Raw genomic sequence first — 57,671 nt, 5'->3', positions numbered from 1 at the left:
CGGATGTTGTCGGACATGCCCCCATCGACGCTGACGTACGTCCGCAGCCCGGGCAGTTCCTTGACCGTACCCACCTCGTACAGCGTGAACGCGGTCGGCCCGACGATCGCCCGCCCCGGCTCGACCGACAGCCGCGGCACCGAGAGCCCGGCACTCGCGCACTCCCGGGTCACGATCTCCCGCAGCGCCTTGGCGATGTCGTGCGGCTCGCTCGGGTCGTCGTCCGGGGTGTACGCGATGCCGAGGCCGCCGCCGAGGTCGATCTCGGGCAGCTCGACCCCGTGCTCGTCCCGGACCTCCTTGAGCAGCCCGACCACCCGGTGCGCGGCCACCTCGAAGCCCGAGGTGTCGAAGATCTGCGACCCGATGTGCGAGTGCACGCCGATCAGCTCCAGCCCGTCGAGCTTCAGCGCCCGCCGTACCGCCTCGGCCGCCTGCCCGCCCCCGAGCGGAATGCCGAACTTCTGGTCCTCGTGCGCGGTCGCGATGAACTCGTGCGTATGCGCCTCGACGCCGACCGTGACCCGGATCTGGACCTTCTGCCGCTTGCCCAGCCCGTGCGCGATGTGCGCGACGCGCACGATCTCCTGGAACGAGTCGAGCACAATGCGCCCGACACCCGCTTCGACCGCCCTGTGGATCTCCCTACTGCTCTTGTTGTTCCCGTGCAGCGCGATCCGCTCGGCGGGCATCCCGGCGGCGAGCGCGGTCGCGAGCTCCCCCTCGGAGCAGACGTCGAGGTTCAGCCCCTCCTCGTGCAGCCAGCGCACCACGGCGCGGGAGAGGAACGCCTTCCCGGCGTAGAACACGTCCGCGTCGTCCCCGAACGCCTCCCGCCAGGCCCGGCAGCGGGCGCGGAAGTCGTCCTCGTCGAGGAAGTAGGCGGGCGTCCCGAACTGCTCGGCGAGCGTAGAGACGTCGATCCCGCCGACGCTCACCACTCCTTCGTCATTCCTGGTCACCGTGCGGGACCAGACCCGAGCATCGAGCTGATTGAGATCGGCGGGCGGCGCGGCGTAGTGCCCCTCGGGCAGAACATCGGCGTGACGGGGCCCGGCGGGGTGGGCGGAACGGCTCATGCTGTCTCTCTCACGGGGTTTCGCTGTTCAAAGGCGTTTCGGAGCACTGATGCCAAGCAGGCGGAGGCCATTCGCGAGGACGACGCGGGTAGCCTCGGCCAGGCGTTTTCGCCGGTTGTCGGCCTGTCCGAGGTAGGCATCAGCGACGGCAACAAGGTGTCGCGCAAGCCGATCGGGCGAACGGTGCCGAGCGGCGGCCTCGACGGTACGAGGAAAGTCCCCGAGCAACCCGAGCAACACCAAGTCGTCGAGGCCTTCTACTCCCTCATCTCCCTCATCGACGGACCGATGGGTGACGGCATGCGCGTACCGCACCCGGAAGAGCGGATTCCCCTCCCGCTGCGCCAGCAGGTGCGCGGGATCCAGATCGGGCAGATCATGCGCGGCAGCCCGCAACAACCCCCACCGAGCAGCATCGGAACCAAGCCGAGTAAGCAGCTCGCGGGCATCGCCCCCGGCAGCCCGCACAGATATAACCTCACCGCCGACGCCTACGTCGACCGATCCCCCACACCCCTCAACAAGCCCCACGACCGCATGCAGCACGAGCGCAGCCCGCACCTCATCGGCGGGCGCGAAGCGCGCGTGCACTCCGGCGAGCCCGCCCCCAAGCCCGTAGCCATCCCCCTGCTCAAGAATGGCCTCGACCAGCTGCTCATGCGAGCGCGCATCCAGGGTGATGTTCAAGAACCCAGGCCCGGCGATATCAACGCCCGCGATGCCAGGCGCCTCGACAAGCCGCCGCCGCAGCACCTCGGCGATCCGCGCGGCAGCTCCCTCACCACGCCCCCGAGCGAGCTGCAACGCAACATTGGTCGCGTAATCCCCACACCCACCCCGCGGCGGAATCCGCACCTTCACCCGCTCCGGCACATCGACACACAGCTCGTCGGCCTCGACGGCGCGACGCACGGTGTGCAGCACAGTGCGGGAGAGCTGGGCGGGTGTCACGGCACAAGCGTATGGGAGGAGGGGGGTACCTCCGCGAACCGGTTTCGCCCCTCGGACCGCCGCACGCCCGTCTTACGGAGGGTGTGAGGTCGGGAGGCCCACCGACCAACCCAAAACCTCGGCTAGCCGGTGGGCCCCACAGCCTGCTCGGCATCACCGGGCGCCGCCGCCCCAGCAGCCCCTTGCCGCATCAGCCGCCCCACAAGCTTCACCAGCTCGGCGGGCTCGAAGGGTTTCGCCAGAAAGGCATCCACCCCCAGCGCCTGCCCCCGGTCCACCTCCACCTGCGTACACGCGCTGATCATCGCGACCGGCAACCGCCGGGTCCGCGCATCAGCACGCAACCTGGACGCCGTCTGCAGCCCATCCAGTCTGGGCATCACGACGTCGAGAGTGATCACATCGGGCCGCACCTGGTGAACGATCTCCAGGCACTCGGCACCATCGGCCGCGGTCACGACCTCGAAGCCCTCCAGCTCGAGGTTGACCCTGATCAGCTGCCGGATGACCTTGTTGTCGTCGACGACAAGGACCCGGCCGGACAAGCCAGGCACACCCAGAAGACTAGGCGCGCCCCCACCCCCGCGTCCGCGTTTTGCCCACTTCCACCACGTCCGAGGGATCTTCCCCCCACTCCCCTGCACCCCGCCCCCCACATGCGGTATACCCCCTCCGCTCCCACCCCGCCCTCTCCCTCACCGCCCCCCGATAACCGTTCATGACCACCCCCAGCGAACTGGTAGTGTTCTACTCGTCGCCGCGAGACAGCAGCGACAGGCAAGCCCCCGTAGCTCAGGGGATAGAGCAACGGCCTCCGGAGCCGTGTGCGCAGGTTCGAATCCTGCCGGGGGCACTCCGGATAAAGGCTCTGACCAGCAGAAATGCTAGTCAGGGCCTTTCTTGTGCATGCCAAAACGCACACGGCCTACTTGGCCGTGACCACTCGACCTCTCATGGCCCTGATCAGGGGTTTCCCATGGCCGGGCGGGCGAAGTCCCAATTATCCGATCCCGCAAAATCGATTCCTGTGGGACATACGCGGGCCATAAAGCCGCAAGGCCGGATCCCTCCCCCTCAGGAGGCCACTTTGACCTGCATGTTTGCCAAGGGGACCAGCCAGAAGGCACACGGAGGAACAGGCCGTTGCACTTTCCCGGACCAGATTCGGCACAGTCTCGCAAAGATGCTCGTGCCCGCCCGGCGGCCTGGGCGAGGCACCGCAGAAGCCAACGCCCGGCACGGTGACACCTCCCCCAAGCTCCGGTTCCCCCCAACCCGCCTCGTCCCGGCAGCCCGCACAGAAGCTAAACCACCGCAGGGCATCGGAAGCCTCGCCTCCTCCAACACCCGCGTGCGGAGTTGAGTGCGCACCCTCACCACTGCCCGCCCTCACGCACTACGGGAGCGTGGACGAACTCACTCGATGGGCGCCGGGACACTCGCGGGCGCACTCGCCGCGGAGCGAGATCAGCCGGGCGTTTTCGCGGGGTTGCCGCCGCTGTCGGCGCCCGACAACCTAGCTAACGCCTGCGGGCGTTGAGCGGAGCGGTGGGAGACGAGTACCACCCCTTCGATGAATGCACCGACAACGCAAGTGAGAGGATCGGAAGTATTCGCACGACTGATTTCACGGGGGACATCATGAGTGACGAGTCGAGGCATCTGGCGCGGCTGATCTGGTCCGTATCGGACCTTCTCCGCGGAGACTTCAAGACTTCCGATTACGGCAAGGTCATACTGCCGTTCACCGTCCTGCGGCGCCTGGACTGTGTCCTGGCGCCAACGAGGGGCAAAGTACAGGACGCGGCCGACAACTTCGAGGGCGGCGGGCACGCCCTGGAGGCGCTCCTCAGAGTCGCCTCCGGGCAAGCTTTCTTCAACACCAGCCGTCTCACGCTGGAGGATGTCGCTTCCTCACCGCACAACACGGCGCCCCTGCTACGGGATTACGTCGCTGGGCTCTCGGACAACGCGCGGGAGGTGATGGAGCGCTTCGAGCTGGATCAGACGATCAAACGGCTGTACGACACCGACCTGCTGTACCTGGTCATCAGCAAGTTCGTCTCGCTGGACCTGGGGCCGACGGTCACCAGCCATCAGATGGGGCTCGTCTTCGAGGAGCTCGTACGCCACTTCGCGGAGCACAGCAGCGAGACGGCGAGTGAGCACTTCACTCCGCGCGAAGTCGTCCGGCTGATGGTCAGTCTCCTGACGGCTCCCGACACGGACATCCTCACCCTGCCGGGTACCGTCCGGTCGGTCCTCGATCCGGTCTGCGGAACCGGCGGGTTGTTGAGCGAGGCGGAAGATTACATCACGGGGCTCAATCCCCAGGCCCACGTTGCCCTGTACGGACAGGAGATCAACGCGGAGACCTGGGCCATCTGTCGCTCTGACATGATGATGCGGGGCCTCGACCCGGACAACATCGCTTATGGAAATGTGCTCAGCCGCGATGGACACCAAGAGGGACAGTTCGACTACCTGTTGGCCAACCCGCCGTTCGGCTCGAAGTGGAAGAGGGTCGCGGACGCCGTCCGGGAGGAACACGAAAATCTCGGTTACAGGGGCCGGTTCGGCGCGGGCCTGCCACGTATCAACGACGGATCACTGCTCTTCCTACAGCACATGCTGTCGAAGATGAAGACAGTGGACGCCTCTGGCATCGGCGGGAGCCGCATGGCCGTCATCTTCAACGGCTCCCCGATGCATGTAGGGGCTCCAGGGTCGGGTGAGTCCGACATCCGGAAGTGGATCATCGAGAACGACTGGCTTGAGGCCGTGGTGGCCCTCCCTGATCAGCTCTTCCACAACACGAGCATCGGTACCTATCTGTGGGTGCTATCCAACCGGAAGTCCGCCAACCGGAGAGGCAGCGTCGTCCTGGTCAACGCCCAGGATCAGTGGCAGAAGATGCGCAGCACAGTGGGCGGCAAGCGGAAGTACATCGGACCGGATCAGATCGGTGAGATCACCCGGCTCTGCCACGAAGCGCTGCCTCCCACCTCCGATCGTCCGCAGCACGCCAGAGTGCGCGTTCTCCGCAACGACGAGTTGGGCCACCGTCGCATCACCATCGAGCAACCACTACGTCTGCGGTACGAACTGTCCACCGAGAGCCTGACTCAACTCGCCGCATCCCGGCTGGTCCAGCAGACGAGCACCGCCGACGCCCTGCTGGCGTCCCTTCGCACGCTCGTCGGATCGACCTGGAGCACCAGCTCCGCGGCGTTCGCCGCGCTGCGGCACGCGGTCGCAGCCGGCGGAGAGTCCTGGCCCGGCGGAGCCGCCTTCAACAGAGCGGTTCGCAAGGCGATCGGAGTGCGCGCCAGCCAGGGGGAGGTCCAGAGATCAAGGGGGGTGACCGAACCCGATCTAGAATTGCGCACATTCGTCGACCTTGCACTGCACGAGGACCCGGAAGACTATCTCCGACGCGAGGTGCACCCTCATACGCCCAACGCCTGGATCGACCACAGCAGGACCAGGGTCGGCTACGCGATCGCGCCCGCTCTCTTCCTCGTAGCGGAATTCGTCGGCCCGGTGGAACCACTGCGGCACTTCGCGCACCTGGAGACGGTCCGTATCGGACCGCATCGCGATGACGCGGACGAGCCGAGCGAGACCGACCGGCCCAAACACCTCAGAGCTCAGGATCTGTACCAGGCCGAATCTGCAGTGGAACTACCGGATGCCCCGAAGGAAAGTCCCGCGCTCACGCCCTGCGCGGGAGGCAACTTGGTGGGAAGGCCCGGAAAGTGGCGACTTCTTCCTCCGGGCTTCGGCGAGGCAGCCACCTCCTTGTTTGTCCTGCACCCGTTGCGTGGCAGCGGAAGGGCATTGTGTGAATGGCTCAACTCGCTGAAGGAAAACGGACAGTTCCCCAACCCGCGAGACCTGCTCGACCTGCCCGTTCCCGTGGCACTGGTTGCCGACGAGGAGGTCGACGATCTCCTGACGGAGGTGCAGGAGGGGCGACGCACCCTCCGGAGCGCGACATCGGGCATCTTGCCCAACATTTTCGCGGACAGTGAGACGGACATCCAGCGACTGCGCGAGCAGGTTCGGTCCGCGGCCTACGAAGCCCGGTTGGTCGGAGAGCTCGTGCGTCCTCTCGGCGACCCAGTCTGGCGGGCGGAATGGAGCTACCCGTATCACGTGGCCGCGCTCGCCCACCGGTACCGGATCAGCACCCATCCTGCAGAGCGGAAAGACGGCCTCCTCAAGCTCGGTGAGGGCATCGCCCGAACTCTGGGCCTCCTGGCGCTGAGCGAGATCGTCGCAAGCGAAGGTTTCACGAGGAACGTGCGGAACAAATTCCGTACAGGGGCGACCTTCGGGACCTGGCTGACACTCATCGACAGACTCCCGAATGCGGTCGATGCTCCTCGTCTAAGAGAACTCTCCACACTTCACGGTCGCGACAACGCGCGCCCGTTGCTGGGCGAGATCAAGGACTTCAGGAATGACTCCCACCATGCTCACGGTGTGCGGGCAACCCACGAGCTCGATGAGGACGTGGACAAACTAGAGCCGTACGTGGTGTCCGCCATCAGCTCGGTCAGCTGGCTCTCAGGTACTCACTGGGACTGGGTGGAACGGTGCGAGTACGTCGACGAGTCCTCGTACAAGCTCGTCGGTCTGCGACTTCGCGGGAGCCATCCGAGCTGGGAGCCCTTCGAGCGGTCCAGCACCTATCCCTTGCGCCCCGATCGTATATACGTCGACAGCACTCCTTCGGGCCCACCGGTGGACCTGTGGCCACTTGCCGCCGTGAGTCTGTGCCCCGAATGCCGCACCCGCGAGCTCTTCTTACTGAATCAGGTGCGGGACGGGCAGTTGACGTTGCGCAGCCTAGAGGAACACACCCTGGAGATCCCGGACAGTGAACCCGAATGAGTAACTCAACGTCAGTGGTGAACAGTCGGAGAGGCTGAACCGCCCCGGGTTGCGTGGGGAGGCTCCACCAATCCCGGAATGATTCATTGTCGGCCGCCTCGCCAAGATCAGCCGCTCGCGAGCGCTACTCGTATTCGTGCAGGAGTTTGTCGATACGCTGGTTGGCGATCTCCTGCCGCCCGTACAGGCACTTGGCGTACGTGGCCATGAGCACCTCGACGCTGTTACCGGCGCGCTCGGCCACCTCGGTCGGGTCGACGCCAGCGTTGAGCCAGGTGGACAGGGCCGAGTGGCGCAAATCGTATGGGCGGGCTGCGAGCAGCGAGCACACCAAATCCGGGGGGAGGCCGATTTCGCGGGCCTCGTGCCAAGCACGATCGTAGGTACTGGATCCGACGATGCCGCCGCGCTCGCTGAAGAACAGCCGCCCGTCGTCCGCGGTGCCGAAGGTGTCGATGCTCTCTCGCCAGAGCGCTACCAGTTCGGGCGGCAGTGGTACGGGCCGGGTGTCGTCGGCTGGACGGCTCTTGAGACCGCGTTCATCGTGGGCTCTTCCGGTGTCGGTCCACCGCTTGCCCGCCTGCGGCAGTGTGCGGTGCACGCTCGCCTGGCCCCAGCCCTCGGCGGGCAGCACGCAGTTGGGCAGAGACACCCCGATTGCTTCGGCGGGGCGCAGCCCGGCGTAGTACATCCCGGCGAACAGCCCGACCAGTCTCCGTCCACGTGCCCGCCGGTAACCGCCGACGTAGGAGACCGCGCACAGCAGGGAACGTGCCTGGCTGGGGTTGGCGACCACCCGCGGGTCGACCTGGTCGACGGTCTCAGCCACTCTCCACTTGATGGGAGCGAGCGGATCGGCAGACAACTTGCGCTGCTCGACGGCATACCGCATGGCGTTGACCAGTACCTTGTGCTTGTGCCGCTGCGTCTCGGCCGCCGCCACCGCGCCATCCTGATTGAGTCGCAGTGCTGTCAGCACCGACCGCATCACTGCCGGATCCATCAGATCGGCCAGCAGACGCGAGGCTCCCGCCACCCAGCGCAGGGCCAGTCTGACGTCAGCTGGCATCTGAAGCGGCTCCGGGCGCGGGACGACGAACGCCCAGCCCCGCATCGCCCGCCGCAGCAACTCGTCACTCGGACGGCCCCGCACGTCCCGGAGCATCGCCCGGGTGATCGCGCACAGCGCGTCGTTGGTCTCGTCCCGCGTCTTCGCTGCGATCAGCGGCCACCTCATCTCCATGTACTCCAGAGCAAAGGCATACCAGCTGACCCCAGCCGCGCGCCCCTGTGGCAAGCCACAGCTGATACCCGCAGGGGACTCATCCGCGACGCCTTGTCGAACGGCACGGAGGAGCACGGCGCCCAGGTCATCGGCCAGCGCCCTGATATCCGTCGCACCCGCCGTGCGCCGGCCCGCCACGGCCCTTCCTACACGTCTCTGGCCGGGGACGCCGCGCGCCTGAGATTTCGAGTTCCTCATGACGTCCACCACCTCCCTGACACGTGAACGTCCTGGATGCCCATATCAAGCCCGGCAGCAACAACACCCTCTTGAGTCCCAACGTGCGCCCAAACCCAGATTGGAGCTCGGACCGGACCTGCACCTCGCGACTGTCTCTGCCAGACCCATTCGATCAGGGGAGGATGAAAGGTAGGATAGGTAGCATGAGTGAGCCTACCGGCAAGTACTCGATCACTATGCCGCGCGATATCGCCGAAGCCGCCAAGGCCCGCAGTGGCCCCTCCGGACTGTCTGCCTATGTCGCCGCAGCCGTCGCCCGCCAGATCGAGCGGGACAACCTCAACGAGCTCATCACGGTTGCGGAGGCCGAACATGGCCCAATCGCCGACGAAGAGATTCAGGCTCTGCGCCACCAACTCCACCAAGCCCGAGAGCAACAGACCCAAGGCGGAGCGAACGCCGCGTGACCCTCTCCCCCGCCGCCCCCGGCGGCACCCTGGTCCTCGACAGCGAAGGGCTGGCCAAGGCCGTGTTGCGCGACCGTACGGTCACCGGCTGGCTCGCCCTCGCCCGCGCCGACGACCTAAGGGTGATCACTTCCGCAGCCACCCTCGTGGAAGTGATGCACCCACGGATCAATCGCCCAGCCCTGGAATGGACCCTGTCTCGCCTCGTCATCGAACCGGTCACCGAGCTCATCGCCCGTCACGCCGCCACCCTCCTCGCCGACGCCCGCCTGCACGGCCACAAGTACGCCATCGACGCCATGCTCAGCGCCACCGCCCTCGCCGCACCCCGCCCCGTCACAATCCTCACCTCCGACCCGGAGGACCTCACCGTGCTGTGCGGCGGAGGCGCCACCGTCATCAAGATCTGATGCGTCCACGGGCTGTCTGTCGCTGCTGACGCTTCCGCTCGCACCCGCAGTCGCTCGTCGGTGCCTGCACGTGTAGTAGGCGCCTACGCCAGCTCCAGTACCACCACGACGTCCTCAACGGCTACCTCACCGGAACCGGACTCACCCCCCGCCCCACCATGACGACATCACGCTTTCAAAGTCAGTAGGTACCGGCTGCTTGTCGACGACCGCCCCGGACTGCGGGCACCGCGTTCCGGCCGGGTTGCAGGGGGAAGACGGTGATGCCCTGCTGGAGTGCGGTGATCGCGTAGGCCATGAGGTCCAACCGAATCCTCCAACCACCTGATCTTCGAAGGTGAATGCGATATTGGTAGATGCATGAGCGATTCGTTGCCGACTACGCCTTTCCCTCGCCTGGCGAGCTGCAACTACAGAACTGACTCCGGGCGCACTTTCCCTGGCTGTCGCGGCACAAAGCTGCCAGGTCAAAGATTTTGCCTTGAGCACGCAAATGATAGCGAATTGCATTCATTCCTATCATCCATTGGGCCGGGCGCAAGGATCGATTTTCGCCACACCAATATTCCCGGCCCAAGACTACAAGAGGCGCTATCCCGACTGAAACAATCCGAGGGAGGAGGACCCCTGATAGGGCGTTGCGCTTTCGATGACGCCCACTTCACCAACGAAGCCGACTTCTCTAGGGTTACATTCTCCGACTATACTTCATTCGATCGCGCCACATTCATTGAAGCAGCCCACTTCGATAACGCCACATTCGCCAACCAGTCATCATTCAAGGATGTCGTGGCATTAAGTACAATTTCCTTTTTTGAGGTCACTTTCACCGAGACACCTTGGTTCAGTAGAGCAACATTTTATGACGACGTTTACTTCACCTGGACTACTTTCCAGGAAGACGTCATGCTCGATAGGGCGACTTTCAAAGAGAAGGTCGACTTCCATAAGGCACAGTTCCAAGACAATGTCCAGCTCGGTCCGTTCATTGCCGAAAAGTCGCTAGAGATGGAGGAGGTAATCTTCAACTCGCCTATGGCCCTGCTAACGACAGCACGAGAAGTAAGCCTCCGCGGAAGCCGCTGGTCGTCATTTGGGCAAATTGAACTACGTCACGCCGATGTCAGCCTCGCAGACTGCGCTCTCGAAGCGCCAGTATCTGTCAGATCCGCCCTCGCCCAATTCGAGTGGGATGGAACCATCCTTGAAGAAGAAGGGTTCTCGAATCTCTTCGGAACATGCATCGTAACCGATTTATCCGGCACCGATTGCAGTATGCTCACTCTAGCCGACGTCGAACTGACACGGTGCCATTTCTCTGGCGCTATTCACCTGGACCAAATTCGCCTCGAAGCCCACTACGGCTTCAACATCCCACCTCAAGTCCGTATTGAATGCTGGCGACTTTCCTATAAGTGGACGCAACGCCAAGTTATCGAAGAAGAACGCCAGTGGCGCGCGTTACCCGAAAGAAGTCCGATTCTCCGGCGAGGGTGGGGCGCCCCACCGGAGCAAGTGCACGAAGTCCCCAGCCTTGCCGCCCTTGCCATCATCTACCGGCAACTCCGCAAATCCCGCGAGGACGCAAAAGACGAGCCCGGCGCCGCCGACTTCTACTACGGCGAGATGGAGATGCGCCGCCACAGCAAGGGATGGGGCACGGCGGAACGATGGTTGCTCCAGCTCTACTGGCTGCTGTCCGGCTACGGCCTGCGCGCCTCCCGGGCACTCGGCTGGCTGGCCCTGGCGATGCTGACGACGATCCTGCTGATGATGGGCTTCGGCCTCCCGCAGGACTCACCCATGCAGGAAGCCAGCGGTACGGTGCCGCCCGGCGGCGGGAAGGTCATCTTCGAGATCGACAAGGACGACCCGAAGAACCCGACCCACGACCGGTTCACGACCAAGCGCTTCGACAAGGCGCTCAGCGTCACGCTCAACTCCGTAGTGTTCCGCTCCAGCGGCCAGGACCTGACGACAGCCGGCGGCTACATTGAGATGGCGTCTCGCTTCTCCGAGCCGGTACTGCTCGGTCTCGCGGCGCTCGCCATCCGGGGGCGAGTGAAACGGTAAAGGAGCCATCTATCGGGGTCCCAGTCTGGTCCGGCCAGCCGTGTGCCACCGGCCTGTTGGCCAGCTCCTGCTCCAGCACGGCGAACAGCTCGTCGTTAAGAAGTGGCAATGACGTCGATCCCGTGGAAGCCAGGGCTCTCGGCCCATCCTGCAACCAAGCCCAAGCCGGCCGCTGCCATCGCCCGGCAGACCGCGCACTACGAAGATCGCGCTCTACAGCTGGAGCATCAGCCCAAGCCATCGCGTCGGATGCGCCGCCGCGGGAGCCAGAGGCAACCCGGCGCATTTCACTTACCCACGCGCTCCGGAACATCTCCCTGTTCGAGTGAAGGCGGCACGCTTTACTCCTACGCCTGCCCGAGGGAATCGTGACCTCCGCCACAGAGGGCGACCGACGAGCAGTCGCCGACAAGTAGACCAAAGCTGCCAAACAAGGCATTTCAATCTCGCGGGACATGCGCGGGACGACAGACTTGACATCCTGTCAGGTAAGCCCGTGACCTGCGGAAACAACCGGGAATTATCCGTCCTCCGGAGCCGTGTGCGCAGGTTCGAATCCTGCCGGGGGCACTTCTGTGTAAGTGCCGCAAAGCCCCGCCATCAGCTGTGATGCTGAGTGCGGGGCTTTCTTGTGTCCGCATGCACGCAACCGACGCGAGCGGGGCGGCTACTGCCAAGCGCGGACGAGGTCTTCCGGGCCCCAATGTGCCGCGAGCGGCAGACCGTCCTCGATACCGCAGCGGGAGACGGCTACGAGCGGAGTGTCCGGGTCGGCACCAGGCACCGCGAGCATGTCCCGGACCAGGGCGTCGTATTCGCGTCGGCCGAACGGCTGGGACTCCAGCCACTTGATCGAGCCGACGAAGTGCACCGCGCCCGCGACGGGTTCACGGTCGGTGCCGATCAGGTCGATCTCAGGGTTGTTCTGCCGGTTCCACCAGCCGCCGACCGCCTCCGTTCGGGGCCACGTGTCGTCGGGGAGCAGGCGCAGCAGCGACTCCCGGACGACTGGCTCGACCGCACGCCCTCGCCAGGTGGTCCAGGACCGCTCGATGCGCTCCAGGGCGAGATCCCCGCGGCCACGCTCGATGAGCGGGATTCCCCGCTGGAGGAAGGCGAGCCAGAACCGGAGGTAGGGGTCGGCGATCCGGTAGCGCTTGTTCTTGGTGTCGGCCTTGGCGGACAGCGGCAGATCGGCGGCGAGGATGCGCTTGGCCTGCAGCGTATTCAACAGCGGGGACAGCGTTCCGGAGGGCAGCACGCCGGCGCCTCCGGCCTGCGCGGCGATAGTGGAGAAGGTCCGCTCACCGCTGCCGACCGCCTCCAGCACTGCCCGGGAGTGCGAGGCTTCGGGGAACTCCCCCAGCAGCGACAGCTCACCCGCCACCAGCAGCGCCGACAGCGGGTTGGCGACGGCCTCACGCAGGAAGTCCGTACGGCCCATTCCGGGCCGCCACGACTGGACGATCTCCGGGAAGCCCCCCGTGATCAGTAGCGCGTCCACCGCCTCCGCGGCGTCCAGCCCCGTCATCGCCTGCACATCGGCCAGATGGAGCGGCCGTACGGTCATCTTCGTGGCGCGCCCGAAGAACGGACGGCCATGGGACTGCAGCGCCTCCATCACGGACATGTCACTGCCCACCAGGATCAACAGGACCGGCTTGGCGGACAGGTAGCGGTCCCAGACCGTCTGCAGCGCTCCTTCGAATTCCTGATCCTGCTCCACCAGCCACGGCACTTCGTCGATCACCGCGATGCTCGGGACATCGTCCGGAACCGCGACAGCCAAGGAGCGCAGCGCCTGGTTCCAATCTCCGGCCTGCAGCCCGGCCACGAGCTCCGCCCCGGGCAGCGGGGACTGGGCGAGGGCCGAGGCGAAGTCCGCGCGCTCGGCCACGGCGTTACGACCCCGGGTCGCCTGGAAGACAACGTATGGAAGGCCGGACCGGTCACAGAATTCCTGGACCAGCCGAGACTTCCCCACCCGGCGCCGCCCCGTCATGATCACAGCCTGTCCCCGGGTCGCGCCCGCGCCCTTAGCCACCAGGCCGAGTTGGCGGGCCAGCAGGCCGAGGTCGGCAGCCCTGCCCTTGAAGTTCATCGCTACCCTTACGTCCAGCGCGGCGCGCCATTGAAACGTATATTCGATCTTACGTAGATTGAATCTTACTTAGATGCTAGCTGATCTCGTTCGGGTCACCACGCGCTTCCCCGTGCGAGCCGCCGCACGGCTCCGTCGGCGCACCAAGCGGGCGCCGCATCGACTCCGCGGCACGGACGACCGCACCTGCGCCACCCGCCGCGGCGCCAGAACTCCACGACAACGGGCCACCCGGCGCACAGGCTCCACCACCACACCAGGAACCGGGCAGGTCGACAGTGATGGGATCTGAGATGGAAGAGTTCACCATCCAGCCTGGGCACAGGTGCGCACGCGGGAGTGGCCACCGGGTATCGCGACGTAGCTAATGGAGATGGTCACGGACGGGCTGCGAGGGGTCGGGCAGGCGACACCGGTGGTGGTGACGACCTCGTTGACGTAGCCCCCAGCGCCGCCCGAGCCGTAGCCATAGATGTGCCATTGCACTCTGAGGCAGCGGCCTTGAGAACGCTCGCGAAGCCCGCTCAGTCGCTCGGTGCGGAGCAACGCATACAGGCCGCATCTTTGATGCCAGAGCGGAATTCCGCACAGCTACCGCACGAGGGGCAAATATAGCTGCGACTCCGTTGCCAACAGGGGACGGCAAGCAAGTCCTGGGCAAACGCGCGATCCAGATCGTCTCCATAGCCGCCGGGTTGACTCTCTGAGTCTACAGTCGTCAATACTGCATACCGGTCGTCACATTTCACACAGCGACGCGTCTCCCGTACCGTGCCACAGTGATCGCAGTTGCATCGGTATGTGGTTTCGCGGCGCCCAAATGCCCGATCAGCCCGAAATGGAATCCGACCACAGACAGGGCAGAGCATAAGGCGTCGGTCAGCGCGTCGATCAGGACGGGGCCGCCACCCCACCGGTTCCGGCGGCCCTCCCCCGCGTCGGCGCGCAGCAGTTCCAGGGCGGGCGGGCGTTCGGCGTCCCAGCGGCCGTCGGCGCGGGCTGCGGCGCGCAGCGCACGGTAGGCATGCAGGGAGTGCTCCGCCCGGAAGTGGTCACGGCGGACGGTGAGCGCGTCGGCCGTGCGGCCGTCGCCCGCGTAGCGTTCGGCAAGGTAGTCGACGAGGCCGCGATGGACCGGCTCGCCCTCGGCCGCCGCGTGGCGCAGCCCGTTCTCCACCCACTCCAGGGCTTCGCCGGGGCGATCCGCCGCCTCCAGCTCTCCGGCGATCACCAGATGGGTGCATCCGTCGGGGTGGAGTTCGGCGGCGTGGATGGCGATCAGTTCTCGAGGTCACCGGCGGCCCGTGCCAGGGACTCCATGAGGTACTTCTCGGCCCATCCGGACGGATTGCGGGCCAGGGCCTCCTCGCCCAGGGCCCGCAATGTGGCCAGTCCCTTTACGCCGAGGACGTCGTGGTAGTCGGTCGGCTCGGTCTCGAGGTATTTGCCGCCGTCGCCGAGGCAGTGGTCAATCAGCCATTGCGCGGTCGCGTCGAGGTCGGGCGGTGCGGCGAGGCAGGCGTCGAGATGGGCTCGTTCAAGCTCCGCCGCGGCGTCGGCGATACAGCCGTCGGAGTCGTCGGCCGACTCGTACACGCCGACCACCCGGTGGATCGCCTCCCGGGCCGCTGCGACGGCGGCGACACCCCGGTCCGCCGTGGCCAGACCGCGGATCGCCTCGGCCGCGCGGGTCACCTGGGCCGCGTAGCCGTGGGCGTCTTCGTATGCGATGTATCCGTACTGGCTGAAGCCGCCGGGTCGAGCAGCACGCTGATGTCGGCCTGGATCGACGTGGTGTCGCCGCCGGCCATGGTGGCGCGCAGTGAGAGCAGTTCCGTGAAGTCCGGGTCCTCGGCGAGCCGTTCCCGCACCAGAGCGAGCAGTTCGTGACGGCCGAGCCCGTCGAGCCAGGCGTCCAAGGCGGTTTCCCGCGCCGCCGCCTCCTCGCGCAGCGCGGTGAGTGCCACGGCGACGCAGTGCTTGCAGAAGTGGCCCTCCTCGCCGTACGGGCAGTCACAGGCGGCCCGCAGACCTCGGCTGTCGTCGAGAACGACGCGATAGCGTTCGGTGCCCTCCACAGTGGCGGTGACCCGACCCTTCTCGACGCGCAGGGGCCCCACGGCGTCCAGGTAACCCAGGCCGCGCTCGTACGACCGGGAACCGGCGAGCTGGCGGACATCCGACTCTATGTAAGGGGCTGTGCTCATGGGCTCGATTCAATCGTGTTCCGGCCGGGCGACTGAGGTTGTTCGCCCTTCGCGCCCAGGCGCCCGCTCACGCGGTCAGGCGCGGATCAGAGGGCGGCGCGCTGCTGCCGGTGTCGGTCCGGAATATCAGCCGTGGTGGATTCGGGGCAGTCGACCTGCGGTGCCCCCTTCGCATGAACCGGAGATCGGGACACCGTTCAAGAAGCTGTCCAGGAGTTCTCCATGCAGGCTGTGGAGAACCTCGTTCTCCACATGTGCGGTTCGTGCCCGCTGATAGAGACCCTCCACCAACCGCGCGAATCGCTCACGAACCTCCAGCGGAGGCCACCGGACCAAGACGTCTGCGAACGCACGTCGGCTGAGTTCACGTCCGCCCGCACCCTGAGAGGCCGCTGTCAGTTCGGCGCTTCGGGAACGGATCTCGTGCAACAGCCAGTATCCGTCGGCTGCGCTCTCCGGACGCAGGGTGAGGACGCCGCGGCCAGGAACAACCGGCATGGCGCTCGCCGCCACCTGCACACCGTCCTCCCTGGTAGCCACCAAGAGCGAGGACGGAGGGCATACTGCGGCTCCTTCGGCAGAGGCGAGACTTGCCTCTGTCCGATACAGGTAAGGCACAACGCTGCGGAAAATGTCTGCGGGTGCCGCGAATGCCACCCTCGTCTCGTGTGGCCCCTCGCCTGATTCCGGACGCGGGCGCGGGGCGGTCCCGGACTGCAGACACGCCAGAGTGCCGAGGTCCCAATCGGGCCAGCCTTCGCCTGCCTCGGCTTCGACAGCGAACTGGGCGTCGCTCAAGGCCACTGCGCATTCGGCTATGCGCGCATTGACTGTCGCTTTCGCTTCCACTGTGCGCATCGCGCGTACGAACGCCGCTTGAGACCCGATTGGGGGCAGGGGCACGGGGAGGTTCCGCAGAGCGGCCAGACTCAATGTGCGCTGCAAGGTGGATCCGGTTGCCCGGCGTTCACACCAATCCCGTACGTACGACGATCCGAGCCACAGCCTTAGCCAATCAGGTCCCACGTGCAGGTCAGGGCGCAGCACAGCGACCGTCCGGGAGGCGTTCCAGCCGTGATGGTCGTCGGTGACGACCGCTGCTTCGCCAACCCTCCCCACCAGGACCACGACAACGTCCCCGGCCCGAAGCTCGCTGCGCGGGTTCGCCTCGTGGGTCCGCGCTGCGATGCGCCTTGGTTCACAGGTGCTGAGGCGTCCGTCCTGGATGTCCGAGGCCCGGACCATTCCGACGCCGTCTTCCACGTGGGCGCCGGGACGAGTGATCCCGTAGCTGAGCGCGGTCACCAGCTCACTCAGCTTCCCCTCGGCCCAGCCTTCGGGAAGCGCGCACAGCCGGTCCTCGAGGGATACGGGTGTCACACGTGCCCCAGAAGGTCGCGAAGCTCGCGTTCGAGACGTTGGGATGTCTCGAAGTGCTCGTACAGCTCCTTGGTCAAGGCGGCCACCCGTTCATGCCCTTCCTGAGCCGGGGACGCGGCTGTTGGTACGCCGATGTGATGGCTGGGCAGCACGTCGTAATCACGCGCCACGATCTCGGCGGTCGACACCGATCGGCACCAGCCGGGCACATCCTCGTACGGTTCCGAGTCCTCTGCTCCTCGCCATGCGGCGAAAACGTCCGTGATGCGTGCGATCGCGTCGTCGGGGAGGACACGGCGGCCCCGCCCAGTGCTCATCGCCGCGTCTCGTGCGTCGATGAACAGCAACTGCCCTCTCTGCTCGGGGCTCTTGCTCTTGGCAAAGATCCACAGAGTCACGGCATTGCGCACATGAGGGATCAGTCCCGCAGGTAGCTCGATGACACAACTCAGGAGATCGTCGTGTACCAGCCCGGCACGGATGGAGCGCTCCGCCGCCCTCGCACCCGAGGCAGCCCCTATGGGCAGAAGAATCGCGGCTCGCCCGGAGGAGGACATCTTGCCGACAGCGTGCTGGACCCAGGCGAAGTTGGCATTACCGGCCGGCGGCGGGCCGTAGATCCAACGCCGGTCGTAGCGGCCCCGCCCTCCATCATCCCAGTGGGACTGGTTGAACGGCGGGTTCACCATGACGACATCGAAGTCCGTCCCTTCGAATCCGTCATCGAGGAGACTGGACGAGGCTCCGCCCAGACGCGCACTGACTCCGTGCACCGCGAAGTTCATCGCCGCGACGGCCTGGGCTGCCTTGCTCTGGTCCTGTCCGTACAAGGCGAGGCTGTCCCCCTGCCCCCCGGCCGACTCGAGATGCGTGCGGGCCTGGAGGAGAAAGCCTCCCGAGCCGCAGGCCGGATCGTAAACGGCCTCGCCCTCCCTGGGGGCTGTCGCGGCGGTCACGAGACGGGCGATAGGCCGCGGCGTGTAGTACTGACCGCCTTTCCCGCTCGCCTGCGACTGAGCCTGAAGGCACTGGTCGAACAGGGCCGCGAGGTCGGACGTCGTAGCTATCACCTCGAGCAACGGCCACAGATGGAAGCCGCCCACCCCCTCCAGGGAGGGCACGTCCGGATCCATCACCACCCCGGTGTCCCGCTCCCAACGCCGAAGACCCATTCGGATCGCCTCCTCCAGGCGATGGGCGGACCGCGATTCCAGTTGCGCGATCTCCTCCCACGCCGGAGGTTCCGCTGGAGACGTACCGCCTTCGCGGCCGGAGACTGCCATGTCCGCCTGGTGACGCAGCAGGATCAACACCATGGCGAGGCGCAGCGCGTCATCTGGGCCCATGGCCCCGCGCAGGGCGTCAAGCGCCTGCACGAGCGACGGACCTTCCAGCGTCCTCGCCACCGTCGTCACCGCCGTTCTCGTTCTCGTCCTACGTTGACCTGCCCCATCATGCCCGCCGAGTCAGCGGGACTGCAGATAGTTCACGATCAAGAACTCGACCGTGATGGCAGCGAGGAACACGCAACCCCCCGTCCCCACGGCCTGGTTCACGCTGCCCGAAGCCGCCTTTCTCCAGATCCCCGCCACCAGCGCACAGATCACCGCGATCGCGAAGACGAGCGCGACGACCATGAGGCTCATTCGATCCACTTCTCCCCCTAAGTCCTTTTCGGGTAGCCCAAAGCGAAGCACCAGCGGCCCCGGACACCTCATCCACCGTGCTGCGCACGACTGTACACGACCGCAGCAGTCCGTTGGGGATCGCCTGTAGCAGTCCGTTGGGGAGAGCTTCATGTTCAATTCCGCATCGGCGGATCACGCGGCAAAAGTGGCTTTGATGAATTAATGAATTCGCGCCGTCGCTCGCTTGCCGATCGCACATGGACGAGGCGCGGCGCCTGGCGGACGTCCGGGCCCCTGAAGCCCCGGCCCAGGCCGACTCCTCAGGTTCCGTCCGTCACGCGCGCCTCCGTCCGGCACCCGAGCCGATACGATCTGGGCCGGGGATATTGCTGCCGAGCAGCCGCAATCAGTACAGATCGACATGGACACGAAGCGGGGATGGCGCATGCGGGACGGCCGGTGGGTCACGGTCACCGAATCCGAGTTCCAGCACGAGCGCCGGGGGCTGGAGGCGATCCGGGAGAAGCTCCCCGACAACGATCCGTGGCGCGCCTGGTCGAACTTCACCTTCACCGCGCACAGCGGCCACGTCAGGGAAGTGGACCTGCTGGTGGTCGCCCCCGCCGGGGTGTATCTGATCGAACTGAAGGACTGGCACGGCTCGGTCGAGTCGCGTAACGGCACCTGGCTGCAGACCCAGCCCAGCGGCCGGCAGATCACCCACGGCAACCCACTCCACCTGGCGAACAAGAAGGCCAAGGAGCTGGCGCAGCTGCTGGCCCAGGAGGACGAGCGGGTGTGGGTGTCGGAGGCCGTCTGCTTCACCGACTCCTCCCTGAAGAATCGGCTGCCCGCCCACGATCAGCACGGCCTCTACACCGTCCACCAGCTCGCCCGGATGCTGGCGGAGCCCCCGCGCGACGAGCACCGCCGGATCGACCGGTCGCGGTCACGCCGGATCAAGTCGGCCCTGGAGCGGGTGGGCATCGCGCGCAGCGACGCCGAGTACAAGGTCGGCCCCTATCTGCTGCACCGCAAATCGTTCGACTCGGGCCCGACCTGGGCGGACTACCTGGCCCGGCACAGCGAGCTGCCGGAGGCCGCCCGGATCCGTGTCTACCTGCGGGAGCGTGGCTCGGACGCCGAGCTGCGGGCCTCGGTGGAGCGCGCGGCGCGGCGCGAGGGGGAGGTGCTGCGGAGCTTCAAGCACCCCGGTGTCGTGCAGCTGAAGCAGTACGACCCGTCCGGGCACTCGGCGGGGCCCGCGCTGATCTTCGACTTCGATCCGCGGACGCTGCGCCTGGACGAATATCTGGCGCAGTACGGCGAGAAGCTGGACATCCTCAGCCGGATGGCGCTGGTGCGGCAGCTCGCCGAGACCGTGCGCTCGGCGCACAGCCGCCGGATCTACCACCGTACGCTCGCGGCCCGCGCCATCCATGTGATGCCCCGCTCCCGGGGCCGGGCGGCGGCCGCGGACGGGAACGGGAACGGCGAGGAAGCGGCCTGGCTCAGTCCGTACCTGCAGATCTCGGACTGGCAGGTCGCGGTCCAGCGCGGGTCGGGGTCCGGCGCGCCGGGCGGCGGCGAGCGGTTCGCGCCGACCACGCTCTCGCGCGCGGGCGCCCACCTCGCGGAGGGCGCGGATCCGTATCTCGCCCCGGAGCTGACCGCGCTGAAGGCCGACCCGGTCGCGCTGGACATCTACGGCCTCGGCGTCCTCACCTACCTGCTGGCCACCGGAAAGGCCCCGGCCGCCAGCCAGGCCGAACTGCTGGCCCGTTACGAGGCGGGCGAGGGGCTGCGGCCGAGCGCGGTGGTGGACGGCCTCTCGGATGACATCGACGCGCTGGTGCAGATGGCCACCGCCTATCACGTCGGCGACCGGCTGGACTCGGTGGATGACTTCCTGGACTTGCTGGAAGTCGTGGAGGCCGCCCTGACCGAGCCCGCCCCGGCGGAGCCCGTACTGCCGGCCGCGCCCGAGAAGGATCCCCGGGAAGCGGTCGCGGGCGATCTGCTGGCCGGCCGCTGGGAGGTCAGGCGCCGCCTCGGCACGGGGTCGACCAGCCGCGCGTTCCTCGTACGGGATGTGACGGCCGGCCCGGAGGTCCGCTTCTCGAAGTCCCTGGCGGTGCTGAAGGTCGCCATGTCGGACAGCCGCGGCGAGATGCTGACCCGCGAGGCCGAGGTGATGGGGCGGCTGCGCCCCGATTCGCGGATCATCCGTCTCGTCGAGCCGGAGCCGCAGCGCATCGGCCGCCGCACCGTCCTCGTCATGGAGTACGTCGGTGACGAGCGCGAGGTCGACGCCGAACCCGCCACGCCCGGGGAGCGCAGGAGTAGGCGGCGCGAGGAGACCGTCGCCCGCCAGCTGCGTGAGCACGGCCGGCTGTCGGTGGACCAGCTCGAGGCGTACGGCGACTATCTGTTCGGCGCGGTGGACTTCCTCGAGGGCGAGGGTGTGTGGCACCGCGACATCAAGCCGGACAACATCGCGATCCGCATCCGCCCGAACCGCACCCGTGAGCTGGTGCTCATCGACTTCTCGCTGGCCGGCTACCCGGTGCAGGAGACCGGGGCCGGGACCGACGGCTATCTGGACCCGTTCATCGGGACGCTCACCGAGCGCTCGGTGTACGACGGGCACGCCGAGCGGTACGCCCTGGCCGTCACCCTGCATGAGATGGCCTCCCGCGAGCTTCCGGTCTGGGGCGGCGGCAGGGTGTCGCCGCGTCAGACCGACGCCAAGAAGGAGCCGTACCCGAAGATCGCGGCGGACGGGTTCGACCCGGCGGTGAAGGACGGCCTGGTCGAGTTCTTCCGGACGGCGCTGCACCGGGACGCGGCTCAGCGTTTTCCCGACCTCAAGCCGATGCGGGACGCCTGGAAGAAGATCTTCCTGGCCATGGACGAGGCGAAGCCGTCTTCACGCCGCTCGCGTCAGCCCGCCCCCGCGCCGGGCGGCGCGGTCACCCCCGGGGAGGAGGCGGCGCAGGCCCAGGACGCCCCGATCCCCGCCGCCGAGGAGGAGAGCGCCGAGCAGCAGCGCGACCGGCTGGCGGCCCAGGCCCACCGTGAGACCCCCATCTCGGCCTCGGGGCTCAGCCCGGCCGCCGAGTCCTTCGTCTACGGACTGCGCGTCAACGACGTCGGGGGTCTGCTCGACCACAGCCGTCATCAGCTCGTCAACGCGCCCGGCCTGGGCGCCAAGACCCGCAAGGAAGTCCTCCGCCGCATCAAGGAATGGCGGCAGCGGCTCTCCGAGCAGCCGGCGGCCCCGCTCACCCCCGAGGGCCGGAAGGCGGCGAAGGAGGAACTGTCGGTCGCGGAGGCCGCGCTCGCGACCGCGATGGCGGAGGGCGGCAGCACAACAGGGCTGCCCGAACGCGCGCTGCGCAGTGTCAGCCTCGACACGCTCGCCACGATCTTCGTACCGGAGCTGAAGAAGGACGAGGCGAACCACAACGAGTGCGAGATGGTCCGGCTGCTGCTGCGTCTCCCCGACGAGCGGGGCACGCTGCCGGAGATCGGGGTGTGGCCCCTGCAGAAGGACGTCGCGACCGCGCTCGGGCTGTCGGCGGGCCGTATCCCGCAGATGCTGAAGACCCAGCGCACCCGGTGGAAGCGGAACCCGGCGGTACGGGTGCTGCGCGCCGAAATCCTGGAGCTGCTGCGGGGGCTGGGCCGGGTCGCCTCCGCGGCGGAGGTCGCGGACGCTCTCGCGGTACGGCGCGGCACCCAGCTCCCCGAGCGCGAGCAGCGCCGGGCGCTGGCGCTGGCCGCCGTACGAGCGGTGGTGGAGGTCGAACAACTCATCCCGGACGAGGCGGAGTTCCAGCACATGCCGAACCGTGACGCGGCCGACGAGGGCATGGGGGCGGGCCTGCTGGCCCTGGAGGTCGGCTCCGACGACGCCCCCGAGACACCGTCCGGACCCGGTCTGCTCCACTACGCCCAGCGGCTGGGCAAGGTCGCCGACCGACTGGCGAAGCTCGACACCCTGCCGACCGCGGCGACGGTTCTGGCGGAGCTGGGCTCCATCGCACCTCCGAGCGAGGCCGTGGACTGGGACGAGCGGCGCCTGGTGGAGGTCGCCGCCGCGGCCTCGCGCCGGGCCGCCGCGACACCGCGCCTGGAGATCTACCCCCGGAACCTGCCTCTCGTGCGGGCACTGCGCCTCACCCAGGCGGGTCTCGTACCGCTCATCCCCGGAGTGCCGGAGGCCCGGCAGCCGGGGTTGACGGGCGAGGACGTCCACGAGCGGGTACGCGCCCGCTTCCCGGAGCTGCTGAACGAGCGGCGCGGCCACGCGCTGCCGACCGGGGGACCGCTGACGAGGGCGCTGCGGGACGCCGGGTTCGACCTGGAGCTGAAGACCCGCGAGGGCACCGGCACGCTGCGCTACATCCCGCGCCAGCGGGACGGCGGCTCCTCGTACCTGTCGTCGGATGCCGCCCGCCAGGCCACCGGCACCCTCACCGCCCACCGCTACTCCGACGACCCGCAGCTCGCGGGTGCGGTGGTGGCCGAGGAGCGGCTGCTGTCCTCGGCTCGCCGGGACGGCTTCCGGGTGCTGACGGTACGGACGGGGCTGGCGGGCCACGCGTTGCGGGAGCTTGCGACGGACCGCTTCGGGGCGGAGGTCGTATCGGTGACCGATCTGTTCCTGCACGCCCTGCACGAGCAGGTGGACCCGCGGCCGAAGCCGACCTGGGAGACGATCCTGCGCGCGGACGCGGCGGAGCCGGGGTCGAAGGCGGCGATGCGGTTCGGCGAGTACGCGCGGACGAGTTGGGGTGCGGTGGAGCCCCGGCTGCGGGAGCTGGTGTCGGGGGCGTCGTCGTACGGCTCGGGGTTGCCTGTACGGCCTGTGCTGCTGACGGACGCGGGCGCGTTCGCGCGGTACGACGCGATGGCGGTGCTGGAACGGCTGGCCGAGGCGGCCCGGGACGGGGGGCGCGGGCTATGGCTGCTGTGCCCGCAAGGCGATCCGGCGCGACCACCGAGGTTGGGGACAACGGCTGTGCCGTACCAGGCGGGGCTGGGAGAATGGATCGAGCTGCCGGAGTCGTGGGTGGCGAATGAGCACCGGGCCGAGGCGTCGGCGGCGGGCTTGTCGGGGGACGGGTAGCGGCGCTGAGCGTGGGTGCTGCCGAGACCATGGGGACGAACGGGATTACGGGAGACGTGACGACGTGATTGACGCTGCAGCGCTTCGGGCCGACCTGATCAAGCAGGTCAAGACGATCGAGGCGGACCTCGACAAGCAGGTCAGGGACTGGGAGTCGGTCCTCAAACCGCTGCGGCAGGAGTTCGAGAAGGCGAGCAAGGCGGATTCGGCGACCCCGAGGTGGGCTGCCTGGCTGGATGCGCGTCTGGCTGCGGGCGAGTTGTCAGCGGACCGCGCGGAGCAGGTTCGCGTGGCGGAATCGGTCGCGGGCCGGCTGCGGGCCGAGTACGACGAGGCGCGCAAGCTGGAGCGTACGGCGGCGACGTGGAACCTGTGGCTGGACGACCGGGTCACGCAGGTCGCGGTGGCGTGGGTACTGGGCACGGTGTTCGTGCGGTTCTGCGAGGACAACGGGCTGATTCCGGAGCCGTACCTGACGGGTCCGGATGCGGAGCGCCGTGACCTTGCGGAGGCACGGTACGCGCAGTACGTGGAGGATGAGCAGGACCCGACGTACCGGGGCTGGCTGGAGGGGGCGTTTGAGGAGCTGGGGGCTGGTCAGGCCGGGAAGCTGCTGTTTAGCAAGCAGCGCAATCCGCTGTATCAGATTCCGTTGTCGCATGACGGTGCACGGGGGCTGGTGGAGTTCTGGCGTGAGCGGGGTGAGGGTGATGACGGGAAGTTGGTGCACGACTTCTCCGATCCGCTGAACGGGGACGGTACGGAGGGGTGGGACACCCGGTTCCTGGGCGACCTGTATCAGTGGCTGTCGGAGTCGGCACGGAAGACGTATGCGCTACTTCAGACACCGGAGTTTGTGGAGGAGTTCATCCTCGACCGGACGATGGATCCGGTGGTACGGGAGCTGGGCCAGAAGTTCGGCGAGCTGAAGATGATCGACCCCACGTGTGGGTCGGGGCACTTCGTACTGGGCTCGTTTCGGCGGATGGTGCGGTTGTTCGCGGATCGAGAGCCGGGGCGGGACGTGCATGAGCGCGTGCGGGATGCGCTGAACGCGGTGCACGGGGTGGATATCAACCCGTTCGCAGTAGCTATCGCTCGATTCCGGCTACTGGTGGCGGGGATGGCGGCTGCGGGTGTGCGGACGCTGGCGCAGGCGGGCAAGTACGACTGGCCGATTCACCTGGCGGTGGGTGACTCACTCATCAAGGCGCGGCAACTCGAGCTGACACTACTCGAGGAGGAGTCAGGAGATCCTCTGGCGGAGTTCTCGTATGCGACGGAGGACTTGCATGAATATCCGAAGATCCTGGAACAAGGACGTTATGACGTTGTGGTGGGGAACCCGCCTTACATCACAGTCAAGGACAAGAAACTGAACGCCTTGTACCGCGAGTTGTATGCCTCCTGCGGTGGGTCATACGCACTGTCAGTTCCGTTTGCGGAACGCTTCTTCCAGTTGGCGAAACTCGGAGATCTCAACGGTCGAGGGTACGGCATGGTCGGCCAAATCACCGCAAACTCTTTCATGAAGCGAGAGTTCGGAACGAAGCTGATCGAAGAATACTTCGCACACAAAGTGGAACTGACGGAGGTCATTGACACCTCGGGTGCATACATTCCAGGGCATGGCACACCCACAGTAATTTTGGTGGGTCGGCGACGATCCGGAAGTGACCGCGCCGCGTCAATTCGAACCGTACGGAGCGTTCGAGCGGAACCGTCTACGCCGAAGAATGGCGCAGAGGGCCGAGTATGGCGTGCAATTGTCGAGCAGGTAGACCAATCAGGCTCATCAAGCGAGTGGGTTTCTGTCGACGATCTAGAGCGCCAGCAATACTTCAACAAACAGCCCTGGGTGTTGACCGACGGCGGACTCGAAATGGTCCGTCAAATCGAATCGACCAGTATCGCACCTTTGCGCAGCATCCTTCCCAAGGACATCGGCTTCGCGAGCTTCCCTGGACAGGATGATGCATTCGTCAGTACGCCATCAGCGCTCAGGCGGCAGCGAATCCCTGAGTCAATTGCCAAACCCCTCATCGTCGGCGAGGTCGTGCGCGACTGGGTTACACATTGCTATGAGAGTGCCATTGCGCCTTATGACGACGCCTTGCAGCCACTCCCGTACGACGAATCAACACCTTGGGCGAGGGTTCTCTGGCCCACCCGGCGCTACCTGCGGTCCACAACAAACTTCGACGGCCGTTCACAGGAAGAACTAGGGAAGCCCTGGTGGACATGGTATCGATGGGTCATTGAGCGGTACAAGACACCGCTTTCAATCACGCTCGCCTTTGTTGCCACGCACAACCATTTCGCGCTCGATCGAGGCGGCAATGTATTCAAGCAGACAGCCCCGGTAATCAAGCTCCGCGAAGATGCTTCGGAAGAAGATCATGCACGCCTGACCGGCCTCTTGAATAGCTCCACCGCGTGCTTCTGGCTTAAGCAAGTGAGTCACAACAAGGGACGCCCCGGAGCGGAGCAGACTGGCGCCGACGAGCCATGGGAACATAGGTTCGAGTTCGCTAGTACCAAAGTCGAAGAGTTCCCGCTCCCTGCTTCATATCCCACCGGAATCGCGCACGAGATCGATTCACTTGCTCAACAGCTAGCTGCCGCTAGCCCAGCCGTCCAGGCGGCGCAGGATGGTCGGACCCCAAGCACAGATTCCCTTCGTGCGGCTAAGACTGAGTGGACGCATATCCGCAGCAGGTTGATCGCCCTCCAAGAAGAGCTTGACTGGGAAATTTACGCCGCCTATAACCTCCTTAATAGCGAGATCACCGCAGATCTTGAAGACGTCCCGGAGCTGAACCCTGCTGAACGAGCATTTGCGATCGTTCTGGCTCGCAAGGTAGAAAAGGGCGAAGTCAGCACATCATGGTTCAGCCACCACAACCACAGGTTCACGCCCACCACTGAGCTTCCCGAGCACTGGCCCGACTCCTACAAAGCCGTCGTGCAGAAGCGCATCGAGGTCATCGAGACATCCCGCGCCATCGGCATGGTAGAGCGACCCGAGTACAAGCGCCGCTGGGCGACCGCGGGGTGGGACGTACTCCAGGAGCGTGCGCTCAAGTCTTGGCTGCTAGACCGGATAGAGAACCGCGACCTCTGGTTCCAGGATGCGCAGCCGACCCTCCTCACCCGGGACCAGCTCACCTCCGCCCTCTCCCTCGATGAGGACTTTGTATCCGTCGCCGAGCTGTACGCCCCTCGTACGGAGCTGGCGGCTGTCATCGCTGACCTCCTCGCCGAAGAGCACGTACCGTTCCTCGCCGCCCTGCGCTACAAGCCCGCCGCCCTCAAGAAGCGCGTCGACTGGGAGCACGTGTGGGATCTCCAGCGGAAGGAAGACGCCGCCCCGGAAGAGCCTGCCAAGCGGAAGATCCGGGACTCGATTCCCGTGCCGCCGAAGTACACTTCAGCCGACTTCCTCAAGCCGTCCTACTGGCGGGCCCGGGGCAAGCTGGACGTGCCCAAGGAGCGGTTCATTTCCTACGCGACCAGCGCGATCTCCGGTACGCCGACGCTGTTCGGCTGGGCGGGCTGGGATCACCGGGAGCAGGCCCAGGCGCTTGCCACGTACTTCACGAACCACGGTGGGCTCTCCACCGAGGAGATGACACCGCTGCTCGCGGGGCTGCTGGAACTTCAGCCCTGGCTTGACCAGTGGCACAACGATTTCGATCCGCTGTACGGCAGCTCCCCCGCAGCCTTCTTCGCGGGCTACCGGGCCACCCAGCAGGGTGAGCATGGTCTGACCGACGGCGATCTGCGGGCCTGGCGGCCCGCCCCGGCCGCTCGTGGCCGGCGCCCGGGCAAGGGCTGATCGCTAACCAAGTGTGTCCTCCCCGCCTCTGCGCAGGGAGGACACATCAGCGTCTCGAACGGTCAACGGCGCAGTGGCATCGATCCGCAGGGCCGGGCCCTCGTCCAGCTCAAGCACGATGGTGCGCCCGCCGCCCGACGCTGACCGCTCAGTACTCACGCTCCGGACCGTGCGCCACGTGCCCCACACCCGTACGCACTGACCTGGCCGGACCGCCACCGCAGCGATCTCGGTCCCATCGTGTTCAGGCACCAGATCTGGGGCTTTCAGCTCGACCCACACGGTTTTCCCGATCCCACACGCGCGTTCCTCGCAACCCCAGCGATGGGCCAGCGCCTCCACAAGCAGCAGCCCGCGCCCGCCCGTCTCATCGCCTCCGGGCGTCCGCACCTCGGGCTTCCCGTCGCCCGCATCGCTGACTTCCAGCCTCAGTAGGCCGTCTTCCATCAGCCACGCGATCCGCACACCGACCAGCCGGTCACGCGGGACCCGCACCCGCATGGCGTTGGTGACCAGCTCCGAGAGAACCAACTCCCCCGTCTCCACCGCGTCTGGTCCGGCACCCCAGTCACCGAGCACGGAATGCAGCAAGGCGCGTGCTCGGGGGACGCTGCTCCGCCGACGAGACAGCCGGAAGTTCACTTCGCGAGGTTCACCCATGACAGCTCCCACCGATCCAGCGAGCAGTCCGACCTCCCGGATGAGAGCGGGAACTTGCTCGGTCGTCAGTCGTCCCGCGCATCTCTCCACTCACACAGGACTTCGAACACACACAGCATTCAGTTGAGCGCAGTGCGTCACAGGAGCTAAGCTGCACCCCACAGCTGGGCATCGTCAAGTCACTAGAAGTGTCAATTGACATGATGATGGAAAGTCGATCGTTTCTGACACCTTCTAGATCGAAGATCTCCGTCATTGATCCGGTCTCCACGCCAACCGCAAGCACAAGGAGGGGCAATGAGCAATGGCAACAGCACTCTGCTGATGTCTCGTGTGACGTTCGGCCGAGCCCTGCGTCGACTACGCCAGGAGGTCAACCGCTTCACGATCGCCGACGTGGCAGCCGCGCTCGCCTGTGACGTCTCCTTGATCAGCCGCATCGAGAACGGGAAGCGCGTGTGCTCCCAGAAGCACTTCGCCCAGCTCATGGACCTCTACGAAGTCCCCAGGGATCAGCGCGATGAGCTCGCTGAGCTGCATGCAGCTGCTCGGGAACGGCAGCAACCGTGGTGGGCCCGATACAACGAGGTGATCAGCGCGCAGTACGAACGCTTCCTCGGATTCGAGGCGGCGGCCTCGACCGTCTACGAGTACCAAGTCGGCATCGTGCCAGGGCTCCTGCAAACCGAGGCATACGCGCAGGCTGTCACTGGCGTGGGTTTCGCCTCGCTCGGGCCGGATCAAATCGAGGCGCTGGTCGAGGTACGGAGCTTGCGACAGCGGCACCGTCTACACGAGACCAAGTCCCCGCTGCAGTGCCACTACGTCATCGCACAGGCGGCACTCGACTTCCAGGTGGGAGGCACGCGCACACATCAGGAGCAGCTGGAACATCTGCAGGAGATCTCCACACACCCGAACGTTGATCTCCGCGTTGTCCCCTACGAGAAGGGCGAACAAGCGGCTCAGATCGCGGCGTTCCGCATCCTTCAATTCTCGGACGAAGACGTGCCCGACGTGGCCTTCGGTGAGTCGGTCGCTGGTAGCTTGACGATGGACGACCCTCGGGATTTGCGCCGCCTGCACCGGCTTTTCCGGGGTCTCACCGATGCGGCCCTCTCTCCGGAGGAGAGCCGCGACGTCATCGCTCACACCAGGAACAAGGGAAGCTGACTGATGGAGAAGATAGGCCTCTACTCGATCGACCCCACCACGCTCTCCTGGCAGAAGAGCAGCTTCACCGCCAACAATGGCGAATGCTTCGAACTGGCGGCCCTCCCCGACGGAGGAGTGGCCGTCCGCGACTCGAAGAACCCCTCCAGTCCGCACCTCTGCTTCACCTCCGGTGAGTGGAATGCCTTCAAGGCCGGAATGGCCACCGGAGACTTCGACAACCTGTAGGCGGTGACTGCGTGGGTTGCCTCAGCCGCACCTAGCAGCCCACCGTGCGCGCTGGTTCTCTCCTATATGCAACCCGTTACGATCGGGGACGGGCCGCAGCCGTCCGCACGACGACTGACGACAACACACCGGGGCCGCACAGAAACAATCCGTGACCGCCGTCCCGGGTCAGGGGGGAACACCCTGCTGTCCAGGCCCACGCGCTGAACAGGACGCAGGAACCAGGAGAAGCGAGACACAGATGGCCCCGAACGCCACCGGCACGGCCCCACTGCTCCGCGACGTCATCGACATCAAGACGTCGATCTCCACCTCCGACTTCGTGCTGAAGCTCGCCGAGGCCGTCACCGACGAGGGGGCGGCCCGCGCGCTGCGGGACTACGTCGTCACCGAGCGGCTCCTGGAGAACTTCGACGAGGCCCTCGGCCTGATCAAGGCGTCCCTGGACGGGAACACCTCGAAGGCCGCCTATCTCCACGGCTCCTTCGGTTCCGGTAAGTCGCACTTCATGGCCGTCCTGCACGCACTCCTCCGGGGCGAACCGGCGGTCCGCAGCCGCGGAGACTTCGACCCGGTCCTCACCAAGCACGAGTGGCTGGGCACCGAGGGCAAGAACTTCCTCCTCGTCCCGTACCACATGCTCAGCGCGAAGTCCCTGGAGCAGCGGGTCCTCGGCGGCTACGTCAGCCACGTCAAGGCCCTGCCCCAGCACAAGGACGCCCCCACCCCGCAGGTCTACCGGACCGACTCCCTCTTCGAGGACATCCGCTCCCATCGCCAGCGCGTGGGCGACCAGACCTTCATCGACGGGCTCGCCGACGCCCCCACCCCCGGCGCCGCAGGCGGCGACCAGGACGATGACGACGACGAGTGGGGCGAGCCGTTCGCCTGGACGCCGGAACTCCTCAACACCGCGCTGGCCGCCGAGGAGCTGGACGGCGGCGAGGCGAACCTGAACCTCATCAACCCCAGCACCCCGGCCGAGCTACGCGCGAAGCTCGTCCACGACGCGAGCGTCACCTGGTTCCCCGGATTCGCCCGCAACGCCGCCGAGGACGAGCACGGGTTCATCTCCCTCGACGCCGGCCTCGCCGTGATCGCCGAGCACGCGAAGTCGCTCGGCTACGACGGACTGATCCTCTTCATGGACGAGCTGATCCTCTGGCTCGCCAACCGGATCCACGACCACAAGTTCGTCTCCCGCGAAACGGACAAGATCACCAACTTTGTTGAGGGCGCCGACTCGCGCCGCGCCATCCCGATCGTCTCCTTCATCGCCCGCCAGCGCGACCTGCGCGAACTCGTCGGCGAGGAAACATCCGGCGCGGCCGAGACCGCGATCCAGGACAGCCTCAACCTGGCCTCCGGCCGCTTCGACAAGATCACCCTCGAAGACCGCAACCTCCCCCAGATCGCGCACGCCCGCCTCCTCAGGCCCAAGGACACGGAGGCCGCCGCCAAGTTCGACGCCGCCTTCACGAAGATCAAGCGGGTCGGGCCGCAGATCTGGGACGTGCTGCTCGGCTCGGACGAGGCGACGACCGGGGCGGATGAGGAGTCGTTCCGGCTGACGTACCCCTTCTCCCCCGCCTTCATGGACACCCTCGTCCACATCTCCTCCGCCCTCCAGCGCTCCCGCACCGGTCTGAAGCTGATGGGCCAGCTGCTCGCCGATCACCGGAACGAAGCGACGCTGGAGAACCTGATCCCGCTCGGCGATCTGTACCCGGTCATCGCCGACGGCGGCGACAAGCCGTTCGTGGACAGCCTGAAGGTGGAGTTCAAGGTCGCGGACAAGCTGTACCGGACCAAGCTGCGGCCCCACCTGCTGGCGACGTACGAGATCACCGAAGAAGACGTCGAACGCTATCAGCACCGCCGCCAGACCATTACTGGCCAGCGGCTTCTCGGGCAGTGCCGGGGCTTCGTGGGCGACAACCGGTTGATCTGCACCCTTCTGCTGTCGGCGCTCGCCCCCGGCGTGCCCGCGCTCCGGGATCTCACGATCCGGCGGCTCGGCGCGCTCAATCACGGTTCGGTCCTCACCCCCATCCCCGGTGCCGAGGTCGGAGTGATCAAGGCGAAGGTGGACGAGTGGGCCACCCGCTTCGCCGAGATCAAGCCCACCGGCACCGGGGTCAACCCGGGCGTACGGCTTGAGCTGGCCGGGGTGGACGTGGACTCCGTCATCGCCAATGCCAACGTGAACAACAACCACTCCAATCGCCGGGCCCTCGCCAAGCGGCTCCTCGCCGAGGAGCTCGATCTGGACGTCCATGAGCGGCTGGGTGCGGACGAGCTGACGCTCATCTGGCGCGGGTCGAACCGGACGGCGGAGGTCGTCGTCGGCAATATCGCCGACCCGGACGCCATGCCCGGCCATGACTTCCCGCCCAGCCAGCACGGTCTGTGGCGGCTGGTGATCGACCTGCCCTACCACGAGGGGGAGTACGGGCCCGTCGAGGCCACCAACCGTATGCGCGGGCTCCGCGAACAGCCCAGCTCCGGCCCCCGTACCGTCGGCTGGATCCCGACCCATCTGTCGGAAGCCCGCTTCCGGGACTTCCAACGGCTGGTGGTCATCGACTCCGCACTGGCCGACCAGAGGCGCTTCGACACCCATTACGCCCAGCACCTCAACGCCGACAACCGGGCGCGGGCCAGGGTGCTCCTCGAAAACCAGCGAGAGGCCCTCATCAAGGTGGTGAAGGCGGCGTTCAAGCAGGCTTACGGCTGTGCGGACAAGAAGGCGGCCGACGTCGACGTGTCGTTCGACGAACACTTCCAGTCGCTGCGTGACGTCCCCGAGCTGCGGGTCTCCATCGGGCAGACGCTGTCCGGCGGGGCCCGGCACATCGTGAAGCAGCTGCTGACGCACCAGTTCCCCGCGCACCCGGACTTCGACCCCGACGGCACCAACACCGCGGTCAAGCCGAGCGATGCCCGTACCGTGTTCACGTTCATCCGGGCGGCGGCGGAATCCGCCGACCGTCAGGTCGAGATCCCCTCGAAGGACCGGGCGGTGATGCGGCGCGTCGCGGCGCCGCTCGGGCTCGGCCAGCAGAAGGAGGCGTACTTCCGGCCCTCCAACCGCTGGGTGGACCACTTCAACCTGCAGGCCCGTAACGACACCGGGCCGGGCGACCTGAGCGTCGTCCAGCTCACCGAGTGGATCGACCGGCCGGAGCCCATGGGCCTCGACCCCTTCCTCGCCAACCTGGTCATCGCCTCCTACGCGGAGATGGACGACCGGGTCTGGGTGCGCGCCGGCTCCCTACTCGACCCCGCCCCCGAACTCTCGGCCATCAAGTCCCAGGACGCGCTGCGCTCCCAGCCGCTGCCGGAGGAATCCGTCTGGGAAGAGGCCGGACGCCGGTTCTGGGACATCTTCGGGGAGCAGCCCCCCAAGCTGCGCCGGGGACGGTTGGTCAGCCACTTCGCCCGGCAGATCACGAACAAGGCCCGCGACTACAAGCAGCATGTGGACACGCTCGTCGAGGAGCTGGAGAAGCACGCGGCGCTGCTCGGCCTGGACGGGGCCGACGAACCCGCGACGGGCAGGCTCACCCTCGCCCGCCGCTCGCGTGACCTGCTGGGCGAGCTGTCCGGCCTCTCGCAGGGCCCGGCGGGAGGCTCGGCGGCGGCCAAGCAGGTCATCACCGCCTTCGCCGGTTTCGACCTGGGCGAGGCGTCCGCCGGCCGCTACGGGGCCTCGATCAAGCAGGCGAAAGCCGTCGCCGACGCGCTGGTCGTCGCGGCCTGGGACATGCTGAGGCTCGCGCCCAACTACGGGCCGCAGGGCGAGGCGGTGCTGGAGGCGCTGCGCGGCGCCGCGCGTGCCGATCAGCGCACCATGCGGCTCGAGGACGCCCTGCGGGACGCGCGGAAGTCCATCGTCACCGTCATCGAGCGCAGCCAGGCCGCAGCCAGGCCGCAGCCGCCCACGGCCACGCCCGTCGGCCCATCCACCGCCCCCGCGTCTCAGGCCGCCCCGCTCACCACGCCCAATCAGGTGAGCCTGAACAACGACACCGATCAGCCGCCCGTGTCCACCAAGCACCCGCTGCCCGGCCCTCGCCCCGCGCGCCGCTCGGGCGGCGGCCGGACGACGGTGTCCCAGGCGGTGGCCCAGCTCCGGGCGGAGCTGGACGAACTGACGGCCGCCGAGCCCGATGCGACGATCGAGATCAGCTGGCGGGTCGTGGAATGAGCGGAATGAGGCGAGTGCGGTGACCACGACGACCAGCGCGAGCGCGGAGACCACCACCAGTGCGGTGCGGCTCAACTCCGCCACCATCACCCAGTACCTGGCGTCGCAACGCGGCCTGCCCCTCGGCAAGCGCCGGGCCGTGCTGCTGCGCGCCGCGCCGTGCTGGGACGGCCCGGCCGAACTGCCGTGGGGCGAGCGGCGGCAGACTGCCGTAGCCACCGCGCCCTCACCGCTCGCCGCGTACGAGCTGGTGCTGGCGCATCAGGCACCCGCCGCGCCGGGGCCCGACGTGCTCGTGGTGCTCATCGACCGGGAGGAGGCCGAGCTCGGCCCCGACCTGCTGGCCAAGGTGCACCGGCACCGCGTCAACGCGGTGGACACGTGGGACGTCGTCCGGGAAACCTTCGGCGCCGCCAACACCGACAACCGCCTCGTGCACGAGAACTGGGCCGCCGAAGCGCTGCTGGACGCCACCCCGCCGGGCGGCTGGCCCCGGCTGCCGGGCGGAGTACTGTCCCGGGACAAGGCGCTCAGCGAACTCACGCTCCGCAGGCTCGGCATCGGCCGGTACGACCCGGACCGTGACCAGCACCCGCTTTCGGCGAACGGCCACGAACTCGACATCAACACACTGCTGAGGTGGACGCTGGCGTCCGGCGGCCCGGACCGCTTTCTGGCACTGCGCGCGCCCGAGCGTGCCGGGATCCGGCAGTTCCTCGGCGAATCGGAGCAGGCCGGGCAGGCCGGGCGGGCGCTGCTCGCGCTGGTCGAGGCCGAGCACGGGCCGGACGCCGTCGCCTTCGGCCTCGTCTGCGCAGCGCTGTGGGGGCATGCCGACACGGCGGCGGACGCGGAGAACTACCGGGCCCGGGGGCGGGCCGAGCGGTGGTTCGGGGAAGAGCCGCCCGCTCATGGGGAGGCCCTGGACGCGCTCGCGGCGGCCTTCGGCCGGTCCTGCGAGGAGTTCGTCTCCGGGCTGCTGCTGACCGGACGGTCGGAGCACGAAGAGTCGTCGGCGACCGCGCGCCGGCTGTCGGGTTCCGCGCTCGACCGTGCGGCCTCCCTGGCACGGCAGTTCGGCGCGGAACAGGCCACCCGTACGAGCCCCCTGCTGGCAGCGGGCCTCGAGGCCGGTTTCACCACCGTCGGGGAGGCGCTCCTGGACGGCGGCCAGGCGCGCATCGCGCAGGCGGTGAAGGCGCTCGACGACCACCGGCTCGCGCCCGAGGCCGATGCCCGCCCCCGCGCCGGACGGACGCGTATGGCGCAGCGGCTCGTCCAGTGGCTCGCGACGGAACCGGCGTCGGTGGAGAGCGAGAGCGTGCGGGCCGGTATCGGACTGCACGTCGCCGAAACCGGCTGGGTGGACCTCGCGCTGGAGCACATCGAGTCCGGCGGGGACCCGGACCCGACGCTGAAGTCCGCCTACGACGCCCTGTGCACCTCCGTACGTGCCCGCCGCCGGGATATCGACCGGCACTTCGCCCGGTCTCTCGCCGCCTGGACGGCGGGTGGCAGGCCCTCGGAGAACATGCTGACGGTGGAGACCTTCCTGCCCACCGTCGTCGCCCCTGTCGTCAAGGCGGGGAAGCGCCGGGTGCTGCTTTTGGTCCTCGACGGAATGAGCGCCGCCATCGCCACCCAGCTGGCCGAGGAACTGCGCGACCACTGGGTGGAGTACGACCCGCTGCCCAAGGCGAAGGACACCCCGCGGCGCCGGGCGATGGCCGCCGCGCTGCCCACCGTCACGGCCGTATCCCGTACCTCGCTGTTCGCCGCCCGGCTCATGAGGGGCACACAGGCCGACGAGCGGAGGCTCTTCCCCCAGCACCGCTTCTGGGGAGAGGAGGAGGCCGCGGTCTTCCACAAGGACGACCTGCGCGGCGAGACCAGCGGCGCTCCCGTCGGGCCCGAGCTGCACGAGGCGCTGGTCGGTGACCGTACGCATGTCGCCGTGGTGCTCAACACCATCGACGACCGGCTCGCCACGGAGCAGAAGCTCGGCGACGGGGCCTGGCGGCTCGGGGAAATAGGGCGACTTCCGGACCTGCTGCGTTTCGCCGCCGCCCAGGGCCGGGCGGTCATCCTCACCAGCGACCACGGCCATGTCATCGACCGGCACGGGGCGCGGATCGACGCCGACCCGGAGCGGGTGGAATCCGCCCGGCACCGGTCCGGAGGGGGCCCGCTCGCCGAGACGGAGATCGCGCTCTCGGGGCCGCGCGTGGTCGCCCCGGAGCCTGACGGGGAGATCACCGCGCTCTGGGACGCCGACTCCCGCTACACCTCCCAGAAGGCCGGCTACCACGGCGGCGCCTCCCTGGCCGAGGTCGCCATTCCCGTGCTGGCCTTCCTCCCCTTCGGCGCGGAACCGCCCAGCGGCTGGCGTGAGCTGGGCAGTCAGCAGCCGCCGTGGTGGTCGCTGGCCCCGGACGCTTCCGAGCGGGCGCCCGTACGGCCTGCCACGGCCGCCGCCCCTTCCGCCCCCGCGAAGAAGCCTTCGAAGCAGGCCGCCGAGCTGGCCAGGAGCCACGACTCGCTCTTCGAGGTGGCGGTGGTTCCCTCGCAGAGCGAGGACGCCCTGCTCTCCGCCGAGCTGGTGTCGCCGGACGACACGCTGGTCAGCGGCTTGCTGGCGTCCGAGGTCTTCGCCGCCCAGGTGCAGCTGCTCGCCCGTAAGCCGGATCTGCCCCGGGTGGAAAAGGCCGTACGCGCCCTGCTGGACGCGGGCGGCACGCTCCCGGTGACGGCCCTGGCCCAGCGCATCGGCCTGCCCGCGTCCAGGGCGGCCGACGGTTTCGCCGCCGTACTGCGGCAGTTGCTCAACCACGACGGGGTGCAGGTGCTGGAGACCCTGCCGGACGGCCGGACGCTGCGCCTGCACACGGGGCTGCTGCGGGACCAGTTCGAGCTGACGTAACGGGTCCCGCGGCAAATGACACCGCTGTCAGGTGAGCTGTCGCAGCAGCCCGACGAACTGGCGCAATTCGTCGCTGCGCCGCTTCGAGAGCGGCTCAGGGTCGAAGTGCGCGATCATGTTGCGAACCTGTCGTACCCGGTCGAGCTGGTGCACGAACTGGACCCGGTCCACTCCCGTCCAGGCGAGAGCCCGCCAGTTCTGATCGGCGACGGGGCAGAGCGCCGGGTTCTGCTGCTGGCCATCGAGAAGCTTCACGTAGCCGTTGAACATCAGATCGGTGATCTGGCCGGTCTTCTTGTTGTTCGGCTGCACCGCGCGGATGTTGTCCGGATCGAGAGCCGTGCCCAGGCACTTGCGGAGCCGGAACTCGATCTCGCCCACGACGAAGAAAGGCCATGCCGTGGCGTCGAAGCGCTCGGTGATGTCCGCACCGGTGACGATGCCGGTGAACTGTCCGCTGTTGTCCCTCACGAGCACGTAGCCGTACTCGCTGATGATCGGCAGCAGGGAGAAGAAGTCCTGGCGCGAGTCGGCGATCGGCGGGTCGTCCACGATGGCGTTCGCCAGTGTGGCCGTCGCGTTGGTCTCGTACATCTTGGCCACCGAACTCCAGGTGACCACGCCGTGCAGGGTCGTCCTGCCGTCGATGACCGGCACCTGGGAGTAGTTCTTGGTGCGCATGAGATAGGTGGCCTGGGTCGCCGACGCGTTGGACGGCACGCAGTCGACCCCGCTGCGCGCGGCCGGGAGATCCCCGATCCTGAAGGAGTGCGGCGGCAGTCCTCCGGGCGTCAGACCATCCCCGTCTCCCTCCTCCTCCTGACCATCCGGATCCTCATCCTGCTCGGCCACGGATTCGAGCGGCACGATGTGCACGTCGGCCCGGCCGTTGCAGTTGGCGAAGTACGGGAACGTCGAGAGCCCGGCGTCCTTCAACCGCTGCGTGATGGACAGCACGGCCTGTTCGTTGCGCACCCGGGTGCCGAACAGCGCGAGAAGCTCGGCGACCGGGATCAGCTTGCCCTGGAGCGCACGAAGCTGCTCCTCGGACGGCGTCTGCGACATCGCCCGACTCACCAGCCCGCCGTGTCACGGAAGACGGTGCGCTTGCCCATGGCGGATTTCACCAGCTCCAGGAGCTGCCGGGCGCGGCTGTCGTAGAAGCGCGCGAAGTCCGCCTCGTGCAGGGTCAACGGATCGATGAGATGCGTGGCGAGAACGTCATCGAACCACTCGGGGCGCATCCCGGATTCCAGCATGACCGACTTGAGATACACGGCGGGAGACCCGGTGAGGCTCCGGCTGGCCCGGAAGGACAGCGGCGTCTTGTTGACGATCGAGTTCGCCTTGGCGGCTTCGCCCGGAGCGTTCTTGGCGATCCACCCCTTGGGGAAGATCTGACGTACCTCCACGTTGTGCTCGATCAGCCGGCCCGCCGTGAGCGGGGCCTCGGTGAAGTACCAGTCCACCGCGCCCTGCTTGACCAGCAGCGCGTAGATGCCCTTGTAGGCGGCGCTGTTGCGGGTGGTCAGGCCGTCCAGCCGGTCGTCCAGGAAGGCGGCTTCGGCGACCGTGTCGGGAATGGCCGCGTCCTGGCCACGGATCCAGCCGATGAGCTGCTCCACATCGCGGGTGAACCGGCTCTCGGTCGATCCGCCGTACATCTCGCCGAGCACACCGCACCAGTACCACTGGGCGATCCGCTCGTCCGCCCCGGGAGTGTCCGTCGCGTCGCCGAGGACAGCGCGCACAGCCGCCAGCGGCACGAGCTGGGTGCGATAGGGGAGGTCTCCGGTGCGGACGATGCACTGCTGCTCCAGGAACGCCCCCACCCACTTGAACGCCTCCGCGACCCGCGGCGCCAACCGCCGGAAGTCGCCCAGCGGCAGTCGCAGCAGGTCGCGGCGCTTGCAGGACACCGAGCTGCGCTGGCCGCCCTGCTTCTCCTCCCAGGTGCGGACAAGGGCGACGGCCTGCAGGAAGTCACTGCTGCTCAGGCCGTCCTCGACACCGGCCTCCATGCGGCCGAACACCGGGTAGGAAGAGGTCAGGTCCTTCTTGATCTGCTCCCACTCGACCGGGAGCCGGTAGTAGTCGCCGCGCTCCGCGACATGCTCCTGGTTGCCCGCGTAAGTGGCGGTGAGCAGTTCGAAGACGTTGAGTGACACCCCACCGGTGTTCACCCGCTCGAACACAGCGCACACGGCGTCCATGGTGGTGGAGGCCGGAAGCTTGATCATCGGAACCTGGAACTGCTGCACATGATTGAGAACATGCTGCTGAAACTCGCTCCAGACACCCCAGTTCGCCGGATCGGCCTTCACGAACTCCTGGAGCCACTGGTTCACCCGATGCGGGTCGAACACGATGTGGAGGGGAAAGAATCCGGCGGCGCACTCCTGCTCGACCGTGCTCAGGTCGAGAACGACCCGGCGTGCGAAATCGGCTTTGAGGATCCGGTCCTCGGGAACGGAGAACACCGCGTCATCACGGTCGGCGGGTGCCCCGATCGCTTTGGCGATGTCGATGTAGTACCAGCGCTCCAGTGGCTTGCCCCGCGTGTCGACCGTTTCGACCGGACGGTCCCGGTGAAGGGCCTGATACAGGGAAGTCATGCGCTGCTGCCCGTCAAGGAGCAGTAACTCGGGCGTCGTGCCCTCGGCGGACTCCGCGCCATTGAGCGTGCGGGGTTTGAACTGAGATACGCCGCCGGTCTGCAGCGCCATCACGACGCCGAGCGGATAGTCGAGTGTCACTGTCGCGATGAGAGCCCTGATGCGTTCGTCATCCCATTTCCAATCACGCTGGAAATCAGGAAGCTGAAGGGCTCCGGATGCGACGTCCTTGAGTACAGCGCCTAGATTCAGGCCGTCGAGCGCCACGCTGGATCTTCCCCCCGATTGAGCTGAACGGTGTGAACACACGATTGCATCAAGTGACCAACCATGCGTCAAGTGCTACGACGGGGACGCCGGAAGCGCCTGCCGCAGTGCGAGACTGATGGGGTGAGTACAGACAGCCCCGGCCGCGGCGGGCCCGTCAGCGCCGCCCGGCGCCGCGACGTGATCGATGCCCTTCGGCGTGGTGCCGTCCCCGAGAGCGGACTCGATCTCCTCGCGACAGGTCTGGAACGCTTCGAGCAGGCGCTCGCCTCGGAACTCGACGCCGTCGCGTCGGGATCTTCGGTTTTCAAGGCGGTCCGGGGCGAATACGGATCCGGCAAGACCTTCTTCACCCGGTGGCTCGGCGAACGCGCCAAGCGCCGCAACTTCGCCGTCGCCGAGATCCAGGTCTCCGAGAACGAGACGCCGCTGCACAAGCTGGAGACCGTCTACCGCCGCCTCACCGAACGGCTGACCACCCCCGGCTTTCCGCCGAGCGCACTGCGGCCCGTCGTGGACGCGTGGTCCTACGCTCTCGAAGAGGACGCGCTCGCCGCCGGGGCCGCGGAGGAGGAGCTGCCCGACGAGGTCGAACGGCTGATGACGGCCCGGCTCGTCGAGGTCTCCCGGCACGCTCCGTCATTCGCCATCGCCCTGCGCGGGTACCGGGCCGCTCTCGCCGCAGGCGACGAGGCCACCGCGTCGGCCGTGATGGCCTGGCTGGGCGGACAGCCGCATGTCGCCGCCTCGGCCCGTAAAGCGGCCGGAGTACGCGGAGATCTGGACCACTTCGGCGCGCTCGGTTTCCTGCAGGGCCTTCTCACCGTGCTGCGCGACTCCGGGCACGCGGGGCTCTTCGTCGTACTCGACGAGGTGGAGACGCTTCAGCGGGTGCGCTCCGATGCGCGGGACAAGGCGTTGAACGCGCTGCGCCAGCTCATCGACGAGGTGCACTCCGGGCGCTTCCCGGGGCTCTACTTGATGGTCACGGGAACTCCCGCGTTCTTCGAGGGCCAGCAGGGCGTCCAGCGTCTGGCCCCCCTGGCCCAGCGCCTGGCCACCGACTTCACGACCGATCCCCGCTTCGACAATCCGCGCGCCGTGCAGCTGCGGCTCTCCGGCTTCACCCTCGACTCGCTCGTCGGCCTGGGGCTCACCATCCGTGACCTGTACGCGAGCGGCTCCTCGAACCCGGACCGCGTCAAGGCCGTCGCGGACGACGCGTACATCATCGATCTGGCCAAGGCCGTGGGTGGGGCGCTGGGCGGCAGGGTGGGGGTCGCGCCCCGGCTGTTCCTGAAGAAATTGGTCGGCGATGTCCTCGACCGTGTCGATCAGTTCGAGGACTTCGACCCGCGCGAGCATTACGCGCTCACGGTGAACACGGCGGAGCTGAGCGAGGTCGAACGCAACACGGCGGCGACCACGAGCGCCGACGACATCGCCTTGGACCTGCCGTGACGGAGATGCCGGGGGACGTCGATCCGCTGGACCGACTGCACCGGGGCCTGGTCCACCACATCGTGAACTCCCTGGGCTGGTCTGGTCTGCGGCCGCTCCAAGAGGAAGCGATCGCGCCGCTGATGGACGGGTCGGACGCGGTGGTGCTGGCCCCCACCGCCGGTGGCAAGACCGAGGCAGCGGCCTTTCCCCTGCTGTCGAGGATGGCGAAGGAAAGCTGGACCGGTACGTCGGTGCTTTACGTCTGTCCCCTCAAGGCGCTGCTGAACAATCTGCTGCCCCGCCTGGAGACGTACGCCTCCTGGCTCGGCCGCACCGCCGCGCTCTGGCACGGCGACGTCCCCCAGACGCGCCGCAAGCGCATCCTGTGCGACCGGCCGGACGTACTGCTGACCACTCCGGAGTCACTGGAAGCGATGTTGGTCAGTGCCAACGTCGACCACCGGGCCTTCTTCTCGGGGCTCCGGACCATCGTCGTCGACGAGGTGCACGCCTTCGCGGGGGACGACCGCGGCTGGCACCTGCTGGCCGTACTGGAGCGGCTGGAGCGGGTGGCCGACCGGCCGGTTCAGCGTGTCGGCCTCTCCGCGACGGTGGGAAACCCCGATGAGCTGCTGACCTGGCTCCAGGGGTCCGGGGCCGGCAAACGTACGGCGCGGGTCGTCGCTCCTCACCTTCGGGAGAAAGCTCCGGCGCTCCCCCCACCCGGGGAGATCGAACTCGACTACGTCGGTTCGCTGGCCAACGCCGCAACGGTGATCGCGGCGCTGCACCGGGGCGAGAAGCGTCTGGTGTTCTGCGAGGCACGCCGGGACGTGGAGAAGCTCGGCGAAGCGCTGCGGGCGAAAGGCGTGACCACCTTCCTGTCTCACGCCTCGCTGTCCGCTGACGAGCGACGCCGGGCGGAGGAAGCCTTCGCGGAAGCCCGTGACTGTGTGATCGTCTCCACCAGCACGCTGGAGCTCGGCATCGACGTCGGTGACCTGGACCGGGTCATCCAGATCGACGCGCCCGGCACGGTCGCCTCGTTCCTCCAGCGTCTGGGGCGCACCGGACGGCGGCCCGGGTCGAAGCGCAACTGTCTCTTCCTGGCGGTGGACGAATCCGGGCTGCTGTCGGCTGCCGCTCTCCTCCTGCTCTGGTCCCGCGGCTGGGTGGAACCGGTCGTCGCTCCGCCGGAACCCCGGCACATCACCGCCCAGCAGCTCCTCGCCCTGTGTCTTCAGGAACACCGGGTCGGCGACCGGTTGTGGCGGGAATGGTGGGGCGGGCTCGGCCCGTTCGGTGCCTCGGCGGAGCCCATCGTGCGCCACCTGATCGACGAGGGGTATCTGAATCTGGACGGCGGGCTGATGTTCATCGGCCCCGAGGCCGAACAGCGCTTCGGCTTCCGGCACTTCATGGACCTCACGGCGGTGTTCACCGCCGCGCCGGAGTTCACCGTGCTGTCCGGCCGTACGGTAATCGGTACGACGGACCCCGCGCTGCTCACCGACGAGGTCGTGGGGCCGCGCCGGCTGCTGCTCGCCGGGCGCAGTTGGCAGGTGACCTACATCGACTGGTCGCGGCGCCGCTGTTTCGTCGAGCCGGTGGACGGGGGCGGAAGGGCCCGCTGGGGCAGCGTCGGCTTCGCCCGCGCCGCCTCGTACGAGCTGATGCGGGCGGCGCGGGACGTGCTACTCGGCGCGACACCACCGGTCACCCTCACCCGGCGCGCCGAGGGCGCGCTCGCCCAGGCCCGCGAGGCGAGCACCAACCTGGTGCACCCCGGCGGCACCGTGATCATGCGGGGCGGGCGGGACACGAACGTCCGCTGGTGGACGTGGGCGGGATACCGCGCCAATGCCACCCTCGCCGCCACGCTCACCTCCGTGGCCGACCCCTTCCAACGCCCCACGGACGCGTACGTCCGGCTGCGCGAGGACATCACCCCACTCGAATGGAAGAAGGCCGCCGCGGAGGGCGCCGAGCACTTGTGCCTGCCCGCGGTGGACCCACGCGCCCTGACCGGCTTGAAGTTCAGCGTCGCCCTTCCACCGCGCCTCGCCGAGGCGACGCTGGCCGCCCGCCTGGCCGATCTCGATGGAGCGGCCGCGGCGCTCCGCGAACCGGTCAGGTTCACGACGTGGAGTGCGTGACGGGACGCCGATTCGCTGTGGAGCCGGCTGATGGCTGGGGACCGTGTGTCAGAGGCGTGCCGTAGCCTCCAAGTCCTGCTCAACAGGTCGGCCGACTCAGAGGGTGACGTATGAACGCTTGGCTCCTCACCTGCAACCGAGACGTGTTCGATCTGGACTCATTCCGCCGGGACGGCCATGAGCTCCAGGCCTGGAGCGTGGCGCGTTACAGAGGGGAGTTAGCAGATGGCGACCGGTTCGTCATGTGGATTACGGGGCCCAAGGGAGGTCTCATCGGCCGCGGTCGATTCACCGGGCCCCCGACACAGCAGGCATCCCATCCGGACGAGTACTGGCAAGAAGACCCAGGGCGACGCTGGTACGCCCCACTCATCATGGATGAATGGCTCGACGAGCCGGTCCCTCGGAATGAGTTCACCGAGGACCCACGGTTCGTGGGTGCCTCGCCATTTCGGACGCTCTTCGCCGGAAATCCCCACCGTCTGAGCGATGACCAGTGGGAAGCCTTCAGCGAAGCGTTCGACCAGCGCCGTACCGCTGGGTCGCGCGAGTGGGGGCTGCGGCCCGGTGACACGATCCGGCGCGAGGACCTCCACGACCTCTACGGAGGCAGCCGGGCCGGAGATATCAGCACATGCCCGGAGTCCGGGAACGTTCTGCTCTTCGCCAGCCCACACACCGATCACGGACAAGGTTGTCGTAACGGATGGGCGGAGGATGGGACCCTCCGTTACATCGGTGAAGACTGGATCGGTGACCAAGACTCCTCAAGCACGAACGACGCGGCGATCCGTGACCATGCGCGCGAGGGCCTGGCGCTGCGTCTCTTCGACCGAGACGGCGATGATATCCGCTACGTCGGAGAGTTCGCTGTGGATCCCGCGGCTCCATACCACTACACAGACCTCTCGGAGCCCGGCGGGGGCTCGATGCGGCGGGTCACCCAATTCCATCTCGTACCCGTGGGCGCTGCTTCGCAGCCGGCTGACGTGCCCGTGGGCTGTGAGTACCGAGTCGCGGACGATACTGTCGAGCCAGCCGCCGCCACCCCCGGTCCAGTGAACGCAGACCTCGCCACGCGGAACCTCAAGGCACATCGGAGACTGCAGAACGATCTGGCGGCGGCTGCCAGGGAGCGGGGTATGACGGTTCTCTCGCCCGGCGCGGCTGATCCGGACTTCGACCTCGCCTGGCGCAAGGGTGACGATGACCTCGCCGTATGCGAGGTCAAGTCTCTGACCAGAACCAATGAGGCGCGACAGATGCGTCTCGGCGTGGGTCAGCTTCTCGATTACCACGATCTGCTCCGAGCTCGAGCCGCGAATGTGCGGGCGGTCCTCTGGGTGGAGCACGAACCCACTGACGCCCGTTGGCTCGGGATATGTCACCGAGTGGGGATCGAACTCGCTTGGCCGGGCCGAGAGGCCGACATCCTCACATAGCGGAGCGGTCATGGGCGCCCATGGCCTCCAAGTTGGCTGAAACCACCGCAAGGTGGTGTGAGGTCGCCCATGCTCGCCACTCTGCACCACCTCCGGCTTTCGGCCGTCGTCGATGAGCGCAGTCGAGGATCCGGGCGTCCCCCCACGAGGTCTGTGCACCAGTGGACGGCCAGTAAGGGGAAGCGACGAGGTCTTGGCTCAGAGTGAAGAAGTCATCATTGCCGGAGCGGATCCTCGGGTAGACGAAGACCTGCCAGTCGCCTCTCGTCGTGTAGCGCATGTTGGGGTCTGGCGTTCCCTTGGATCTCTTCGGCATGTGCGGGTGCGTGACCCCGAAGTCCCCAAAATCCGGCGGCTCGCCATCCCACCGATTGATCACCTGCTGCCACAGCTGCGCGTCCAGCCGTGGCACAGGTGTCGCCTGGCCGCGGGGGAAGCCGGTGAGATTGGCAGGGAACGCGCCCGCAGCGACACACCTCTCTCGCCATCGCCACGGGGAAAGCAACCTCAACGCTTCCAGAACGCGCTCCACGGCGCCGTCCCGACCAGCGATGGACCGTACAGGGCCGGCATCTACCAGAAGGTCGGTCTCCTCGGGCTCGACTTTGAGGTCGCGGAGCAGCCCGCGAATTCGCTCTTTGTCCGGGAAGGGTTCGCCTGAGTCCGCGGCCACCGCGACGCGAAGGCACGCCCCGCTCTGGTGCCCGGCCACGGCGATCGCCGCCTCGGCCATCACACCGTCGGTGTCGGTGCACCGGACGACCGGGCACATGGTCACGCCCCTGAGGCCAAGCGACTCGCTCACTCGGGCCATCGGACCGCCGACGTCACCTTGGAGAACCCGGACCTCTGGTAGGGCGCCACAGTCGACGGTGAGCACCGTGCCATTCGGCACAGCGTCCATGGCGTGGTCGCAGAAGGTCTCCAAGATGTCCCTGAGGTCCGGGTCGGGGACAACCTCCATCACTGGGCGGATGCAAGCTCGGACCTCAGGCGTCGCGTGCTCAAGGGCCATGAATTCCCCCGCTTTACCCTTGAGGATCGGTACGTAGGCCACCGGCCACCCCCCAGGCGCCACCAGCACATCAAGCCAGTCGACAATCCCGCCGCATCTGACCAGCGTGACGTGGCCGAGTGTGGACAGGTAGAGGGCGAAATCAGCCACCGCCCCGTGCCCAAGGGGCGGCGCGGCTGCCTGCGGACACCACTGATTAGATCGTGGCCATGCATATTTTCGGAGGAACGGTAGCTGAGGCTGCGGTGAAGGTCACCGATCCCGAGTTCATCAGAGAGTGCACCCATCGCTACCGCACCATCCACGGACGCTCCCCCGGCGAAGAAGAAGTAGAGAGTTGGGTGAACAGCTGGCCGCCCTTACTGGAGGTCCTGCTCGCAGCGAAGCTGAGCGAGCTGCACCTCTTGCTGGAGTACGAGCTGCCGGGCACCAGCCAGCGCATCGACGCGCTCCTTCTTGGCCACCGTCCCGGGGCAGAGTCCCTGGTCGCTGTGGCCGTCGAACTCAAGCAGTGGAGAGATGCCGCGCCCCACGCCGCGGGGTCGGGGATGCTCCACGTCGGAAAGAGGGAAGTGCTCCACCCGGCACGTCAGGTCGGTGGCTACGTCAACTACCTCAACGAGTGGGTTCCTCCCGAGCTGCACCTTGACGTCGAAGGCCTCGCTTATCTCCATGAGGCACGTCCGGACCTGATCGATGGCTTGCGGGGGCTTCAGGAGTCGGGCCCCAGCGCCGCGTACTCCATACTCGGCCCCGACGACGTGACCGCTGACACTCCGCCGCATCTGCTGGCCGAACGCCTCCACTGCCCGGGCCTGCAGCCAGCGGCCCCGGAACGTGTCACCGAATTCCTGGAGACGCGACACCGCCCGTCTCCGAAACTGCTGGCCAAGGTCGCCGGCGTCATCAGCGGCCACGAAACGTTTCGCCTCATCGGAGAGCAGGACGAGGCGCGTCAGCGCATCGACAGCGCCATCAAAGCCGCACGGCAGGGACACCGTGGGCACGTCGTCGTCGTCACCGGAGGACCTGGGACCGGGAAAACCGCCATTGCGACCCGGATTTTTGGTGACCTCTGTCGGGAACCCGGCGCCAACCCGCGTCTTCTCTCCCCGACGGGGACCCTGTCTCAGCAGCTCGGTCGCGCCGTCGGAGAATCGGCGCGGGGGCTCATCGCCACATTCACCACCCGCCTGCCCCGCGAGCTCAACAAAGATACGAGCGTTGTGCTGCTGGATGAGGCCCACCGTGCCCGCACGGGCCAAGGCTTGCGCACCAAAGAATTCCCCAAGCTGCTGACCGACCTGATAGCTGAGTGTGCCGTCCTTGTCCTCTTCCTCGACGAAGGCCAGATCGTCCGCCCAGGCGAAGGCACCACCGTGGATGAGCTGCGGCGCATGGCCGAGCAGGAGAGCTGCAGCTTTGCCCATGTCGATCTACCCGCCCAGTTCCGATGCAGCGGCTCTCGCCCCTATCTGGACTGGGTGGACGCCCTGCTGTCTCCGGAAGCACGCCCGCCGCGCTGGAGTGGCGACGATTACGACCTGGCCCTCGCGGAGAATCCCGCACAGCTCGAGGGGTGGATCACCGGTCGCATCCGCGACGGCCTGAGCGCGCGCATCACCGCCGGCTACTGCTGGCGCTGGAATTCCCCCGACGTCCCACCGCTGTTGCCGGACGTCTCCATTCCCTGGAAGGACGCTTCCGGGGAGCACCTGTGGGAGCGGCCCTGGAACTCGCGGGCCGACATGATCGCCGCCGGGGACGGGGTCCCGGGACGCGCCTTCTGGTCCACGGACGAGGGCGGACAGCACCAGGTCGGGTGCGTCTACACCGCGCAAGGCATGGAGTACGACTATGGGGCGGTCATTCTGGGAAAGGACCTCGTCTGGACGGCCCAGGGGTGGCGGGCCCAGCCCGACGAGAGCGAAGACCTGGCCCTGAAACACCTCACCCCTCAGCAGTACCTGCGGTACGCGCTGAACACCTACCGGGTCCTCGCCACCCGAGGCACGCGCGGTACGCGCCTGTACTCCACCGACCCCGACACCCAGAAGTTCCTCCGAACCGTGCTCCCAGACCACAGCGACGTCGAAGGCAACTACAGTTGATACCGATTTTCCTGCGGCCCGCCGGGCTTCCGCTTCTGACGGGCTTGCCCCGTACAGGATGTGAAGGACACGCCCCCACCCGCTCCAGCGATCGTGTGCTGTCTGGGGGCCTTTCTTGTTGATCCGTGAATCCGTTGCGTCGGCCGCAGCCGAGATCCAGTCGGGAGCGCTGTACTTCCATCTGGCGGACCGATTCGTTCACGCGCACGGGCATCAACCCTCCTACGGTGAGCGCCGATCGTGGGAGCATTCTCTGCCCGCGCTGGTGAACTCGGTGATGGAGGCCGGTCTCGGCGAGGTCGAGGTGATGCTGGAGTACGCGCTGCCGCTCACCAGCAAGCGTGCCGATGCCATACTCGCCGGCGTACACCCGAAGACCCGTGAACCCTCCTACGTGGTCGTGGAACTGAAGCAGTGGACCGAGGCTTATCCGGACGAGGAAGCCCCGCGACTCTGCCACGTCGACGGAATGCGCTCCCGCCCGATGCTCAATCCCATCGAGCAGGTCCGGGGGTACTGCGACTACCTGGCCCGGTTCAACGGGGCGCTGGACGGGCGGGAACACCAGGTCGTCGGTGCGGCCTACCTCCACAACGCCACTGAGTTCGGAGCCGGAGCGCTGGATGTCGCCGGGCAGAGTCCGCGCGGTCGCTTCTTCACCGGGGACAAGCGGGGCAAGTTCATCGAGTTTCTCCAGGAGCACCTCGCGCCAGAGTCCGGCGCGCTTGCTGCCGATGCCCTCCAAGCAGGAAAGATCAAGCCGTCCACTCAGCTCATCGATGTCGCCGCTCAGGAGATCCGCGACCGGGAACAGTTCCGCTTGCTCGCTGAGCAGCAGATCGCGTACGAACTCGTACTCAAAGCCGTTCGGAACTCGCGGCAGGCCGACAACAAAGAAGTCATCGTCGTCACCGGTGGTCCAGGAAGCGGGAAGAGCGTGATCGCGCTGTCTCTTCTCGGGGAGCTGTACCGCCAGGGGAGGTCCGCGTTGCACGCCACGGGTTCGGCTTCCTTCACCAAGACCATGCGGAAGGTCGCGGGGTCCCGTAAGCGGGAAGTCCAGGATCTCTTCAAGTACTTCAACAGTTTCATGACCGCCGAGCGCAACGGTCTCGACGTGCTGATCTGCGACGAGGCGCACCGGATGCGCCGGACTTCAGCCAACCGCTACACGCGAGCCGCTGATCGCACCGGCAAGCGCCAGGTGGAGGAACTCATCGACGCGTCCCGGGTGCCGGTCTTCCTCCTGGACGAGCACCAGGTCGTACGCCCCGGAGAGATGGGCTCCCTGCACGAGATCGAAGACGCGGCGGCTGCCAAGGGGCTGCCAGTCACTACGGTGCCCCTCGACGGCCAGTTCCGTTGCGGTGGCAGTGACGCCTACCTGGACTGGGTGGTGCGGCTGCTCCGTCTGGAGGACGAGAGCCCGATCGGCTGGGAGCCCGACTCCAAAATGGAGCTCTTGGTGGCGGACACTCCTGAGCAGATGGAGGCGTTCCTCGAGAGCCGACGCGCTCAGGGGTACGGCGCCCGCATGTCCGCCGGGTACTGCTGGAAGTGGACCACCAAGATCGCGCCGGGTCAGTCGCTCCCGGCGGACGTCATCATCGGCGGCTGGGCCAGGCCGTGGAACGTCTACGGTGACCGGGCGGTGGCGGGTGCGCCGCCGGCCGCCCTGTGGGCAACCGACCCGGCCGGCTTCGGCCAGGTCGGCTGTGTCTATACCGCTCAGGGCTTCGAGTACGACTGGAGTGGCGTCATCATGGGTCCAGATCTGGTGTGGCGCGATGACCACTGGGTGGCCGACCGTTCGGCCTCGAAGGACCCGGTATTCAAGAAGTCCACACCGAATGAGGATGTGGACCGGCTGATCCGCAACACGTACAAGGTGCTGCTGACCCGGGGCATGAAAGGCACCGTGATCTACTCCACGGACGCCGAGACGCGTGCCAAGCTGCGCGAACTCGTCCAGGCCGAGGCCCGGACCCCGGAGCCGGTGGGCTGACGATACCCTGATGCGGCTTGCGGGGTCCGCCGCGCTGTGCGGCCAGGCTCACCGGGTCACGGTGATACGGCCTTCCGCGCCCACGAACACTCCGTGTGCGTACAGTTCGGCGACGTCCGTCTCCAGGGCCGTGCGGATGTCCGGGCCCAGTCGCTTCCAGCCGAAGAACTCGCATGCCTGGCGGAGCAGTTCCTCCCGGGACATGCCCGGGCATTCGGCGGCGAGTTCCTGGAGGGCGAGGCGTCGTTCGGCCGGGGCGATGTGGGCGGCCTGGCGGGGCGGGGAGCCGTCGGCCGGGTGGCGGGCCTTGAGGGTCTGCCGGTCCGCCGCGTCGAGGAAGTCGCTGGATGCGACGACCGTGCCCGCGCGGCTGAGGGCACGCACCACCTGGCGGATGTTCTCGCGAATCCTGGGGCCCGCCTTGCTCTTGCCCCACGCCTCGCGGGCACGCTTGATCAGCAGCTCTTCGTGGATGGGTCCCTCGGCCTCGATGATCCGGGCCAGGACCTGGCGCAGCGCGGGCCGGGCCTCGGGGGTGTGGAGTTCGGCCGTCGGCGTCACGTAGACGTCGCACCGCGCGTACGGGGCGCTCCATGGGCGGTCCGGCTCGGTGTCGACCGGGACCCGCTCATGGTCCACGGCCGCGGTCCCCGCGGGTGGCCTCACCGTCGCCTGTTCCGGCACCCCGGGTCGGCCGGCCGCGACGGGCGGCGGCGGCTCGTCGGGCGACGCCGCGAGCGGGTTCACCGCGACGGCTCGCTCGACCGCCTCCCGCAGCCGTGTCTCGGCGGCGGTGCGCCCCCGGTACCAGTCCGTGCCCCAGATGCGGTGTAGCTTCCAGCCCAGGCCCCGCAGGACCTCTTCGCGCAGCCGGTCGCGGTCGCGGGCCGCCTTGGACGAGTGGTACATCGCGCCGTCGCATTCGATGCCCAGGGCGTACGTGCCGGGGGCGTCCGGGTGGCGCAGGCCCATGTCGATGCGGAATCCGGCGACGCCTACCTGTGGCTGGACCTCGTATCCCCAGCCGCGCAGCACCTGGAGCACCGACTCCTCGAAGGGGCTCTCGGGCTCCGCGTCGGCTGACTGTACGACGTCCTGGGCGAGGACATCGGGGCCGTTCTCGGCGTACTGGAGGTAGCGCTTGAGGTGCTGGACGCTTCTGTTCGGGCTGTCGGCGAGGGCGCTGCCGTGGAAGGAGGCGACGACTTCCATGCGGTAGCGGGCGCGGGTGACGGCCACGTTGAGGCGGCGCCAGCCGCCGTCCCTGTTGATGGGGCCGAAGTTCAGGCCGAGTTTGCCGTGCTCGTCGGGGCCGTAGCCGATGGACATGATCATGACGTCGCGTTCGTCGCCCTGTACCGATTCGAGGTTCTTGATGAAGAAGCCGTCAAGACGGCCCTCGGTGAAGCAGTCGTCGAGGTCGGGGCGTGCCAGACGGGCCTGCCGGACCGCGAGGTCGATGGCAGACGCCTGGGCCTGGGAGAGGGCGACGACGCCGAGGGTGCGGCCGGGCCGGGTGTCGAAGTGGTGGATGACGCGCCGGGCGATGAACTCCGCCTCGATCCGGTTGTCGCGGCGGCCGCCCCGGTCGTACGTACCGCCGTCCGCGGTGAGGAAGGCGACGCCCACATCGTTGCCGTGGTCGAGGGCGCCGGGAAAGGTCACCATGGAGTTGCCGTAGAACTCCCGGTTGCTGAACGTGATCAGGTTCTCGTGGCGGCTGCGGTAGTGCCAGCCCAGGGTGAGGACGTTCATGGCACCGGCCTGGCACGCCTTGAGCAGCGACTCGAAGGACTCCGGCAGGTCCTCGTCGTATTCGTCGCCGTCGTCCTCCATGGCCGCGTCGAAGAACGATGTCGGGGGCAACTGGTTCTCGTCGCCCGCGACGATCAGCGAGCGCCCGCGGTAGACGCAGTTGACCGCGTCGGCGGGCCGTACCTGCGACGCCTCGTCGAAGATGACCACGTCGAAGTCGTAGTCGGCGGGCAGGTGGAGGCTGACCGTGAGCGGGCTCATCATGAAGCACGGCTTGATCGTCCGTACGACGTCCCTGGTCCGGCCCAGCAGGTCGCGCACCGGCATGAGCCGCGCCTTCCGCTGTGCCTGGTTGGTGATGACGGCGGAGGCGCCCCCGTGGAACCTGCGGGGCCTGCGCTGGTTGCACGCCTCGATCACGGCGCCGCCCGCCGCCGCGACCAGACGGCGGTCGGCCTCCTGGAAGTCCGCGACCCGCGCGTCCAGATCGGCGGAGCGGGTCGTACGGAGCCTCTCGTCGGTATCGAGGTGACCGTCCGCCCAGGACCTGAGCACCGCGTACTCCACCACGTCGGGCAACTGCTCCGCGGGGATGCCGCGCTCCACCGCGCGGGGCACGAGCTCGTCCACCCGGTGGCGGGCCAGCCCGGCCAGCCCGTCGCGGTACGCCTGCCACTCCTGCGGCCCCTGCGGGTCCGCCAAGAGGACGTCCACGACCTGCTGGGCCTGGTCGAGGGTGCCCAGCAGCGCCGGGTACAGCTGGGCCCGCCTCGCGTCGTCGAAGAGATCGAGGAGCGCCGTCGCCGCGTCGGACCAGCGTTCGGCGCGTCGCGCCGCGGCGTCGCACCACTCGCCCAGGGCGTCGCGTGCGCTTCGCGTCAGCAGTCCGGGCAACGGGTCGGGGGTGGATTCGCCGTCGGCGAGGTACGCGGCGAGCACATCCGGGCGCTCGACGCCTCCGGACAGCTCGGCGATGCGATCAGCGGTGGCCAGCGCATGGTCGAGGGCCGCGAGGTCTGCCCCGGTACGGGGCGTGTACCGGCCCAGCAGTGCGCTGTGCCGGTCGGCGAGGCGTGTGACCTCGGCATCGGCCCGCTGCCACGCGAGGGCCCGGTCGAACCGGCCGATCAGCTTCTTGTGCCAGACGCCGTCCCGGGTCAGCTCCGCGACGGCCGCGCGGTCGGCCTTGCACTGGGCGGAGAAGCGGCCCAGGAGGCCCCGGTGCTGGTCGGCGAATCGCCCCAGCAGCGCGGGCAGTTCCGGGGCTGTGAGGATCTGCTCGCCGAACACGTCGTCGGCCGCGCCGCGTGCCTCGGCGAGGGTGTCGAACGCCCGGTGCGACTCCTGTGCCGCCTCGTGGGCCCCGCGCAGCGTGTCCGGGTCGAACCATCCGCTCGGCGGCCGGTGGGCGGCGGATGCCAGATCGGTCAGCGCGAACAGCGCGAACGCGGCCTCGGCGGTGTCCGGCTTACGGGCGCCGAGGTTGTCGGCGAGCTGGGCGAGGGTGTCCGAGATGTCCTCGGGGAGGACGGCACCCGGCGCCGGGCTCCGGTCCGGCAGTCCGGCGCGGAGCGTCCGTACGGTCTGCTGGAGGTCGTGCGCCGTACGAGGCTCGGCGATCGCGGCCGCGAACGGCCTGCGCTCACCGGCCGTGCGCAGCGCGCCCAGCGCCTCGGCGGCCTCCGACACCGCTGTCAGCGCCCCGGAACCCACCAGTCCGCGCCACGCGAACGACTCCCCCTCGGTGGCCGGGCGCCAGGCGCGGCCGATGGCTCCGGCCGCGGCGGTGAGGTTCCCCAACGCCCCCGGGCCGAGTTCGCCGACGGCCCTGCAGTGCTCCGCCCGCAGGGTGAGCTGGGGAGTGCCGGCCTGTTCCAGGAGGACCAGGCGGCCCAGGACGTCGTGCAGGCTGCGCTCCAGCGGCTCGCGCACGTGGTTCATCGCCGCCGCGTAGCGGGAGAGTTCCTCGCGCAGTCGGCGTGCCCGCTCCAGTTCGTGGGCGGCCGCTCCGGTGACCCGTGCCTCGGTGGTGAGCACGCGGGCGAGTTCCGTCGCCACCGCCTTCTTGGTGGTGTCGCCGCTGTGCAGGGCCAGGACGAAGTCCCCGAGACCGACTTCGCGCAGCCGGTTGCGTACGACGTCGAGGGCCGCCGCCTTCTCGCTGACGAAGAGCACGCTGCGGCCCGAGTGCATCAGGGCGGCGATCATGTTGGTGATGGTCTGGCTCTTGCCCGTACCGGGCGGACCGTTCATGACGAACGAACGCCCTTCGAGTGCGGCCGCGATGCACTGCCGCTGGGACGCGTCGGCGTCGAGGACGAGCGGGGTCTGCTCGGGCAGCTGGATCTCGTCGATACGGTCGAGCTCGGGAGGGTCGAAGGAGAGGGCGTCGGCGGGCAATTCGGAATCAGGGCCCAGCGCTACCGCGCGTACCAGAGGATGGCCCAGGATGCGGTCCTCGTTCTGCGACAGGTCCTGGTACATGGCCTCCTTGTACGAGGAGAAGAGGCCGAGGACCACGCGCTCGTCGACCGACCAGCCGTCCTGTCCGGCGGCGATGTGCCGCGCGGCGGCGAGTACCGCGCCGAGGTCGGCCACGTCGGTGCTCGTCACCGGCGACCAGTCGACGCCCAGCCGGTCGAGCTTCACCTCCAGAGCCGGATTGTGGACGGGCTCCTGGCCCTCGGCCCGGTACAACCGGGCACGGCTGGTCCGGCCATCGCGGCGCAGCTCGACCGGGACGAGCAACAGCGGGGCCGAGCTGGTCTCCTGAGCGCCCGCTTCCCTCCAGTCGAGCATGCCCACGCCGAGCCACAGCACCCACAGGCCGTAGTCGTTGTACATCTGGGCGGACGTGCTGCGCAGGCGGCGGAGGGCGGCGTCCAGGGCCGTCTGCCGGGTCTTGTGGGTGACGAGCCCGCCACCGGCTATCGGCTTGCGCTCGCCCGGTGGAAACGGGCCCTCCGGTACCGACTCGACTTCATCGGTGGCTTCCGCGGCCTCATCAGTCTCCGCGATGGGGGCGAAGTTCCAGCCCCGTGCGAGGCCGGTCAGCACGGCAGCGGCGTCAGGTGAGGTGAGTTCCAGGGTGGCGGTTCTCGTGTGGCGGAAGTTCAGGAGCCTGTTGCGCCCACCCATGTCGAGCAGCGAACCGCGCCAGCCGCTCAGCACGACCTTCAACCGGGCCAGACCGGGGTCGCTGATGCCGGGATGTGCGGCGCCGGTCACGTGCCGGTGAGTCATACGGGCGGTACCTCCGGAGAAGCGGGAACGCACACATGGGGACGATCCGCTACCAAGAAGCCCCCCAAACACCGTATCTACCAGCCCAGTACACACAACACCGCCGAATCGACGAGTCCGATGCCAATCGGACGCTTTCGCTATTCGGCGGCCTCGTCCGGCGCATCGGGGCACTCGGTATCCCCATTCGTTGAGGGGAGTTGGAGACATGACCCACTTAGCCAGCGGGATACGGGCGGGTGCGATCGGGGCCGTGGGCCTTCTCGCATGCGGGGTACTGACCGCCTGCGGGAGCGACGGGGATTCTGACGGCAAGGGCGGCAAGACGTCGGCCGCGAGCGGCACCGCCGGGGGCACGGCGGCGGTTCGTACCGCGTACGCCAGGACCGCCGAGGAGGAGACGGCGCGGATGACGCTCCGGACGGAGACGTCCGCCGCGGGCAAGACGGCGGCCGCGGACGGCGAGGGCGTCATCGACCTGGAGGACGGCGACAGCACCATGACCATCAGCGCCGGAGGCCAGAAGGTCGAGCAGCGCGTCGTCGACCAGGTGCTCTACCAGAAGCTTCCCGCTCGGCAGCGGGCGCAGGTCCCCGGTGACAAGCCGTGGATCAAGATCGATCTGAAGAAGGCGGCCGCCGAGCAGAACAGCGGCAGCAGCAACCAGATCAACGACCCCGCGCAGTCCGCGTCGCTCGCCAAGGGCATCACCGACCGGAACACCGAGAAGGTGGGCACGGCGACGGTCGACGGCGTGAAGACCACCCGCTACCGGGTCACGGTCGACGTCGACAAGCTCTCCGGCACCGCCACGTTGAAGCGCCAGGTCGGCCCCACCGTCCCGATGGACGTCTGGCTGGACGGCCAGGGCCGCATCCGCCGCCAGCAGGTCACCATGAACATCAAGCCCACGGACCAACCGGACCGGACCGCCACCCCGCGGAAGATGACGGTGCGCACCCTGATCGAGTTCTCCGACTTCGGCACCGAGGTGGATACGGACGCCCCACCGGCCGGGCAGACAACCGACATGACGGGCAAGATCGGCGATCGGCAGAGCTGACCGAGCCCCGCGCTGCCTCAGCCCTCGTCGGGCAACCACCGACTGGCCTGATGGCGGCTGACGTGTGCCGCGTCGACGTACCAGAGGCGCTTCGGTCCGTCCCATCGCGCCCGCAGCAGTTTCTTCGCCTCGTCTTTCTCCTCGAAGGGAACCTTGAGATAGAGCCGCCCGTCGACGACATCGCCCGGGGAGACGCCGTCGCCCGACGGCGTTGCGGACGTGTCCGTCCCGCGCCCGCGTCCACTGCCGCCACTTGGTGCTGTGCGTGGGTTCCAGGCGGCGCGGTCCTTGCGGGCGTGTTCGATGACGCGGCTGACCCGCTCGCACGCCGCGGGGTCTGTGAACCGCATCATCAGGTCGGTCGGCCCTGTGTTGGCGAGGAGGTTGAGCGACCCGTGCCAGAGCACCGCGCCGTCGAGGATGAGGACCTTCTCGTGCATACGCTCCCGGAAGTCCACTTCACAGCCGACCGATCGCAGCTGGTCGATCCTCTGCTGGTGGCGTGTAACCCCAGCATCGTCGCGCTGCTCCTCGGCGGCCCGGGTGTAGACGACGACCTTGACGCCGTTGGCAGCCCGCCGGCCCAGCAGGGCGGACCACTTGCGGACCGGCTGCGGGTCGAGGAACGGACAGTACAACTCGATGCTGGTGGTCGCCCGCTCGATGTCCCATGTGACTGCCTCGTAGACCTCGTCCGCCGGGAAGAAGGCGGGTCTCGCCAGCTCTTCCTCGGAGAGGGATGAGAGCTGGGCGGCGTCCCGGGTGGGCACAAGCTGATCCGCGGACATCAACTGCGCGTGGGTTTCCAGGTGGTCGAGCATGGACCGGGCCTCGCTGTGCGGGGCGAGGTTCCGTCGCAGGTGGTCGACGTCGGCCACCACGATCAGATGGTCCTGGGCCCGGCTGAGCCCGACATTGAGCAGACGGCACGTGCTGGAGGACAAGCCGGTTCCCTGGTAGAAGAAACCGGGGTTCTTACCCGCGCCGACAGCGGTGTCGAAAACGACAATCGGGCGCTGGCTTCCCTGAAACCGGTGAATGGTATCGACGAGACCGTCGTAATCCTCGCCGAAGCGGTAGGTGAGGCTGCTCTTCAGCGCCTTGACTTGTGCCTTGTAAGGGGCGATGATCCCCAGCCGGTCGGTCGCGCGCTCTCCGGGCGGGACGTCCTCCCACTTCCGGCCCGGAAGTACGCCCTCGTACTGAAGCCCGCGAACCAGTTCGTGGACGACGGCCTCGTTCACCGTATTGGCCTTGTGGTCGGGCCCGGGAATGCGGTGCTTGGAGGTGTCGATGAGAATGACCGGCGCGTCGACCAGTCCGTTGAAGGGGATGCGGCTACGGCTGTCACGCCCGGTGGAAAGCGGGGAATCCGGGTAAGCGACGGCATTGACGACATCACAGATCGGCTCGCGCATCCGGTACTGCGTGTCCAGAGCGACGAGCCGGGGGTCCTGCCGGACCGACCCGGAATCGCTTACCAGACCAGCCGCGTGAAAGGGATCGCGGGATGCCCATTCCCGGGAGTGCGCGCGCTGCTGCTCTGTCGCCTTCTGGTCGTTCTCGCCCTTCGTGACGGCGGGCAGTTGCCGAAAGTCTCCGGCGACGACCACACGCTTTCCGGCGAGTCCGGCGGCGAGCCAGGCGGACGGAAGGTTGACCATTCCCGCTTCGTCCATGACGACGACATCCACGCGGTCCAGCAACTTCCGTGACTGAACAGCCTTGGCCAC

General features: G+C 67.7%; 32 protein-coding genes and 1 tRNA gene (2 of these 33 running past the window's edge). 17 read left to right on the top strand and 16 right to left on the bottom strand.

Annotated elements, in window-relative coordinates; all coding sequences use genetic code 11:
* From lysA to ABZ370_RS22950, 3 genes are all read right to left on the bottom strand, one after another.
* Nucleotides 1-1,079 carry the 5' portion of a diaminopimelate decarboxylase gene (lysA, locus tag ABZ370_RS22960; RefSeq protein WP_358623912.1) on the bottom strand. 313 nt of this gene lie to the left of the window's left edge, so the window shows 1,079 of its 1,392 coding nt (coding positions 1-1,079); it begins with the start codon at nt 1,077-1,079; its stop codon lies off the left edge, out of view.
* A 27-nt stretch (nt 1,080-1,106) separates the two neighbouring features.
* The gene (locus tag ABZ370_RS22955; RefSeq protein WP_358623909.1) at nt 1,107-2,030 is read right to left on the bottom strand and encodes a DALR anticodon-binding domain-containing protein; all 924 of its coding nucleotides are present in this window, start codon (nt 2,028-2,030) and stop codon (nt 1,107-1,109) included.
* 122 nt (nt 2,031-2,152) lie between these two features.
* Nucleotides 2,153-2,584, bottom strand: coding sequence for a response regulator (locus ABZ370_RS22950; RefSeq protein WP_358623906.1), 432 nt, complete (start codon nt 2,582-2,584; stop codon nt 2,153-2,155).
* A gap of 227 nt (nt 2,585-2,811) precedes the next feature.
* Here ABZ370_RS22950 and ABZ370_RS22945 point away from each other — a divergent pair.
* Together ABZ370_RS22945 and ABZ370_RS22940 are read left to right on the top strand one after the other, a co-directional pair.
* A tRNA-Arg gene (locus ABZ370_RS22945) sits at nt 2,812-2,883 on the top strand.
* A gap of 788 nt (nt 2,884-3,671) precedes the next feature.
* Nucleotides 3,672-6,929, top strand: coding sequence for a class I SAM-dependent DNA methyltransferase (locus ABZ370_RS22940; RefSeq protein ID WP_358623904.1), 3,258 nt, complete (start codon nt 3,672-3,674; stop codon nt 6,927-6,929).
* 124 nt (nt 6,930-7,053) lie between these two features.
* On the opposite strand, the gene ABZ370_RS22935 is transcribed toward ABZ370_RS22940, so the two are convergent.
* Entirely contained in the window at nt 7,054-8,352 is a 1,299-nt protein-coding gene (locus tag ABZ370_RS22935; protein WP_358623901.1) for a site-specific integrase, read from the bottom strand.
* Nucleotides 8,353-8,597: 245 nt separating this feature from the next.
* Between ABZ370_RS22935 and ABZ370_RS22930 the strand changes: the two genes are divergently transcribed.
* The 3 genes from ABZ370_RS22930 (at nt 8,598) to ABZ370_RS22920 (ending at nt 11,344) form a co-directional block, all read left to right on the top strand.
* On the top strand, nt 8,598-8,861 hold the full coding sequence (locus ABZ370_RS22930; protein ID WP_358623899.1) for a CopG family transcriptional regulator: 264 nt from the start codon (nt 8,598-8,600) through the stop codon (nt 8,859-8,861).
* Nucleotides 8,858-9,271, top strand: coding sequence for a DNA-binding protein (locus ABZ370_RS22925; protein WP_358623897.1), 414 nt, complete (start codon nt 8,858-8,860; stop codon nt 9,269-9,271). Before ABZ370_RS22930 ends, ABZ370_RS22925 begins: the two co-directional genes overlap by 4 nt.
* Nucleotides 9,272-9,631: 360 nt before the next feature.
* On the top strand, nt 9,632-11,344 hold the full coding sequence (locus ABZ370_RS22920; RefSeq protein WP_358623894.1) for a pentapeptide repeat-containing protein: 1,713 nt from the start codon (nt 9,632-9,634) through the stop codon (nt 11,342-11,344).
* A gap of 667 nt (nt 11,345-12,011) precedes the next feature.
* On the opposite strand, the gene ABZ370_RS22915 is transcribed toward ABZ370_RS22920, so the two are convergent.
* From ABZ370_RS22915 to ABZ370_RS22890, 6 genes are all read right to left on the bottom strand, one after another.
* Complete coding sequence (locus ABZ370_RS22915) at nt 12,012-13,445, bottom strand: DUF234 domain-containing protein (RefSeq protein ID WP_358623891.1); 1,434 nt, start codon at nt 13,443-13,445, stop codon at nt 12,012-12,014.
* Nucleotides 13,446-14,190: 745 nt separating this feature from the next.
* Nucleotides 14,191-14,676: a hypothetical protein gene (locus ABZ370_RS22910; RefSeq protein ID WP_358623888.1), complete on the bottom strand. Its 486-nt coding sequence runs from the start codon at nt 14,674-14,676 to the stop codon at nt 14,191-14,193.
* Nucleotides 14,677-14,723: 47 nt separating this feature from the next.
* A complete protein-coding gene (locus tag ABZ370_RS22905; RefSeq protein ID WP_358623886.1) occupies nt 14,724-15,140 on the bottom strand; it encodes a hypothetical protein in 417 nt (138 codons plus the stop codon).
* Complete coding sequence (locus tag ABZ370_RS22900) at nt 15,137-15,652, bottom strand: SWIM zinc finger family protein (protein ID WP_358623883.1); 516 nt, start codon at nt 15,650-15,652, stop codon at nt 15,137-15,139. The genes ABZ370_RS22905 and ABZ370_RS22900 overlap by 4 nt, the downstream gene beginning before the upstream one ends.
* Before the next feature lie 1,376 nt (nt 15,653-17,028).
* Complete coding sequence (locus tag ABZ370_RS22895; RefSeq protein WP_358623880.1) at nt 17,029-18,447, bottom strand: N-6 DNA methylase; 1,419 nt, start codon at nt 18,445-18,447, stop codon at nt 17,029-17,031.
* A gap of 51 nt (nt 18,448-18,498) precedes the next feature.
* Nucleotides 18,499-18,678, bottom strand: a complete 180-nt coding sequence (locus ABZ370_RS22890; RefSeq protein ID WP_358623879.1) for a hypothetical protein — start codon at nt 18,676-18,678, stop codon at nt 18,499-18,501.
* Between the two features lie 427 nt (nt 18,679-19,105).
* Here ABZ370_RS22890 and pglW point away from each other — a divergent pair, with 427 nt between their 5' ends.
* Together pglW and pglX are read left to right on the top strand one after the other, a co-directional pair.
* The gene (pglW, locus tag ABZ370_RS22885; protein ID WP_358623876.1) at nt 19,106-23,794 is read left to right on the top strand and encodes a BREX system serine/threonine kinase PglW; all 4,689 of its coding nucleotides are present in this window, start codon (nt 19,106-19,108) and stop codon (nt 23,792-23,794) included.
* Nucleotides 23,795-24,053: 259 nt separating this feature from the next.
* On the top strand, nt 24,054-27,632 hold the full coding sequence (pglX, locus tag ABZ370_RS22880; RefSeq protein ID WP_358624118.1) for a BREX-2 system adenine-specific DNA-methyltransferase PglX: 3,579 nt from the start codon (nt 24,054-24,056) through the stop codon (nt 27,630-27,632).
* A gap of 3 nt (nt 27,633-27,635) precedes the next feature.
* On the opposite strand, the gene ABZ370_RS22875 is transcribed toward pglX, so the two are convergent.
* On the bottom strand, nt 27,636-28,292 hold the full coding sequence (locus tag ABZ370_RS22875; RefSeq protein WP_358623874.1) for an ATP-binding protein: 657 nt from the start codon (nt 28,290-28,292) through the stop codon (nt 27,636-27,638).
* Between the two features lie 297 nt (nt 28,293-28,589).
* Here ABZ370_RS22875 and ABZ370_RS22870 point away from each other — a divergent pair, with 297 nt between their 5' ends.
* The 4 genes from ABZ370_RS22870 to pglZ all read left to right on the top strand — a co-directional run bounded on the left by ABZ370_RS22870 (nt 28,590) and on the right by pglZ (nt 36,823).
* Nucleotides 28,590-29,465 carry a helix-turn-helix transcriptional regulator gene (locus tag ABZ370_RS22870; RefSeq protein ID WP_358623871.1) on the top strand — a complete coding sequence of 292 codons (876 nt, stop codon included), beginning with the start codon at nt 28,590-28,592 and terminating at the stop codon, nt 29,463-29,465.
* Between the two features lie 3 nt (nt 29,466-29,468).
* Complete coding sequence (locus ABZ370_RS22865) at nt 29,469-29,693, top strand: DUF397 domain-containing protein (RefSeq protein ID WP_358623869.1); 225 nt, start codon at nt 29,469-29,471, stop codon at nt 29,691-29,693.
* Nucleotides 29,694-29,934: 241 nt separating this feature from the next.
* Nucleotides 29,935-33,903 (top strand): phage resistance protein, encoded by a 3,969-nt coding sequence (locus ABZ370_RS22860; RefSeq protein ID WP_358623866.1) that lies wholly within the window; start codon nt 29,935-29,937, stop codon nt 33,901-33,903.
* A gap of 19 nt (nt 33,904-33,922) precedes the next feature.
* Entirely contained in the window at nt 33,923-36,823 is a 2,901-nt protein-coding gene (gene pglZ / locus ABZ370_RS22855) for a BREX-2 system phosphatase PglZ (RefSeq protein ID WP_358623863.1), read from the top strand.
* A 27-nt stretch (nt 36,824-36,850) separates the two neighbouring features.
* Here pglZ and ABZ370_RS22850 read toward each other — a convergent pair whose 3' ends face one another.
* Together ABZ370_RS22850 and ABZ370_RS22845 are read right to left on the bottom strand one after the other, a co-directional pair.
* Entirely contained in the window at nt 36,851-37,888 is a 1,038-nt protein-coding gene (locus ABZ370_RS22850; RefSeq protein WP_358623861.1) for a CBS domain-containing protein, read from the bottom strand.
* Between the two features lie 8 nt (nt 37,889-37,896).
* The gene (locus tag ABZ370_RS22845; RefSeq protein WP_358623858.1) at nt 37,897-39,777 is read right to left on the bottom strand and encodes a DUF262 domain-containing protein; all 1,881 of its coding nucleotides are present in this window, start codon (nt 39,775-39,777) and stop codon (nt 37,897-37,899) included.
* A 51-nt stretch (nt 39,778-39,828) separates the two neighbouring features.
* On the opposite strand from ABZ370_RS22845, the gene brxD reads away from it, so the two are divergent.
* The 3 genes from brxD to ABZ370_RS22830 all read left to right on the top strand — a co-directional run bounded on the left by brxD (nt 39,829) and on the right by ABZ370_RS22830 (nt 44,746).
* A complete protein-coding gene (gene brxD, locus ABZ370_RS22840) occupies nt 39,829-41,166 on the top strand; it encodes a BREX system ATP-binding protein BrxD (RefSeq protein ID WP_358623856.1) in 1,338 nt (445 codons plus the stop codon).
* 5 nt (nt 41,167-41,171) lie between these two features.
* Nucleotides 41,172-43,304, top strand: coding sequence for a DEAD/DEAH box helicase (locus ABZ370_RS22835; protein WP_358624116.1), 2,133 nt, complete (start codon nt 41,172-41,174; stop codon nt 43,302-43,304).
* 110 nt (nt 43,305-43,414) lie between these two features.
* Nucleotides 43,415-44,746: a hypothetical protein gene (locus ABZ370_RS22830; protein WP_358623854.1), complete on the top strand. Its 1,332-nt coding sequence runs from the start codon at nt 43,415-43,417 to the stop codon at nt 44,744-44,746.
* Here the strand turns inward: ABZ370_RS22830 and ABZ370_RS22825 are convergent.
* On the bottom strand, nt 44,739-45,911 hold the full coding sequence (locus ABZ370_RS22825) for a beta family protein (protein ID WP_358623852.1): 1,173 nt from the start codon (nt 45,909-45,911) through the stop codon (nt 44,739-44,741). The genes ABZ370_RS22830 and ABZ370_RS22825 overlap by 8 nt on opposite strands.
* A 59-nt stretch (nt 45,912-45,970) precedes the next feature.
* On the opposite strand from ABZ370_RS22825, the gene ABZ370_RS22820 reads away from it, so the two are divergent.
* Complete coding sequence (locus ABZ370_RS22820) at nt 45,971-47,872, top strand: DNA/RNA helicase domain-containing protein (RefSeq protein ID WP_358623849.1); 1,902 nt, start codon at nt 45,971-45,973, stop codon at nt 47,870-47,872.
* Nucleotides 47,873-47,987: 115 nt separating this feature from the next.
* Nucleotides 47,988-49,877 carry a DNA/RNA helicase domain-containing protein gene (locus tag ABZ370_RS22815; RefSeq protein WP_358623846.1) on the top strand — a complete coding sequence of 630 codons (1,890 nt, stop codon included), beginning with the start codon at nt 47,988-47,990 and terminating at the stop codon, nt 49,875-49,877.
* 48 nt (nt 49,878-49,925) lie between these two features.
* On the opposite strand, the gene ABZ370_RS22810 is transcribed toward ABZ370_RS22815, so the two are convergent.
* Nucleotides 49,926-54,875, bottom strand: a complete 4,950-nt coding sequence (locus tag ABZ370_RS22810) for a DUF3320 domain-containing protein (protein WP_358623843.1) — start codon at nt 54,873-54,875, stop codon at nt 49,926-49,928.
* 208 nt (nt 54,876-55,083) lie between these two features.
* Between ABZ370_RS22810 and ABZ370_RS22805 the strand changes: the two genes are divergently transcribed.
* Nucleotides 55,084-55,938, top strand: coding sequence for a hypothetical protein (locus ABZ370_RS22805; protein WP_358623840.1), 855 nt, complete (start codon nt 55,084-55,086; stop codon nt 55,936-55,938).
* A 17-nt stretch (nt 55,939-55,955) separates the two neighbouring features.
* Here ABZ370_RS22805 and ABZ370_RS22800 read toward each other — a convergent pair whose 3' ends face one another.
* Nucleotides 55,956-57,671: the 3' portion of an AAA domain-containing protein gene (locus ABZ370_RS22800; protein WP_358623838.1), read on the bottom strand. It continues 1,362 nt past the right edge of the window; 1,716 of the gene's 3,078 nt are visible here — the last part of the coding sequence; the start codon falls outside the window, past its right edge — the gene reads right to left on this strand; it ends in the stop codon at nt 55,956-55,958.

Source organism: Streptomyces sp. NPDC005962 (assembly GCF_040629205.1).
Lineage (GTDB): Bacteria > Actinomycetota > Actinomycetes > Streptomycetales > Streptomycetaceae > Streptomyces.
Note: the sequence above shows the minus strand (reverse complement) of the source record. Positions and strands in the feature narration are given on the sequence as shown.

Excerpts from the sequence above, each read along its gene's own strand:
- ABZ370_RS22915 (WP_358623891.1), bottom strand. The coding sequence starts at position 13,445 with ATGAACTTCAAGGGCAGGGCTGCCGACCTCGGCCTGCTGGCCCGCCAA.
- ABZ370_RS22810 (WP_358623843.1), bottom strand. The coding sequence starts at position 54,875 with ATGACTCACCGGCACGTGACCGGCGCCGCACATCCCGGCATCAGCGAC.
- ABZ370_RS22900 (WP_358623883.1), bottom strand. The coding sequence starts at position 15,652 with ATGAGCACAGCCCCTTACATAGAGTCGGATGTCCGCCAGCTCGCCGGT.
- ABZ370_RS22875 (WP_358623874.1), bottom strand. The coding sequence starts at position 28,292 with ATGGGTGAACCTCGCGAAGTGAACTTCCGGCTGTCTCGTCGGCGGAGC.
- ABZ370_RS22820 (WP_358623849.1), top strand. The coding sequence starts at position 45,971 with ATGCATATTTTCGGAGGAACGGTAGCTGAGGCTGCGGTGAAGGTCACC.
- ABZ370_RS22860 (WP_358623866.1), top strand. The coding sequence starts at position 29,935 with ATGGCCCCGAACGCCACCGGCACGGCCCCACTGCTCCGCGACGTCATC.
- ABZ370_RS22870 (WP_358623871.1), top strand. The coding sequence starts at position 28,590 with ATGAGCAATGGCAACAGCACTCTGCTGATGTCTCGTGTGACGTTCGGC.
- ABZ370_RS22890 (WP_358623879.1), bottom strand. The coding sequence starts at position 18,678 with ATGAGCCTCATGGTCGTCGCGCTCGTCTTCGCGATCGCGGTGATCTGT.
- ABZ370_RS22940 (WP_358623904.1), top strand. The coding sequence starts at position 3,672 with ATGAGTGACGAGTCGAGGCATCTGGCGCGGCTGATCTGGTCCGTATCG.
- ABZ370_RS22805 (WP_358623840.1), top strand. The coding sequence starts at position 55,084 with ATGACCCACTTAGCCAGCGGGATACGGGCGGGTGCGATCGGGGCCGTG.
- ABZ370_RS22865 (WP_358623869.1), top strand. The coding sequence starts at position 29,469 with ATGGAGAAGATAGGCCTCTACTCGATCGACCCCACCACGCTCTCCTGG.
- ABZ370_RS22830 (WP_358623854.1), top strand. The coding sequence starts at position 43,415 with ATGAACGCTTGGCTCCTCACCTGCAACCGAGACGTGTTCGATCTGGAC.
- pglW (WP_358623876.1), top strand. The coding sequence starts at position 19,106 with ATGCGGGACGGCCGGTGGGTCACGGTCACCGAATCCGAGTTCCAGCAC.
- ABZ370_RS22920 (WP_358623894.1), top strand. The coding sequence starts at position 9,632 with ATGAGCGATTCGTTGCCGACTACGCCTTTCCCTCGCCTGGCGAGCTGC.
- ABZ370_RS22835 (WP_358624116.1), top strand. The coding sequence starts at position 41,172 with ATGCCGGGGGACGTCGATCCGCTGGACCGACTGCACCGGGGCCTGGTC.
- ABZ370_RS22930 (WP_358623899.1), top strand. The coding sequence starts at position 8,598 with ATGAGTGAGCCTACCGGCAAGTACTCGATCACTATGCCGCGCGATATC.
- ABZ370_RS22850 (WP_358623861.1), bottom strand. The coding sequence starts at position 37,888 with ATGTCGCAGACGCCGTCCGAGGAGCAGCTTCGTGCGCTCCAGGGCAAG.